The following is a 56829-nucleotide window of genomic DNA, read 5'->3' as shown; positions in this document are numbered from 1 at the left end:
TGGGGCCCGGAGCCGCTCACCCCTGAACAGCAGCGGGATCTGATGGAGATCGTCGAGGACCGGTACGATTCCGGCTCGCTGCTGATCACCAGCCAGGTGCCGGTGGAGAAGTGGTACGAGATGATTGGCATTCCGACGCTGGCGGATGCCATTCTCGACCGGGTTGTCCACAACGCCTATCGCCTGAGTTTGACGGGCGAGAGCCTGCGCAAGACCCGCACCCTCGACGGGGCGGCTTGACCTTCGCTGGAGTGTCACTCACGCTGCAGCACAAGGACCCAGGGACCATCCTCAGGTGGCCGACTTCAGATCGGAATCATGGCCGGCTTGAAATCGGAATGCATGGCCGGCTTGAAATCGGAATGCATGGCCGACATCGCGTCGGAACAACTGGCCGACTTCGTCGGAATCCGCATGCTTGAAGAAGCGAAATTTCGAACCAAAGGTCGCCGACGAGCTGTCATCGTTAGCGGGAACACCAGTTACATTTTCGGAGTGAGTGATTGTCTCCGCGCTAATTGTCTCAAGCTCTGCGGTGTGATTAATGAAAGGAGAATAAGCAGGATTGTTCCCGGACATTGAGAATCCTCAAGGGGTTAAGGCAGCAGCCGATTTTTCTTGGGGTTTTTAGGTTTGGATCTTCTGCTTACGTCAGAGGAGAGGAAGTACCTTCCTCATATCCTCTTCGATCCGGTCGGCGAGTTTGTCGTCCTTGCGGTGCAGGACGAAAGCCGGGTGAAACGTCGGGATCAGTGGGGCATCGCAGGCGCGTGTGGTCAACGTCTGGCCGCGGTTCTCGGTTAATCCCTCAAGGTGGGTCATGCCCCAGAGCGCCGTTGATCCCATTGCCAGAATGGCTTTCGGCTTCATATCGCGGAGCAAACGCCAAGTCGCCCGTAGATCACTGGCAAGATCTTCGAGGAGATAGCGCCCTCGATAGGCCGGAAGGTTGGGATTTGCGATCGTCTGATCTAGCGTGAAGAAATTCAGGATGTCGTTGTTGCGGCGTTTGCCGTCCTGATTGGCGCTCCAGGCAGGTTGGTGCGCAAAGCAGTTCGTGATGAGCGTTTCCTCACGCTTGATCCCAACACGATCCAGCAGCTTGTTCAGCAATTCGCCGGCAGGCCCGGTGAAGGGGATTCCATTGATGATCTCCTGCCGACCGGGCGCCTCACCTATGATAGCCAGACCATTCCAGGCTGATATTGGCAACTGAGGCCCGATCGGGCCCGCTAGCGTTCCGGGTGGGAGAGGATTGCGCATGGTTCCTTGGATCCTGTCACCAGGAGGCGGATGGTCTTGCCAGTCCGATCTCTGATGATCTGAAGAGGTTCTTTTGGGGGTTTGCCACTCGATTTGGCTTGCCGCGTGCCATGTTCAATTCAGTGGACTGTGATTGGGGACAGAAGGCCTTTGAAGTTGAACGCCTTCTCGACGGCCTGATCGGCAATGAAAGGGTCAACCTTCGGATTTCCGGCTTCAGTCCGAACGGGGAAGTAGCCGGTCAGGCTGCTACGATCTGTGTACGCGCCTAAAACGACAACCAGATCACTGGCCCCAGTTTTTGGGTCTTCGAAATATGCCGGTGTCACTATCGCGTAGGATGTCGCTTTGTGAACCCGTAGGATCGACGCGTAGCTGTCGCGCAGATACTCGTTGACGGTTTCCTCGTCGTCACAATTGGAGCTGATTTCCTCAACGAGGTCAGATGCAACGCTGATCGAGCGGATCATGTCCTGGGGATCAAGCATCAGCATCGTATGTTGCAGCTCGTGCTTATTCTGCACAAGCTCCAGCACCTTCTCGGCCGCGCCGGATATTAACTTTTTCAATTCGGCGTCGTCAGCCATCAACAAACTCAAATCATAATTCGTTGATGTCAAAAATGAACTTTTACGCGCAACAATTCAAGCGCTTGGAGGCCCGATTAGGCCGCTATGCCAAAGGAAATCGGGATAGGATCAAATCGGGTTTCCCTCCAAAGGCGAATTAACAATTCGGCGCGTTCGCAAACGATGGCGTTCCTCAGGATTTCGGCTCGGCTATGGGCGCCTATTCGCCTTAGGATCGCTTCCGCTGCAGCCTGCTCTGACAGATCTGGTGAACCGGAGGCTTTCTTAATCAGACCCGCCGGGTCGTGGTGCTTCCCGAGCCAGCGGCGAAATTCGTCCTCTTTGCAGAGGAGGACAATCCTCTGCATTGTTTTCCGTCGCTGTTCTGGTGCGTATCCTGTGTGGTTGACGTCGTCGGTTGGATCGGGCTGGGCTGATATCCTGATCTGCGTCCCTCGTTTCGAATAGAGGATCTCGTCCGTCAGAGAGTTTGGAAGGACGGCGAACGCGAGGGAGACCAAACCATTCCCGAGATCACTGATCGGCAATCGTTGGGCTTTCGTTGCGCCCATGAGGGGGCCAGTGTCAGCGATCACTGCGACGGCAAGCCTAAAGTTGCTGCGTGCGGGAGCGAACTTCAGGTCGTCGGGAATGTCAGCCGGCCGAACCGCAACGGTAAATGAGAACAGTCCGTCGCCGTTATCCTTCGTGGCCCGTTTCTCACCCAGGAAAACGGAGGTGGGCCTATCAACGAAAATGGCCGGCTGGGACCGGCCATCTTGGGAAGGGGAGAGATAGTTCATCATCGAGAGCACATCCTCTGTGATTTGTGCCCCTGGTCCTCGCCTAGTCGAGACCGAAATCTCGACCTCTCCTTCTGCCGGGGGCAGGCATAGATGAATCATCCATGCGCTCTGCCGATCCGAACAATTTGAGAGCCTGATCGATGACGCTCCGGGGATTTTGCTTTGTGCCGAACGGGAGATAGTCCTCGAGAACGTTTACCTGAGCCTTATCCTGAGAGACGGCTGCTGCGCGTCCGGCTGGAGATGGGTTTGGAACCTCCGCTCCAAAGAAATATGAGGAGGCCTCCTGACGGGCATAGTTGCCGGCCGAAGTGAATCCCATGTTGTCAAAGAGCTTTCCGGCTGCGCCGAAAACGCTTGTTCCAGCACTGGAGACCGCTGAGCCGATCGTCTGGCCGACGGAAGTCTCGCCGAGGCGGTCGGAAAGAGACTTCCCGGTGAGTGCATAGAGGCCAAGGTCAACGGCATCGTAGGCCAGGAGGGCGGTTCCGATCCCCGGGATCATTCGTGAACCGGCTTTCGCGGCAAAGCGAGCGGCGACCTTTGAGGAGATCTTGTCGGCGGCCCAATCGGTGGCTGACCCTACGCCCTGGGAGACAAGTCCGAGAGCAGCATCTGAAAAAGTCTGTCTATCCATCAGCATGTTCAATCCCTTTCGGCTCCGGAGTAGCGGCCTGGAGCGGGAAGCTGCCTAAGGGGAGGCGCGATTGCTTTTGGAGGAGGCGGCAAACTTGCGATGAAGGCGTCGATCGCTGCGGGATCGGCGGAGACAATTTCGCCGTCCTTTCCCTTTTGTGACTTTTCCGCATGCCTCTTGTGTGAGGCGTATCCGGCCTTCAGCCCCCGGATGAGCCCAGCAGTACCTGCAAAGGCTATATCTGCAGCTTCCGTGTTCAGTTCCTGTGAGGCCGAGTTAAGGTTTTCACGCCCCGGGTCATTTGCAGAGAGCGCTGCATCTTTCAAAGACTTTCCGACCTTGCGCGCCTGATTTGCGAGGGTGTGGTTCGAGCGAGACTGCTTCCGGTCGCGATCCTCCGCCCCGGACCTGTCGCGCCCCTCCTTGGATTTGTCCGCGGTTGTGTCCTCGACTGTCGCTGTGCAAAGGCTTGGCCCCGTAGTCCAGCCATGGGACCAGTCACCATAGATTTCGGAAAGCCGCACAGGGAGATTGTGCCTGGTCTGGTTGATCTGGTCTTCGAGGCTGTCATCGTCCATCGCAGGCGCTCCTAGTCACTGGAGGCCGCTATATACCACAGAAATCCGAATTAAACATCAGGTTCCGAGACGGTGAACCTGAGGAGAGGTCGCCATAAGGGGCGCGAGAAGCGTCCGGCGTTTGGCGCTGGATGACTTGGACAGGGCGACGCGCAATTGGTTTCGCTCATCGATAATGACGCACTTTTGACGCGCTCGGGTGATCCCGACATTGAGCATGTTGCGGTCCAGCATGCTCCCATTGCCCGGATCGGCAACGATAATCGAGGTATTCCACTCCAATCCTTGCGACTTGTGGAACGTGATGCAGTAGGCCTTGGACAGGGTACCTGTTGCCCGGAGGTCGAACTCGGCCACAACTCCTGCATCGGTCACGACACTTATCGTGCCTCCGCTGATGTCAGCGATGGTTCCGGTTTCACCATTGAAGAAGTCCTGATCGCGATCATTCTTTAGCTGCATGACCCGGTCGCCGACAGCGAATTCCCTTCGGCCAGTGATAGCGTCATTGATCGCCTTCGTACCGACCGGCCCATCATGACGGGCGGTGAGCACCTGCACGTTATCTGTTCCAACCGCGCTTTTGGCCGCTTGCCACGCCTTGGTCACCGCGAGCAACGTGTCTTTCGGCCCCATCGTCTGGGTATAGAGGATGTCCGGGCCTACCAGGGGCATAAGTCCCTTCATCACCCGCTTGCCTGAGCTGGGGATCGTAGATCCTACTCCCGAGCGATGATTCGTGTTTAGGATGACAGAGGGGACGGCCCCCGAAGCGAGGAGGGCTTCGATCGGTTTGCCTCGGCCGATCGGCGCGATCTGCTCTGCATCGCCAATGATAACGAGCCTCGCCGATGGGCGCAGGGCACGGAGGAGGGCGAGGACGAGGGTGTTTCCGATCATGAAGGCTTCCTCCAGGAAGATGAGCCCTTCATCGAGCGGGTTATCCTTGTTTCGTCCAAACGTACCGTCGATGTACTCGAGCCGGTTGTGGAGCGTATCAGCAGCCAGACCGGTTTTCTCATGGATCGTTCTGGCGATCCGAGCGGGAAGGGACAGACATAGAGGGACAAGAGCTTGGTCTGCCTCCATCAGGATCGATGCAATGATCTTGATGATGGTCGTCTTTCCGGTTCCCGGTCCGCCGGAGATGATCGTGGTGCGGTGAGTGCAGGCGGCTATGACGGCCTCGACCTGGCTGTCGTCGATCCGCGGGATACCCAGACGGGTGGCGTGGCGGATTACATCCGCAGCCGTGACCGAGAAGGGTATAGCTCCCAGCCGCTGCTTGATCTCAGTCGCAATCGTCGCCTCCTCATAGAAAACCCGATTGAGCATCGCTCGCCGGATACCATGCAGGCTGAGCTCTACGATGAGGCCCGTCTCGAGGGCTTGGCGCCACGCCCACTCGATCTCCTGCATGGATGCGCCGGACGTAGTCGCCATCCGGTCAAGAATTGTCTGACTGTCAGCGAAGGTGTGCCCGGCCCTCTCGAAGTGATCGAACGCTTCGAGGATTGCGGCTCGGAGCATGCAGCGCCGGTCTGCGCTTTCCGCGGTTCTCCGCCAAAGGCGAGCGGCCTTGTCGAAGGCGACGGCGTCGATCTCGGCGTAGAGACGAAATGGGTCGGTTGCCAGGACGAACGGGAGCCGCCCACCATAGTAGGCTTCCAGCGTGTCCTGCAGCTTCGGGCTTATTCCACAAGCGTGGAACAGGATCTTTCGGGCTTTTTGAGACAGCCAAAGCTCTGGCTGGTCGAGGTCTTCGAAATCTCTGGTGTCTTGGCAATAGCGGTCGATATCAGCGCGTGAGAGCCTGATGTGCATTTCTGTCCTGAGATAGAAGCTAGAGTTAAAGCCAGCCAGCGTCAGGCTAGCCGGCTATCTGACCGGGGAGTGAGGAAGGTGATGATAAGACCAGTCAGAAGGAAGAATACGGTTACGACAGCAACAGCAACAGTGATGGGGACAAATCGAGCGAGGACGACGATCGGAGCGGTGATCACGGTCAGTGTGACCAGGCCGTTGAAAACGAACTTCATCCAATAGCGAACCTCCTTCATGGAAGCTGCGATGAAGAGGGCCGCGAGGATCACGACGAGAACAAGGATAATGGGATATCGCTCGTTGATTGGGAGAAGCGTGCCCACGATGTATCTTGCGGCGAAGTCAGGCAAGTACGGGGCAGCAATCTCAACCAGGAAGATGAAAGCGAGCGAGGCGCTCTTGAAGCTGTTGGCAATCGCAAATGGTGTGCCGCGCATGGGAACCAACCCTTTTGGGTTTTTATGTGTGCTTCTAACCCAACCTTTATGATAAGAGTTATAACGACCTTCCAACGCATTGCAAATCTTGATTTGCGAATTTGAGTTCTACCAGGTGGTCGAAACTTTCTCATGGAGCCTTGTCGCTGATGAACGCCGTAGCCAAAATTAGAGCCGTCCAGGATGAGCCGAAAACCAAGTGCAGCGTGATTTTCCTCAGGAACTCTGACGGCGCCCCTTTCATCCACCACTTCGAGATCTCGGAGCGAGAGATCCAGCAGGGGCGGATCTATGACTATATCCTCGCGTGTTGGGGCTCGGTGGCAGACTATCAGAACCTGAAGCCCGCTCTCTGCCGCCGTGAGGAGCCGACGGGTGATGGGTTCCTGGTGACCTACCCGAGCCTTTGCCAGTATGTCGAGCGCAAACTCCTCGAGGAGGAAACCTCTCGGACCCATAGGGCCTAAGCCATGAGTTGGTTCGAGTCCTCCGGCACCCGGGACAGAAAGTACCGCCGCCGCGCTGAACTTGCCCTGCTGGGTGTAATCGGGGTGGTGGGGTACCTGAGCCTCACGTTCTTGACCTCAACCGGGGGCGAGCTGGTGATCAGAGTTGTTTTAGGCCTTTCAGTCGTGGTCTTGTTCGGGCTGATCGGCTTGCTGTGCTGGCGAGCGCGGGAGCCTGAGGCCCGCAGAAGACTGATTGGGCTGGTACGCCACGCACAACCGAGGCGACCTAGGGGGCCAGACGAGGACACGAAGGGCGAATAAGAAAAGGGGGCGGCCAGCGGGCCGCCCCCTTCGTTTTGGTAAGACTACCGGATGCTCCGAGCCTTAAGGGCCAGCACTCCGCCATGGACCGAAGCGACGACCCTGCTGATGATCCGGCTCTCGAAGGTGCCGAGATTAAGCCGCAGGAGCACGGCCGCGACCGTGATTGCGGTGCCAGAGGAAGCCTCGATCGAAAACTCGGCGACCTTGTAGAGTCCCAGCGCAAGGAGCGCGGCAAATACGAGAGCGCCGATGATGTGTCCGACGATCTCCGGCAAGCCGGCGAGAAACCGGTCTTCCAGCTCGTCGAACTCGTCGTAGCTCTTCCAGAAAACACGCCAGAAGAACGGCGCGAGGAAAGCGAGGATGATGGCGAAGATGAACATGTGATGATCTTTCTTTTAGGGGATTCTAGCGTCCCGATTTTCACACTTCACTAATCAGCAATAACATTTCAAAACAGGCACCAGTGATCTTTGGCCCATAAGAGTTTCCCGGGCCTGTCCTTGTCAACCCAATTCAAAAAATCAAAAGCCCTCGCGCCATCCGGCCGAGGGCTCTTCTTGATTATAAAACGATCCGGCTAGGGGCCAGCGGAGAAGGCTTTGACCGTTTGTGTGGTCGAAGCCGCCCCAGGAATGTTCGGAATTCCTTTGGTGCCCCCAAGGGAATTCTTCGCGGCACCCTTGAGGAAATCCCAGACCTTGGGACCGGCAAACCCGGCACCCCTGCCTGCCAGGCCTCCAGCGCCGAGGGCAACTGTTCCGCCCAGAGAGGCCGCCACACGGGCTCCATGCATGATGCTGGAGACAGCGCCCGCAGCGAACGAGTTTTCGCCTGCCATGCCTTGGTAGCTGGAGATCGAGGCGGCAAGGCTTGGTGCGGCCCGCATAATCGACGCGGCCATTGCTGCGGTAGCAAAGGAATAGATCAGGAAGTAGATGGCGTTGCCCATTCCCTGTGCGCTGCCGATCGAAATAGCGGTCGGATTACCTGCCTTCTCAATTCCCTGGGCGAGAACGAAGAGCACAATAGCTGACAGGAGGCCCGACATGACGAGCAGAACCGAACCGTAGAAGAAGCTCCGTAGGGCGTTGGTGAAGGTTTTCTGGGTGGACTTGTAGACCCACGCATAGGCAAGGAAGGGGGCGAAAGCCACGAAAAAGCCCATGCGAACCAGCGCCTCGACAATCTGGAAGGCGAAGAGCAAGAGCGCCAGCCAGTAAAGCGCAAAGACGATGAAGAAGAAGATCGATAGGGCAAAACTGACTATTGTACTTCTTACTGAGGAGTCAGCCGTTTCGATTTTGCTTGCTGGTTCCGAACCCTTTTTGATCGCCTCGTTGACCGTGAGGTGAACAGCGCAAACCAGCTTGATCACGCTCTCGCCGGCGCGGATGATTTCCTGGTCGGTTCCGCTGATCCGATCATACCGGCATACACCGGTGGATTTGTTGTTCTTGAAGGCGTTGTTTCCAACATTGGCCAACTTTGTTCCAAGTTCCCCACCGAGAGACATGGACGGGACGAGAATATAGGGGCGGACGATTTCGGTGTAGACAGATCCAGTCCCGATGAGCGTGATCACGAAGGTAAACCGCATGACCAGCCAGAAGATGTCGTTCCATCCGCCCGACCGGGAGATCCAGAACAGCCTGCCGGCGATCAGCAGCGCAAAGACGATGCTGAAGATCAACCCCATGAGTTTCGCTGCCTCCGTGCCGAACTTGTTGATGAGAGCAGGACCGATGCGGCCGGTGATCTCAACAACGCGGGCGACGCCGTCGCAGCCCCAGCATTCCTGAACCTGGAGATCCGGGCGAGAGGACAGATCGGAGGTGTCGGTTCCCTCCGCGATGTTCTGGAACGGGTCGGAAACCTCGGTTGGAGTAGAGGCTCCGTTCCGCATCTTTTGAGCCATCCCGCAGATCGTGGTTCCGTTAATGTCTGAGAAGCCGGAGCATTTGCCGGACTGGACCATCCTTTGACAGTTGCCTGTACCAAGCTGAATGCAGGCCATTATCATCGCGCCATCGACCGGCTGGCCGTCGAAGGTCCCCATCTGTTGCAGTTGGCGAACGACGGCCGTGTTGGCTCCTTGGTTGGTCAGGTTGGCCCATACCCTTACCTGCTCGTCCAGCCCTGCGTTTGCATATTCCTCGGGCGTGTAGCCGGCGGCAGCCAAATTGGAGCGGTTGAGCTGAAAAATGCCCGTGCAGCAACTCCCGTTATAGATGCCGGCATTACCTGAGGATTCGAACATCCCGAGGTTGCCCATCTGGTCGGCATACTGGCGCAGGCTCGGATTGAGATTGGAGTTGCGAACGGCGTTGGCGATGTCGCTGGCCGAGTAATTCGTCTTGGGACCGAGTTGCGACCTCCCAGCCCAAGCCTCTGATATGAAGCCGACATATCCGACCATGAGGATCGCCAGGAAGGCAATCCAGCGTAAGGGGGCGCTCATTCTCATTCAGCCGATACCGTGGTTGCGTTCTCAAATCATCGGCCCTTCAACAAAAAAGGGCTGACGCCATATCGTGGGTTACCACGGCGCCAGCCCTCTTTCTATCAGGAATACACGTTTTAATTCGTCTTTATAGCCTTTACTTCGGGACGGTGCCTTAGCTGATTTTCAGCGTTGCGGTGCAGCCGTTCAGCGGACGGCCCTCCCGAAGAGCGCGGATCGTAACGGTCCGCTGCTTCGGGTCGTATGCGGCAAAGGTCGCGTTCTTGCGCGGATCAAGGCCGGAGGGATCGCCCGGCGGGACCACGAGGAAACAACCCGTCGTCCGCGTGGTCTTGGAGCCGCCGGGCCCGGTCACCACGACCCGCAGCGGGCAGATGCCGTGGATGTCGGTGCTCGAAGCCGAGTTCGCACCGTTATCGCACCGACGGGCGATGTTGATCAGGCTGACGGTGATCTGCTCCTGGCCGTCTGTGAACGTGTGGGACAGGAACTCGGCCGGGGCGTTGCCCGTCTTGAACCGGGGATCCTTCAGTTCGTCGCGGAAGTAGCGATTGTTGTCCGCAATAAGATCGCCCCAGATCTGGGTCATCGCCGGGGTCTCGGCAGAAGGCTTGCGCAGATTGCCGTAGGTCAGAACCTGCCAGTCCTGAGCGAGAGCAGCGCCGGAAAGAGCGAACGTCGCTGCGAGAAAGGTCAAAAGGGTCTTCATCATCGTGAAATCCTACCTGGGGAATTAAAAGGTCATATCCTCAACTCCTGCTTCGGGAAAGGAAGCAAGCGCATTGCTCTAATGGAACTGCTTGAACGTGCACAGATTGGCTTCGATGATATCGTTAATGTAGACGTTCGGGCGCCGTTCTGATCCGTCGTTCGTTCGATTGATCCGGCTTTTGGCATAGCTGATCAGAAGGCTGAGCTTGGCGCGGGTCATCGCCACATAGGCCAAACGCCGCTCCTCCTCGAGGTCGGTATCGGGGCGAACGACAGGGAAGATCCCTTCCTCCCAGCCGACCAGGTAGACATAATCGAACTCCAGGCCCTTGGCCGCATGAATCGTGCCGAGCCAGACGGCGTCATCGACAGAGCTGTCCGTCTCCAGCAAGCTCATCGAGTCGACGAAATCCTGGATGTTCGTCTGTTCCTTGGCATGGAAGAGGTACTGTTCGACCCGCTCTTCGATGGCCGAAGCCTGCTTGCGGAACTGATCGGCCTTCTTGCGGTCTGACTGGTTCTCGGCTTTCTCACGGAGTTCCTGGACGTGCTCTTTGATGCCGCACTCAGCGATGACTTTCCGGATCACTTCGTCGAGCGGAACGCCAAGACGGTAGTCATCACCGATCTCGTCGATGAACTCGATGAAGGCCTTGACCTTCTCGACAGCGGCCTTCCGGATTGCTCCATTTCGAATCTGGTCGGCCAGAATGTCGATCATCGGAAGTTCGGTGATCCGGGCGGTATCCGACAGCTTAGCGAGGCTTTCCTTGCCGAACCCTCTGGGTTTGGCATCAATCGCATATTCGAAGGCAGCGTTGTCGGAACGATTCAGCATCAGGCGGAGATAGGCCGAGAGGGTCTTGATCTCCGCAGTCTGGTTGTACTTGCGCCCTGCCGTGACTGTGAAGGGGACCCGGCGCATGGTCAGCGCCGGCTGGAAGCCATTGAGCTCCATAGAGGCGCGGGAGATGATCGCAATCTGGCTCGGGCGCATCCCGCCCTTGAGCTTCCTCTCGATGTCGTCGACGATCCAGGAGACCTCCCCTCGGTCTTCCGAGAATTCATGGACGAGAACAGGGCTACCCTGGGTCCCCTTGGTGAAGAGGGCCTTGCCGTGACGGCTCTCGTTTCCGGCGATCACATGGTTCGCGGCATCAAGGATGGCACGGGTCGAGCGGAAGTTCTGCTCCAGGCGAATGATCCGGGCGCCGGGGTAGCGGTCGGCAAAACTGAGAATGTTGTCGATGTTGGCGCCACGGAAGCTGTAGACGGACTGGTCGTCGTCTCCGACGCAGGTGAAATAGCAGCCCTGCCCATGGTCGGTGATCAAATCGAGCCATTCCTGCTGAATGTCATTGGTGTCCTGATACTCGTCGACCAGGACGGCACGCCAGAGGGTCTGATAGTACCGGCGGACTGCCTCGTCGTCGCGCAGAAGGTCCCGGCATTTGATCAGGATATCGTTGTAGTCGACCGCGTTCATGCGCTCTTTGGAACGCTCGTAGCGGTGGTACATCTGCTCGATTCCGTGAGGCGTCAGGAATGTGCCGCGGTTGAAGTTCGGCGGGAAGCCGCGGCCGGTTTTCTTGGCCTCGATGCAGTCGAGGATGAACGCATAATCGACCTGGCGGCGGGAGTCGGTGGAATCCGGGGGAATGATGTGCTCGCCATAGGACAGGCTGGCATAGCAATCCTTGACGACGTTCTTCTGGTCGTCAGCGTCGAGGACGGAAAAGTTGGGCTCCAGCCCGGCCCGATCCGCATTGTCCCGGAGGAGGCGAGCCGAAATGGCGTGGAAGGTACCGACGTCCATGGCTTTCGCCACCGGGCCCATCATGGCGGCAAGGCGGTGTTTCATCTCCTGGGAGGCTTTACGGGTGAACGTAACAGCCAGGACCTGATGGGGCTGAACTCGCTGGGAGCCCACGAGAAACCCGATGCGGGAGGTGAGGGACTTCGTTTTGCCGGTTCCGGCGCCGGCCAGGATCAGAAGGGGATCAATCCCGTGGGTGACGGCAGCCTCCTGGATCTCGATGAGGCTGGTAAGGGCTTTGGCGCGGGATTCCTCCGCATCGAAGACCGCAGCATGCCCAAGGGAGCTATGATCTTCGATCTCGGAGAAAACATCGTCCTCCAGAGCGTAGTCGGGCGTTGAAGGCAGGAACGGGGTCTCGGACTCGTCGAGATCAAACTGATCAAAGGGATTGGCAGAAACGAGATCGAGAGACATGGGAACCTATCCTTCTAACCTCCGGTGGGCTCTAGGGCCCTCTCGGGACTTCGTACGGCGACCTTCTGGGTGGCGGGCTCCTGGCGTGCCTCTGTGCCGATTAGCGCGATGAGGCGGCCCGCCCTGACAGCGACGTCAGGACGTTTGCCAGCGATGTCGATGAATCGGTAAACCCGGCCGCCCACGTTCACCGCGCCCTCCGGAGTCAGTGCTCCGATGATCACGGTGTCCGCTGATCCTGTATCGGTCGTCGGGTGGACCGTCTTTGTCTCGAAATCGACAAAGACGATCCGGCCCTCGGCCGTCAGAATTTTTGGGGTTTGGGTTCCCGCCACTTTCAAATCTCGATTGAACCGTCACGCCAGAGCGCTGCGAGCTGCGGCGCAATCACTGCTTTTGCGCTTCCGTTGCCCTTGAACTCGATTCCGGCAATCTCTTCGCCGTCGAACCGGAAACGGACGATCAGCTTGTTGTCACGGTCGACAATGTCTGCACTGCGACGGGCCAGATCCTTGCCGTTCGCGTCATATTCTTTCAGGACGTGAGCGCCCATCAGGCCACCCTCGGATGGCTCGGCTATGGAAATGCGCTTCAGGGTGAACTGGTCGCCAAGCTGCCGCTCGAGGCTGGAGATGATGCTGGCTGGCGTCTGCTGGCCTTCAACGGCGTATTGCTCGACGACCACTTTGGTAACGACGACGCGCGATCCTGAGTCATCGGGTTTGGGCTGGGGGACCATAGTTAGGAAACCTTCACGTGGCTTGTTGGAGGGGTGGGAAACTCGATCCGTCGAGGAGACGAGACGAAGGGTCATGCGGCAAGCTCGCTGGGAGCAGCCCGCTCGGGATTCACTTCCGCCGTATCGGCGGGAGCAAAATTGAATCGATTGAAGTGGTTGCCGCGCTTAATGGAGATGTAGGGAGATCCAGTTTCCCCCTCATTCTCGGCGCGGTATTGAAGACGGCCGCTCAAGGTAACCCAGTCGCCCTCTTTGAGAACGCCCTGGATCTCATCGGTGATGATCTCCTTTGAGTGGACCACGATCCGGTGGTTCTCGTCCTTCTCTACGACAGAGGCTTTCGGAGAGCCCTTTCCCTTGGTGAAGGACGCCTTGGTCGTGAGGGTGAACTCAGCAATCATCCCTCCCGAACCGTCGAAGGATTTGATGCTGATATCGCCCTTCACGATCCCGCAGAGGGAGATTTGATTAAGCCAAGACATGGCTTTCTCCGTTGATTCGCAAATCAAGAAACTTGGTAGCTCTTAATCCGTGTATACCCCGCCCAAGCGCGAAGTGTAATGCAGAAAGAATGCTTCTTATTTCGTGCGCCGGATTAGATGGTTAATAGTGGCGGGGATCACACATCCCTGGCAAAGCGCCGGCGGGATTTGGAGCACAAATCGATCCAGCGAGCTTCGTCGGCCTTGTCGTAGGAGACGCGACGGACGTTGAAATCAATGGTGACAGACCGGCGGGAGATTGTGGCGACGAGCGCAACGCGCTGATCCTCGATCTTCTCCGGATCTCCATTCCAGTCGCGATCGGCAACTGTGTGGGAGAAGGTGACGGACTTTGTCTCCGGGTCAGAGCGGAGCGGGGCCGCTGCAGCACTGGCGAAAGCCTCAACCAGGGCCAAGGCTCGCATATCGGCTCCATCGAAGCCGGTGAAATCGGGATCCGTGCCAATGGCGCGCTGATAGACCCGACGGGTGACATGAACCGAGCGGCCATCCCATTCACCTACAGTGAAGAAAGCCTGCTGGCGGGTCTGAACATCCTGCATCATGGTCTGCCTCCTTTGGAACGAAAAAGCCCCGGCCGAGGGCCGGGGCTGATGGTCACCAGATTGTTAGAAGAGGTTACATCCCGATCCCATTTTGCTGGGCCCTGGCAACCACACGGAACTTGTCATTGGCTGCTAGCTTTGAGAGCTTCGTTTCCAACTCGCGCTTGTCATTGTCCGCGAGGGCAACGGAGATCTCTTCAGGGGATTTAGCACTCTTTTGCTCATACTCGCTTGGGTGCCTCACAACTCCATACTTGAGAGCAATCTGAGCCGCCGTCAGACCGTTGAGGTCGTCGCGGGTCAGGGTGTTGGCCTTTCCGGCTTCAACGTTTTCGATGAACGCCCCCATTTCGCCGGTCTTCATGATGACAGTGGCCGGACGGGAGAACGACGCAACGCGAACCATCGGGCTGGACTGCGGGTCCATGCCACCGTCAGCGTTGTAGCCGTTGCTTTCGAATACGCCGTCCTCACCCTGGAAGCCGACACCGACCGGGCTGATGGTGTTTCCGCCGCGGCCGGTCTTGGCCGTGATGGTTCCCATTTCGCGGGTGAGGGCAACATTCGCCGTGAAGTTCAAGAACTCCTCGGGGTTCGGCGAGAGGGTGGCGACCGGACGGGTCTGACCGGACTCGACCGCGATCAGGGCTGACACGTCCTTGTCGCTGGCGGCGGCGAGCACGACGCTCTTCGCCGTTTCGGTAGCCATCTGCAGAACCTTGGTCCGGTTCGCGGCCATCTCGTTCTTGCCAAAGCCCTGGGCTGAGACCATGGATCCGCTGCCGTTGTTAATGGCGTCGAACAGAGCGTCTACAGCCTTATCGGATAGACCCGAAGCGTCCCGGTCAGGGGAGAACGCGACGAACTTCGCCCCGTGTTTCGAGGCAGCCTCGATCACAGCCTCACCAATGCCCTTTTCGGCGGTGGTGTGGATGATCGCTCCCTTGTCACGGGCCTCGACGACAAGCTGCTCGATAGCGCCCTTCGTCTTTGCTCCGATCTCATTGTCGTGACCGATGATCGCAACAGCGTTGCCTACAGACGGCTCTCCGTAGACCACGACAGGCAGGGCGCGAGCCTTGGCGAAGTCCGACGTCAGGTCATAGCGCATATCGTTCTGCTTCGCTGCCTCAACCTTCATGGATGAAGCGAGGAGCAGGGCCTCCAGAGCGGCCGGGTTGCGAAGCTTTTCGACACCACCCCGGAGGGCAGCAGCGACCGGGCGAAGGGATGCCATTTCCTCCTTGCTGAGCGTCACGACGTTCTTGCCGGACCGCGACGCGAACTCGACCACATCGCCCAAGGTCGAGAATTGCTTCTGAATGACCTCGAGGTTCTTGATGCCGCACACTTGGGCCAGAGCGAGGCTGTTGACCGTGGCGATGGTCTTCTGCTCCGGGCTGATGCCAGGAGTTTCCGGATTGATGAGACCGGCAGCGCAGCTCTGGATTTCACGGCGAGCTCGTTCCTGAGGGGTCGGAGCACCCATGACGGCAGTCTTGTAGGCTTCCTCCAGGTTGACCGGAGCGCCGGCGTTGTCCCGAACCTCGATCTGCTTGCCCCCTTCGACACCGCGCCGGACGTGCTGGCAGGTGTTGTAGTCGTTCTGCTCAAGCCCGAAGACGGCGACCTTGTTGGAGATGGACTGGGCGACCTGCCAGCCGATCATACGGGCCTGGTTGTCGGATTTGCCATCCGGATGCAGGACGATGAGCTTGCCACGGGCGGCGCGCTGACCCTCACGGGAGTACAGATCAAAGGCTTCATCCGGGTTGGACGGGTTCGGCACAGTGATTTGCATCTTGCGCTCGTTGAACGACTTGGCGCCGTTCTCCCCGACAATCTTCATCCGGGTGGTCTTGGCAGAGACCGTGGCGTTGATCACGCCAAAGCCGTTCTTCTCGGCCGCCTCAGTCAGGGCCTTATAGGACTTGGACTTGTCATCCACGGTGACGACGAGGCTGGTGCGGGTGTGGGGCGGAAGAGCCTTGTTGGCCACCGCGATTTGAGCCACGTAGTCGTTGATGGCGCCGGCATTCTTATAGAAGCGGGAGCCTTCAACGGCGACCGTCGGGAACTTCAGCCCGCTGGTTTCGGGGCCGAAGAGGGCAGGGCGGATCGTCATCTTCACCGGGACGATCTTCCCGTCCTCGGCCTTCTTGTAAGACGCCATCTCGACCGGGCGGGAGAAGTCCTCCCGGATCTGCTTGGCGGCGTTCGCGATTGCGGTGCGGGATGGCACGTTCGGACCAGCCGAGGCTGCAAACGAGACCCAGGCTTCGGCAATCAGCGCCTGCTGACGGGAAGCCATGACGAAATCAGTCCGGTCCATCTGCTGCGAGGCGTGGCGGCCCATGGCAGCCGTGATCGCATTGCGCTCCAGGCCGCTCTTCTGAAGGTCGGCCAGGGCCTGCTTCTGGCTCTGGAAGAGGTCTGAGGCGAGAACCTCCTTGGCGAGGGCATTGAGGTCAGCCGTGAACCCGTGCTTCTCGGCCCGGTCAGAGCCGCTTGCCACCAGCTGGTCGTAGTTTTCCTTCTGCTTGTCCATCCCGGTACGCAGGATCCACTCGGGGCGGTCCTTGGTGCCGTCGAGGACGCCCATGGCGGCATTGTCGATGAAGGCCGCGAACATGCGGCGCTCCTTCTCGTCGGAAATCACCTCCGAAATCATGGAGCCGAGGCGCAGGCGGTTATAGACGGCCTGCTCGAAAGTCTCGTTGCCGACAAACGGGTCTGCCGCCTGCTGCGCCGGGGCTTTGCCCTCCGGAGCAAAAGAGGAACGAAGAATCTGGCGGGTCATCTGCTCGCGGCGGTCCGCGGAGACATCCTTGATGTTCCCGAGCTCATCCTCGTCATCTTTGAAGGGAACGGTCGTATCGGCATAGATATCGCCGACAGCCTTGGTAAGGGTGCGATAGGCCTGCGTGTTCCGGAGGCGAACAACCGTCGAGTCGCTGTCATCAGTGATAATGTGGCCCTGAGCGGTACCGATCGCCTCATTGACGAGGCGGGTAAGGACCTGATTAGTCTGGGCTACCGTGAGGTTCTTCGGCATCAGGTCCGTCAACTGGCGCTTGGCCATCGTGACGTTCATGGTGCCTTCGATCTGACGGGGGGTCAGGTCGACGTCGCTGGCCTCAAGAGCCTGATTGGCACGGTCGCGCACCTGGCGGCGGCCCTGCTCGGCCGAGAGGACGCCACGGGTGGCGACAGCTGCGATGGCGCGAAGCTCATTCCAGTAGGAAGCGCGAGCAAGCTCGTTGTCCTGGGTCAGGGACTGCTCGATGTGGAATGCGAAGGAGGCAGCCTTATCACGGTCGCTGCCGAACTGCGGGCGGTTGGGGTCCTGGATCGGGTGACGATCGCCGATGGTGATGACAGTAATGTCTCGCCGGAACGGGGCATCGGAGTGGTTCAGGAAGGACTTAGCGCTCATCGGGAGTTTGCTCCTGGCACGATGAAAAGAACAAAGGGTGGATGGGGTATCCCGGCAAAACGAATTATAACGCAGTTTTGCCGCTTTTCATATCGGTTTCGTCACTTGATCTGTTATCTGAGGCGGAAAAGCAGATATTTTTTGCGGGCGATCTCCTCCAAATGGTCGAGCGTCCAGCCTTCCTGCCGGAAATCGTCCAAATCATATCCGGGCTCGATATCCTCTGTCCGAGCGCCCCTTGCATTAGGGAGCGCGGATCGTGGCATCCGAATTAAAGTGATGGACCGTGCCTTACTTCTCAGGAACTGGGACGCATAACTGAGACCGGCGGCATCCATATCCTGGGCGATGAACAGGTCCCGGCCTTCCAAGGGGTCAAGATCGGCCATGTGGACCTTCCGAGAACCTCCAAGGGTGGTGGTGGTCCAAGGGACGGTGCCGCCGAAGATCTCCGAAGGCCGGGTAATAAGCTTCTTGGCAGCTTCGGCGGTCTTTTCCCCTTCGACGGCGAGGACAGGGCTCTCGCCATCGTCCAGGTGAAGATCGTACATCGGGTGCGGATCCGGAGGGGCATATCGGATCCACTGCACCTTGCCCTTAATCATCCAGGGGGTGAGGGGCTTGATATCTTTGCCGCCTTCTGGGTCATCGAAACGCACTGTGTAAAAGCACTCGCGGCCATGCCGGTCGTGCCAAGACCACACCCCATTGTTGTTCTTGAGGAGGAATGAAGGCGGCTTTCCCTGTTGGGACGTGCCCGCGTAGATCGCGCCGTCGGGGAGCCCCTTCTTCTTCCGGCGCTCCGTGGGCGCAACGCGCTGGCGCGGTTGGGTGCCATCGCACCGCAACTCGCGCTTCTGGGTGCGTCCGAGCTGCCTGGGCTCGATCTGGTACTTGCTCCTGAGCCTATCGAGGATAACGCTCTGGGCGCAGGCTGCCCGACAGTAGAGGAGAAGCCGGTCCCCCTTTTGCGTAATGACGAGGGACGGCTTGCGGTCATCGTGGGCGGGACACAGCGTTTCCCATTCGTCGTCGCTGTAGCGGCGCTCCTTCCCACTTCCGATCTGTTTGGCAAGGTCACCTGCGGAGAGCTTGAGGTTCTCTGACATTGTACTCAACGAGCTTTCGGGGTTTTCACTTTCCCCTGGTTCCAAGGGATTATTGATTGGCGCACAGAAAAGGCCCCGCAGGATGCGGGGCCCGTTTAGGCCTACGCCGCTTGGCCTATGCCAAGGATATGTTGACGGCGCTTTTCGATGAACGTGTCCATCGTGTCGAAGTAATGCTTGATGTCTTTCGCACCGGCAGAAGTGCCCGAGATGATGTTCTCGTTAGTGGCGCGCTTCCTGAAGTCGGCCATGTGAGCCTTCATCGTGACTACATCTTCGACTGTTGTGACCCAGTTCTTCCGGGCCTCATTGATCTGCGAGAAGATGTTCTTCCACCGCTCAGGGATACCAACTTCAATCAGGTTTCCCTGTGGGATGATCAACCGCAGGTGCTCGGAGAGCGGATCGGTGAGGGTGCGGACATCGACGGGGGCCTGATTCAGGGCATTATCGAAGTCGTCCGCCGGCCCGGACTGGGAGGCATGCTGCGGCTGGGCGGTCGGGGCCACCGGAGCGTGTTCCGGAGCCTGGCGTGACAGGCCGCTGGTGACATTTGGCTCGTGATGCTGTTGAGGACGGGACGGCTGCTGGGCCGAAGCCTGTGTCCTCGGCTGCGGCGACTGGGACTGAGGCTGGGGCCTCGTCTGCGCCTGGGGCCGAGATTGGGATTGGACCTGCTGCTGAGGCGGGTTCTGGGGCTGGCCGACGTCATTGGCGATTACGACGTCCGAGGTGGGACGGGTTTCCTCGTCCGCCTCATCATCCAAAGGTGGGACGTAATCATAATCGTACCGCTGCGTACCGTCCTTTTCCATGCCGCGGCCAAAGATGTTGCCGAGGAGGGTTGCAGCACGCTTGATGGCGTCCGTTCCGGCGGCTTTTAGGGCCAGACCTTCAGCCTCCACAGAGTTTGGATTATCGGCACGCCGGATCGCGTCACCGGCGCCGACGCCGTCGCGGAAGGTTTCTCTTCCGTCAGGGAATTTGACGGTCAACCGAACGGTGACCCAGGCCGAGGCGACCCGAGCTTTGTAAACCTCTTGCTTGTTCTGTTTGAAGCTGACGAGATCCTGCTCCCAAACACGGGATTCCTGATTGAGAATCTCCGCGCTCCAGTTTTCCGGGCCGAAAATCTCGTCGAGCTTGGTCGCGTCGTACTCCATTTTAACATAATAGAGTTTCGACCTATTATCGCCCTGGCGGTCCTTCTTGTTCTCGTTGGCGACCTTTTCTTTTAAGGCTATCACCACGTCCGAGTTAGTGCGTGCTGGCATTTGAACCTCTAAAATTTAATCTGAAATCAGTGGTTTGCGATCAGACCGCCTGTGTCTGGCGGTCGATCTTGAGGGTCGAATAGGAGTATGCGGCCCGCTTTTGCTCCCCGACGTGGTGTTCATCCCGGAGGAGCCTGAAGCCCTTGCCCTGTGCCGCCGACCGGTTCCCCAGGGCTGTGATGAGCTGAGCCTTCAGCTTGCGCTTGGCTTTGTCCTTCTCCCGGACATCGCGCTCGAGCCCCTGGATCTCCTGGGTGATGGCCTCGTACTCCGTGACGAGCTTGTTGAAGGCCCGATCTTCCGAGTAGTCGGCAGGATCGCTATTCGTCGGGCGGTACCGCTTCTCGATAGCGTCCCCGTCGATGGCGAAATCAGGGGCGGGCTCCTCGTCCATATCCAGAGAGAAGATGAAGTCGGTCGTAGCCGTTTTGATCATTTCCCAGAGAGGAGGATCGAAATCGATCTCGACGAATGCCTCGAACTCGCCGCCGGCGACAATCAGAGCGACCGCGAGGCTTTCGATGCCAAGCGCCGCCATGATCGGGTGAACTTCGGCCACAATATAAGGAGGAGCCTGGACAACTCCGTTTACATTCCAGTTGATCGCGTAGTTCTCGGACGAGATCTGAATCAAGTGGATGTGCTTGGTATCGTGGCTGAGGGGCAGCTGCCCGCGCGACCGGACCTCTACCAGGTGGCGGGAGAGGATCTGCCTTGTCGGGTAAATCTGCTCCTTGCTCCGATCGAACAGAATGCAGGAGTAGCGCTCCTGCAGCCCGATCACGAACTCTCGGTGGAGGCGGCGGCTCCAGAAGCCGCGGCTGGATTCGACCTGCGCCGAGGGAATGTTGCCCTTGAGAACGTGCCAAAGCTCCCAAGGAGATGGTGTCTTCTTGAGGCCAAGGAGCGTCGGGACGTATCGGGCCTGAATGACATAGTCTGGATCTGGGCTCATCGATTTTTCCGGGGATTGGAAACCAATAGGTTTGTTTGACCAGACATGCCTTTTGCCTTTCGGGCGACCGAGTTTTGCAAATCGTACCGAATTACGTGCATTGTACCCGAATTTATGGTACAGGACTTGTGTCGTTAATTCGCTATCGGAGACGGAGATCCCGCGATGCAGACAAGTCAGGTGAGCGTGGAAGCTGGTGTGAGTGGTAAGTCAGGACTTGATTTTGTGGCTCTCGGGCTGGTGTCCGAAGGGTTGACCGGGTTCTTCGCGCCGCGCGCCCAGGCCGACACAATGATTAAGGCGCTCGGCCAAGCGGGCATCCGGGCCAGCTACAACGAGGAGTATGGCTGCTACGCCGCGCCTACGGGCGCGATCCCGGATGTTAACCATCCTGCCGTCCAGCGTTACGGAGTGGATTCCAAATCGCATGCGCTTTGGAAGGAGGACCGGGCGAGCCAGCTTAATCTCGAGGCGATCCTTTTCGGCGCAGCGGATGCCATCAGCCGAGAGCCGGAGATGGCGAAGGTCCGTGAGGCTGCCACTCCGGTATCGACGAAAGTCGCTTCGACCCCACCGCGCCGGCAGCAGGGTCAGGTGAGTGACGAGCAGGTTGCGTACTCGGCAAGGGCCGAGGCAGCCAGCCAGCAGGGCTTAAAGCTGGTGGCGGCCTATATCCGTGGCGGGCTCATGCTGGCGGGTGACCGAAACCCGGAACGGCGGGATCAACAGCTAAACATGATCCGTGAGGCGTCTCGTGAGGAGATTACCGAGGTTCTCGACCGGACGGTGAAACGATTCCAGGAACTGGATAACAAGGAGAAGTTTGCGCGGTTTGACCACGCGATCCAGAACCATCTGCCGGAAGTCGAGAAGCTGGCGCGAGCCATCGACCATGATAAGGCGTTCCAAGATCGTATCACCTCGGCTGTCGAGAACCTGAAGTCTGGGAAGAGCACGGAGGCAAAGTTCGTCCTACGCGGCGCATTCATGCGGTTCGAGTTTGACGATCAGAAGCGCTTGGGGGGCGGGGTCACTTTAGATCAGCAGGACAAGATCCCGATGGACTCCCTTCGTCGTGGCTTCAATGCGCTGGAAAAGATCCATGTTGAGCGTTTCGGCATGCCGTCTGGCTACCGGCTGACGATGGGGCGGTCTGAGGGTGGCGTCTATAAGGCTGCCCTTCAGCCCCAGGATCGGCCCGCGCCGGCCACAGAGGAAAAGCCTGCTGCGGAGAACCAAGCCGCGCAGCCAGCACAACTCTCCCGCCTTCAGATGCGTCGGCGGATGATGGAGCAGAATAGCCAGGGCATGTGATACATCAATCAAATCTATTCGTTTCCGAGAGCGGTCCGGTGGGCCGCTCTTTTTCTATGGGGATTGACTGTCTTCGTCTCTCCGAGAGGGGCTCCCCAAGAAGATCTCGACCAATGCGCCATTTGGATCACCCGGCATCCGTTTACTTCCCTTGGGACGGTATTCATACTGGGAGGCTATGGGTGGGGGCGAGAGCAGGATGCTATCTAAGGGGCTCGTGCTTGGGGTTTTGTCTTTTGCTATCTGTGCGAGTACCGGAATGGGTGCTCGCCTCTCAGCGGAGGAGGCTTCCGGAGAGGCCAAACGAAGGGCTCACGTGCCCTTTGTCAGGGCTGCCACGAAATGTGTCGCTGACCACGTGCAGCGGACCTTAAAGCGGCAGCACCAGCCGGAGGAAGTCTTTACCCATCTGAGCGAGGGCCTCAAGGCGTGTAAGGCTGATGTCGACCGAATGTCAGCCGAGCATGATCGGATCTTTGGCCAGGGAACCGGGTCTGGCTTCGTGGCGGGTGCCTACCTGCAGGACCTACCCCGGGCCGTTGACCAGATGATTGGCCGCCTGCGGTACGCACCGGGTCCTTATCCTTGTAACACTGATAAGATCGTTTTCGCACCTATCCAGGACGCCTTCGGATTCTTCCTGATCTCAGATCCGAGGAAAACTGACGCGCCGTGGGACTTGAGGATCATCGAAACGGGCGAGACCTTCCAATTCCGGCAGCAACGGCGGAAGAACGACAACCAGGAAATTCTGGTTGGGGTGGGAGCATCCGAGGCCGGGAAAGAGCTTGGAGGAGAGCTGCGCCTATACAAGGACGCGGCCGGGGAGATTGGCTCGGTAAGCCTCAGCGCCATCTCGGAATCCTTTAGGCAATTCCGTATGCAGAATGATCAGGAGCCAGAGACCTCAGATATTCCGCCTGATGGGCACTGGGCCCGGACGAGCTGCGAAACCATGCGGCAGGCCGAAGTTGCATCGGGTACTGGTCACGGTGTCCAAGCGGCCACAGAGACCGCCCAAGCCGCGCCCAGCACCCATGAGCCGAACCCAAAGCCGGGCAAAGCAGATCCGTCACTGGTGCACACACTCGAGGCGTCAAAGACGTCTGCTCAGGAGCAAGCTGCAGTCGCGAAGGCGGAGGCCGCCCTGCCAAAGAAATCTCCGGTGTCTGTCCCACAATTCCCGGATTATCCGGCCAGCAAAATCCACAAGGGCGCCAACGCAAAACCAATTTTAGACGATCCAGACAAGAACAACTACCGCACCCGTATTCGGGAAGCAGCTCAACAACCCCCGAACTTCGCCGGCCGATACGTCATCACGACGTGGGGCTGCGGGACCGGCTGCAATCGGGGAGCCGTGGTCAATGTGGCGACCGGAAAGGTGAAGATGCTCCCGTTTAATCTCATCACCGGCACAGGCGATTGGTGCAACGACAAAGCACACTTTGTGGGTGGGCCGGACTTCGGATTTGAGGTAGACAGTTCCCTCATCGTGATGACTGGCAAGTTCGATCTCTATGACAGCGCTTGGCATGATCCGAGCGATGGAACGAGCGGATTCCACTATTTCGTGTTCGATGGGAGTGACTTTCGCTACCTGAAGACTGTCCACGAAACCGAGTGCACCGTGGAACGGACGGAGGAAAATCGATCTGACGCCCCCGGCAAGGCCCTGAAGTTAACGCGGGCCGCCGACGGCTCCCTGGATAGCCGTGATTTCATCAGCCTGTGGCGAGAAGTGATTGGGGAACACGTCGCGGTCGAATTCTGTACCGTTTACCTGATCGGGATGAACACGCCATCCTGTGCCGTATACGAGGGGTCGAAACGGGTGGGAGACATCATTCTCGATCGGGGTACGCTGGACCTGGGGAGCATGAAATGGGTTTTGGCGAACTGTAGCGGCCCGGTTCCAAAGTCTCAGTGTAACGCCCGTATTGAGGGACTTGTGCAGGAAGCGAACGGTAGCCTTGTTCTCACCAATGGAGTGGTCGCGCCCTGAGAGGCAAGGATCCTAAGAACAGCTCGAAATCTGTCTAACGACCCATCCTTGCTCTTCAACCCAGAGGCGGCGCCGAACCTTCCGGCATGGTGAAATCTCCGGCTGGACTACCGGAATTGCGCTGACGGTCTCAACTTTGGGAGCTTGGGCCACGTTCTCTGCCTTCTTTGTGGCCTTGGCATGGACCGCTGTGGCTCCGAATAGAACAACAGAAAGGATGAGGCTGGCGCGCAGGCAGGAACAGTAGGCCATAAAAAGCGATCTCGGAGGCGCCAGGAGGGCTCCCCCGGCGTGCTGAAACTACGATGTCTAGAAACGAGCGGCCGGCGCTCGAAGTCGGGATCCGATCGCGGCGGTGTCGGTGAGGATATACAGCGAGGGCGCTAAACAAAGGCCCTCGCTCCTCCTGCGCGGCAATTGGCAGTCAATCAAAGTTTAGGAACTGAGACCTTCTGGCTTTTCGCTGAATGCTGGCGTTCGGCTTCTTCATACAACGAGTCGATGTCGGCTTTTGCCGCCTGTCCCTTTTTCGTGACGTCGACAATTGAGATCGCGAAGTCTTTGAGTTTGGTTTTGTCTTCGTACCAGGGCTTCAATTCAACGAAAACGATAACTCCGCCGTGGTTTTCTCCCCAGTGGACATACTTATCCAAGTCCTGCGGAATGTATTTTGTCGATTGCCCCAGATTGCAGTAGGAGGGATCTGAGGATCTTTGCGAGCACGGTACCTTCGCTCCGTTCCGGTAGACCCAGCTGAAGTATCTCGCGCCAGCAAACCCCTCTCCTTTAGAAGACGGCTCTCCATATTTCTGAGCCAACGTTGCGATCATGTCGTCCATCGTTGGCGACCCGACCGTGCTTTCCCAAAATCGGAGCTGCCGAGAAATGTCAGCGACCTGATTGCCACTCGCTGTTCCGGTGCAGCTCAGGCGGAGGACTTCGGTCTGGTCTATGACTTCGATGGTGGAGGTAAATTGCGTGGTCGAGACAGGGATACCTTTGTATTGCAGCCCCGAAGGTGTTCGTATAGGTTGAGATCAGCTCGGGCTTGTAGCTTTCCTTGATCTTAGCCAATGCCTCTGTACATCCAAGGCCCGGAACAAGGCCTACAATGTCGAGCGTGCCGCCTTGGACAGAGCTCACGGACGGTTTGATTTTCTCAGCAGGAGTGTACGGGTCAGCAGTTGCGACGGATGCGAATGAGATGGCCGCAGCCAAGCCGAGCAACGCCTTGTGGCCGAAACGTTTGTACTTCATCTTCTGATTTGCCCCGTGTGGATTTTTTTGTGGACGATTAGTAGGCCGGGTACAGGCCTTGGCCGGATAGGCGGGGAATCATTTCCCTATGCTAGCTCGTCGTTTTCACCCTAGCACATTGCGAGGACAGTTGATGAGCCAAGTGCAGCCTTGGTTAAGGAAGAGCTTGGTCTGTCTTCGTATATCATTGTTCAGGATGACTACGACCAACGGCGGCGCTGTTGTGGGGTAGCGGTGCAATTGATAGAGGGTAGTCGAATTCAGGAGGCCATTTGAATTATGAAACTTTTCTGGTCCTGGCAGAGCGACCGCGATCCCAAGTTACACCATTACTTCGTGCGTGATGCCTTGAAGGATGCCTGCAAACTGATTGCACGGGACGCCGATTATGATGAGGCGCAACGGCCGGAGGTCGATCACGATACAAAGAATGCGATCGGCACACAGGACATCACAAAAACGATCCTTGAAAAAATTGCTGCGGCCAATGTCTTTGTCGCCGATATGACGCCGGTCGGGGTGACAAACCCAGCCGCGCTATTGCCAAGCGTAGCTCCCGAGGATCTGCCAGACCCTAAATATCTTCAGAATCCCAACGTGATGTCGGAACTTGGCTACGCAGAGCGGGCGGTGAGCCAAGACCGAATTGTCTTGGTTGCAAACTCAGCACATTATCCTGGGCCACACGCGCTGCCGTTTGACTGGCGGCATCGGAGTGGTCCGAAAACTTACAATCTGCCGGATGGAGCGACGAAGGAGCAGGTGAAGGCTGAACGGGAGCGGTTCGCGACCGTCCTTAAGAACGTGATCGCGCCGATCTTGGCTGCTCAACGCCCTCAAGCGGCACCTCCTCCGGCGATCGTGTGGCATGAGGAGAGTTCGTCTGCGGCAGGGATCTGGGCGGGCGGCGATCGAGACTTGGAGCTCCGGAACGTGGCGATGGAGGACTCCGTTCGGCGGGTAAGCCTTCCTACAGGGGCAAGAGTGTTCGTCCGTGTTGCACCGACGTACTGGACACCTCCGGTGAAAACCCTTCTTGCGGCAAAGATCAATCGGGCCGCGTTCCAAGTGCGAGGAAGTGGCGGCGACTGGGGAGTGAACGGCTCGGGCGCTCTTGCGATCTGGGGCCGGTCTGGTGCTGTCGATGAAAAAGTGACCGGGAATGCGACACAGTGGTTCCAGGACACTGGCGAATTATGGGGTGTCAGCTCGACCTGCTTCGGCCTCGATGACAATAACCGTCCGAATCTGGGCTATGCACTGATTTTCAAGCCGATAGACAGTTTCATTGAGCGAGCCATTGAAGCGATCAATGAGCTGGGTGGATCAGGCCCCATCGGTGTGAAGGTCGGCATTGCGGATATGAGGAAGACCTACTTCCCTGGTCAATTTCTTTCTCAGGCGTCGGAAGCACTCCAGGACTCCGTCGCCATCGAAAAGACGAAGGAAACGTGGACAGATCAAAGCCGCAGAGAGTTCCTCAAGGACTTTTGGAATGCTGTATTGGACGGGTATGGACGAAATCCTGTCGAATCCGTGGCTGAGTTCGAACGAATGGTAGAGCTCACGCCTATTGCGACTGGAAAACAGTAGCGTTCTAAGTCAAAAAGCCGGGGGATCGATAAGGTATCCTCCGGCTGCAAGGGCCTCACATCTAATGATGATCCGTCGCGAGGTTCTCGTACATACTTCTGAATGCGTGTGAGCTGTGTTCATCTCGGCGTCGCATCCAAAAAAGAAACGGAAGGGAAAGAACAATCATCCAGGCTTTTCCGACAATCTGACCCAGCACGTGATCGAGAGAGCCGAAAGCCAGTAAGAGAAACACAACCGAGTCAGCCATTAGGCCTGCGAGGCTCGAGGCCACAACGGCTGCGATCAACCCCTTACGTTGGAGGGGGGTGTAGACAGCCAGATCGATGAGCTCAGAAATCAAAAAGGCGACCGCGCTTGCAAGGGCCAAGGCAGGGCTGATCAGATAGCTGAGTGCGGCCCCGATCAGGACTCCGACCGTACTCCACGCGACCCCGAGCTGCCGCTGGACAAGATCGCGGAGGATAAGGGCGGCCCCGGCCCAGATAACGCCGCTCGGGGACATGATCCCCGGCGCCACTGGGATGAGACAGGGGCCGTCGGGCGGGCAAATCGTGCCGATCCGCGAGACGAAGTAGTTGGCGAGGGGAACGGTCAGCAGAAAGCCGACCAGGCTGGCGAGACCAGCGAGCCGTGATTTGGTCATGATGGGAGATTTTCCTTCTGATTGAAATTCGGACGGTATCAGGCCAGACCCATTTCGGTCAGGAACGGAGAGGGGCCGAGCTGGCTATCCCAAAGCAGGAAGCATCGGGCTGACGCGCGGGTGATTGTCACAAAGGCAAGGCGGCGGGCCTCGTCGATCTCGTCTCCCTTATCGAAGCCACTTGGGAATTTCCCTTTGCTCCATCCGGGGGAGATCACAACGGGCGATTCCAGTCCTTTCATGGCGTGCATCGTTGAAACCGCCACCGCGTTATCCGGCCGGCCATCGACGTCGGCGATCTCCGTCTGGGCCGTCGCGATGATTGTGGCGAGATCCTCGACCCGATGGGCGTGTTCCGAGATCGCCATGTACTGGCGGAAGAAGCGAGCCCGGCGGGCCGGGTTGAGGGCCTCAATGTCTTTGTCGAGATCCGTATAGGTCAGGGCGAGCTCGATCATCTCGGATGTGCTCGAGATCATCGTCGCACTCCTGAGGCCCTGATAGATATCCATCAGCCGGAGAAGGCCATCCTGCCTCAGGCTGCCGGCATCCGCACGCTTGCTCAGCCACTGCATTACCGGAATGCCCTCCATCCTGGCGGCTCGCCAGACTGCTTGGGCGATCCCGAGACCGGCGAGGCTGGTCATGATCTTGATCGCTGCCGGGCTGTCGGATTCATTTGCGAGCAGGCGGAGCCAAGCAAGAAATGTCTGGAGCTGCGGGGAAGAGTCCGCATCGGGATTGAACCGAAAGATGTTAACCCCGTGGCGGCTGAGGAACTGGGCGACCTCATCGGCATCGCTGTTCGTCCGGGCAAGGACGGTAATGTCCTTGGGCTGAGCCTTCGCGACCGATTGGATCAGGACCAGAGCCTGGTTGAGTATCCCCTGCTGTCCGTTGCAGGAAATGCTCGCGACATCGCCCTGACCCTTGTTGCCGGATCGGACCGTCTTCGAGAGTCTCTTCTGGTTGGCGGAAATTAGTTTCCCTGCTTTCCGGACAATCTGCTCAGGGCAGCGATAATTGATTCCGAGCTTGATGACGACGGAATTGGGATACCGCTTCTCGAAGTTCAGGATGTTGTCGACAGTCGCATGGCGCCAACCATAGACAGCCTGATCATCGTCTCCGAAACACGCAAGATTGTTTCCCGCGTCAGAGAAGATCTGCAGCCAGCGTTCTTGAACGGGATTGGTGTCCTGATACTCGTCCACCAGGACGAGCTTGAATTTCTTTCGCCAGGACCGGGCAATAATGGGGTTGCTGTTCGTGAGCCGGATGAAATCCAGGATTAGGTCGTTGTAATCGAGACAACGGTTCTCCCGCATCGTCTTTTCATATTGGGCGAGGATATCACTATCCTCCTTGGAGGTTCCCGGAGCGCTCGTGATCCATGTCGAGTTGCTATCGGAGCCGAGGTTGACGCCTATATTCTTTGCAGCATCGATGGTCTTGAGGAGCCCATTGATCCGCTTGTCGATCTCCCGGCTGCTCGAAGAGTTCCCGAACCCGTCCAGGCTGGCGAGGATGCCCGTCAGGGTCATCTTGATCTCTTCCGGCTCGACGATTGTGAACGGTTTCTCGCCGGTATGGATCGCCTGGTGGATCCGGAGCATGCGGGATGAAAGAGAATGGAACGTCCCGACATAAAGGTTTTCGACGTCAGCGACGATTTTTCGGCCAATGCGCTCCTTTAACTCATGAGCTGCCTTCCTGGTGAAAGTGACCGCCATGATTTCGTCCGGCTTATAGCCAAGGACGTGGACCGCGTAGATGAATTTGGTGGCCAGAACGTGGGTTTTGCCAGTTCCGGAGCTTGATAGAATCAGAAGTGGCTTATGAAAGGCTTCGACCGCAGCTTTCTGCTGAGGGTTCAAGCCGGCGGTAAAGGATGCCTGGGTTGACGGGTGTGCCGAGATAGGGAGGGCCAGGTCTGGCATATCGGTCTCTTAATGGGGTTTGAAAAACTTCTCTCTTGCCCGAAATGGATAGACGTCTGAGCTTAGCATTGAACGCCATTGAAAAGTGCGATACTATGTACTTTGTTGCGTTGCTCCCAGATCCTGGTTCAGGTAGTTGCTTAAGAGTGCAACTCTTCGTAGTTGTTGAGGCAATGGCTATGCTGCTCAATGCGTCGCACCGTGGTTTTCTACTACGTGGGAAATCTCAGGTCCTTAGCAGAAGGCTATCCAATCTAATTGGATTGTCATTCGTCGCTTTCTTCACCTTAATGACCGCCTGTGCTGCAGAAGACGAGGAAAGTGAGGTAATCTACAACGCGTGCATCAACGCTGCATCTCCTGTGCAATGCTTTGAAACTAGGTCAACATCCGTCTGCTCCTCCCGCCAAGTGAGTTGCACGCGAGACATCGCTAACAATGTCGGGCAGCGCGTGAGAAGTTGTATTCGAGACCGTGTCGGCAGAACCGTAGAGAATCTGCGCGATCAATCCGGCTGGCACCTGACCTCATATCATGTAGAGTTTCTTACTCAGGATCGGATCTTTGCTGTTGGTGTAAGTCTCGGTCACCTACCGTTTGAGTTTCACAGTTTCAAAATCCATCATTCTGGTGACCATTTCCTTATTGACGACCATCTTCAAAACAGCCGCGAACGCGAGATTGATAAGCTCAACGCTCTGGCGGATGCCAACGACATTAAGATCCTCGACTATAATAGTGATCGATACCTTCGAGTGTCGTTAGCAGGCTTTCTCCCGCGCCTCCGCTCTCTGATTGAAGCTCATCGCCTCTGCGGCATTCATGTTCCTAAGACGGGTGCGGATCTATGAGCTCGTTCACTTTCCTCCTGCGCGTCATCTACCGTTCTTGCTTAGGAGTTGTTCTTGCCGCCGCAACACTGCCGGTTGCTGGCATGAGCTCCGCTCACGCCAGACCTGAAGTGGTATCATCGTTGTCTGAAAATCTGTGGATGCAGCGATATAGAGAAGCTGTTCACGATCGGCCGATCATCTTTTATCGCAGCATGGCATTCATTGCTGCAACTGCAGCGGATCCTCGGACGCGTCCGGGGACAGTATTTGAGGAGCTTTCACGTAAGAAGGCGCCCCTTGATGGTGTGCGTGATTTCCTGAGAACGTATGCGCCAGTCCTAGGTATTGGTCTCAATCTTGCTCCCTCCTTAAAGCGCCTCGAGGTGAGCGCCAGTCTCGACTTCTCAGCGGGGCTGCAAGCCCTAATCACCCGAGTTCTAGTTGGACGGGGTGGGATTGATCTTGAGATGCAGTCGTTTGTCCGAGACAACCCAGACATTGTCGAATCCATAGGCCGCCTAACGTTCCGCTCATACCAAGCCACTGACGAGCATATGGGCCGCTTGCATTCACTTTATGCAATTGCCCAGGCAGAAGATCCCTCTGTCCCAAAACCTGATGCTGCACCTCGGACCTATTTGAATGGTCGAGACGATATTCTAGCTGCTTGGATAGGAAGCAAAATAAGCCAATTAGGCCAACGTGACCGTGAGGACGCTCTCTCCAACTGGGGCCCGTTCGAACGTGTTCTTCAGCGCGCACTTGATGGAGAGGGCAAAGATCCCCGACAAGTCCAACAAGAAACGTCGCGATTGATTGAACGAGTAGAATCCTTAGAGGGCCTCCTGGGCGAACTTGGGGCACCTAACGGTGGCGGTGAGGCCTTTCGCCAAGCACTACGAGAGTACATAAACACAGTCGGGCAATCGTTACCAGAATCTACGAGAGAAGAGCTCGCAAAACGTCTAATTGGGAATATGCAAGCCAGAGAGTTACGCGATCTGCACCAGGCGCTTCAATACTCAATTTCCGGGTTTGCCAGTATCCTTGCATCAGGTGATCCCGCCGTGGGACAGGAGTTTCAGGCGGTCATCGGATCGCTTGCGGACGCAGGCATTTTAGTTGCAATTGCTCATTTGAGTCCTGAACCAACGAACATCGCTGCTGCCTTCGCCGCGTCAGCCAACGCTGCAAACATTCTATTCGGACGAACGCCAAAGAGCGGTGCCGCGCTAGCGAAGACATTAAACGCAAATTTTCAGGCTATTCTGGCACGCTTAGATCATTTGGTTAAGAGGGTCTCAGTGCTAGAAGGTGAGCTGCGCCAAGTTAAAAGGTTAATTGAGGTCGGACGACTTGAAAGTGAATTGCAAATAGGCGAATTAGCTGAAGAAGCTCGGCGACTAAATGAAGCATTACGCAATGACGTCGCTATGATTGTCTCAATTCAACGAACTGAAGTAGATAGGGATGTTGCGTTAAGTCACAAACGAATTGCTACTGCTCTTTTAGACACTCGGCAGGAACCGTTCGCTGACACTAAAGCTGCGTTTATCGAGCGCGACATCACTGATCTAGGTTTCCTTGCAACTAGTGCGCCGATCTCTCCCCCGTTCCTGCAACTGCCACCTTCGACTAAGGAGTGGGCAAACTTGCGTGATGGTCGTTGCCCAATCTGCCTGTCGTCCGCCATCACCAAGTGGCTCATAGATGACTACGCACGAAATGGGCAGATCTTTCATAAGCTCCTTGTCTCTAGCGACTACAACCGACGCATAGTCGATGAAACTATCTCGGCAATGGAGCATGCGGTTAGGCAACATAGTGGTGGAGGAAACGGTCCGGTCGAACCGGTTTCTCAACTTCGTTTCGCTCACTTCTACGTCGATGCCCTTGTCCGACTGGGCAGGAGTAGGCTACCCGTAAACGTCAGTGAGCAACTAGATCAAATTTGTGCAAACACCCGCAATACATTTGCGCATTTTGCAGTTGAGCAGGACCTCGTGCCATATGCGCTGTTCACACTAGGTCGGGCAGCAGACGAAACTCTCACAATCTTGGAGCATTATCTTGGATTGATCCGTGATGAAATTTACCCGGCACCGGCGCAGTCCAATCCCGGGGAGACTACGACAATCCAACAGCATTGGAGGGCGCGGAAAGACGCATCTTACTTTGTCCTCGAGGTGGCTTCCGGAGAACCAGTGGAGATCTTTGACAGCGCTGGAGCTTGCCCCAACCTCGATATGGATCGAAGGCTCTACGTTTTTAGGGAGCTTGGACTCATCGCGGAGGCAGAACGCACAAGCGTCATTGATCGGCGAGGCATTACGTCTGGATTGTGGAATTTCGGACCGGCATTTGGCGGGTGCGCCGTTGCACAGTATTATAACGTCTGGTCTCGATCTGCAGAGAGACGACATGAGGGGCTCATAATTCAGGAGCCGAAGGGCTTCCTGTACAGTATCAACAAAGCGTGTATCAAGGCTCGAGGTATTTGTCAGGGAGATATATCGTATAACTGCGTCCGTGCAGGACCAGATCCAGAAACTCTTGAAAAAGCGCTTCTAAGCGCCGACACCTATGAAGGCCTTTCTTGTAAACCAGACAACACTGCGACTTGGGCTGCGGCTGAAAGTGTGCAGCGTGAGATGTTAGTGACGGAGCAGCGAACGGCTGCACTGGCAATCCGAAAGACGATCTTTTCGGACATCGAAAAGAGTGGCGTCCTTGACCAAGCCCTCGAGAGGCTCGATGCTGCCTACATCGCAGTAGAACAACTGCTTTCTAGGAGGAATCCGGCTTGTGCAGAGGCGACAAGAATGATGATAGGGGAGATAACACAGAGGCTGCCAAAGTCACTCGCACATTTTAGCCTTACGCGTGAAAGTCCAGGCGCATCAATTAGGGAAATGGTCAGAGACGGGAACTGGCGCGTTTTGAAAGATATCCTCGTCGAGTGGCAATCAGTCTCGAAGGCAGGAGCTACCGTCGACGCCATATGGCAACAGGCAAAGGCTGCTAATGGTGCAGGATCTAACCGGTGCGTTCCTTCGGATCTGTCGGATTCACTAGCAACCGCAAGGCTCTTGTCCTTTGCTCAAGAGCGTCTGTTCGGACGTGAGAATCAGTGTACACTGCCATTTACCCCTTAGGCATTGTTCATGGACTTGCATGTGTAATGAACTGAATGGATCCGCAAATTAGTGATCCGGGCTTGAGTGCAGTTGGAACGCTGGCGACGATGGATAGGACTGAATAACCTAGTCAGGCTCCGGCACGGCTCAAGATCACCCAAGCCGTCTCTATCGGTTCAGGGCAGAATGACGGTCGGCCGCATCTGAGAGGCTCCCGGTGTGGCTGCGTCCGGAAGGTCCACCTCGGCTACAGGATACATCCCGAGCCTATGTTGATAGAGGCCTCCTCTCTGTGTAGCAAACGCGCCTTGGTGGAGGTTAGTCCACCAAACGCCGTCGATGGAGGCATCTCCCCTTGCAAGAACGGCTAGGCACATATTCAGGAGCCATGTCTCCCGATCCTTCCCTCCGCCGTTTGGCATCGAATTTTGGCTGATCTGGAGCGTTGCCCAGAGAGTTGCGGTCCCTTGAAGCTGACCAGAGGAGATATGGGCGACACGGAGGGCCACCGCGTCGCGAATGATCCTGTCAGCGTAGTTTGCAACCGTCCAATCAGCGTCGAGTAACTTTAGGAGACCATCTGAGGTGAGCTTGTAAATTGTGGGGCTTTCAAGAGGGCTGCGAGCGGCCCATTCGGCCGGATCGAGCGAGACCGGAAGCAAGCCGAGTTCGAAGTCGCAATTGCGACCGGAGAGGGGTTCTACCCGTTCGTGGAAGATCGTCAGATTTCCGGCGTGATACACCTCCGGAATGAAGATAAACGGCAGCTCTGTTTGCGGCGGTTGGGCGCTCATGATGGCCTCATAGATGGCGGGAGGGATAGGCACACTCTTAGGAGCGTGCCTTTCTTATGAGGCCTGTGTAGAAGTGCAAGGGCCTTTAGCCTTCGTAAGCTACCACCTCCGGCGTCAGGTGCCGGGTTTCCTGATCGTCCCGTTCCCTCCTCAGCCGGCCGGCTTTCCGTTTCGCCGCTTCGGCAGGGTCGACGGCAGTCAGGCGGTCTTTCAGAATGAAGTCAGGAATGGTTTGTGTCGCGATCGGCCCCTTCCCGCGGGAGCGAACCTTCTCGGCCATTTCCTTGTCCTTGAAGAAGTAGGGCGTATCCAGCTTCATCGGGCGGTTCAGGAAGTTCTGGACGAGGACGATGTTCTTTCCTGGTTTCAGAGAAGCCACATCCTCATTGCGCAGGAAACTGATGTTTTCGATCTGCTCGGACCGGCTCCAGGCCATTGGATTTGCGGACTTCGAGAGTCCTTCGTTGTAGGTCTTCTGAGCCCGTTGGATCGTGGTTTCACCGACCATCTTCTTGAATTTGTCGATGGTGTCGGTGTTGTTCTGCGCAAGAACGTATTTGACGGCCGTCGTCGTGATGATCACTGACTCGTCTTCAGCCGTGTACTTCTTTCGGATCTGGCCGAAGTCCTGTGCCGCCAGGAGGTAGCTAACCTTCTTAGAGCGGCCAAGGTCGGGGCCGGTGATTACCGACTCGATGCGCGGCAGCTTGGCGAACTCGTCCAGGGCGAAGCATACGGGGAAGGGGCCGAGCTCGTTGCCCGTCTTGTGATTGAACTCTCCGGGGCCGTAGGAGATCAGGCTTTGTGAGAACACCTCATAGAGGAGCGCTGTGACGGTTTCGAATGCCCCTGCCTCCGCCTGGTTGACGCAGATGTAGAGCGTCACCGGCTTGATCTCGTCCGACCCGGGCGCTTTCATCCCCCGCATGTCGTCTGGAGTGAAGTCACAGGCAGATGTTCTCTGAGCAACAGCGGCGTTTTTAAACGGCAGAAGCGCCTGATCCATAGTGCCGAATACGCCGGATCTTTCCTTGTCCGCCATATTGACGAGAGAGCTTAGCTCAACGAAGGCGCGCGGGGAGGGGAACTTGCCGCCCTGTTCGGCAGGAACAACGTCGTCGCAGAGGGTCCGAATCCAGTCTCCCATCTTGTCGGCACCCATGGCTGCCATGGGATCCTCGTCGCCGGTCTTCTTGGTGCTTTCGAACTGGGAGACAGCAAGCCAGTCCGACAGCATCGGGATGGACGGTTCATAACCGTTCCATTTGGCTGGCAGCCCCTCGTAGTTCTTTTTGTCACCAACCTTCGAGATCAGGTAGTGCATGAATCCGGTAAGGGCGGCCCGACCTTTGGTCACAAAGTAGTCGTTTCCTTTACCGCCATCTGGGTTAGGGATCAGGGTCTTGGCGACGGTGTCAAGGTAGGTGTCGCGGTCCGGCCCCTGTGGTGGGACAAGCTTCGGCGACAAAAAGTTGAACCGCGGATAAAACACGGGGTCCCGGACTGTATAGACCCCAGCGCCATCCCGCTGGTTGATCCAGTCTTTGACGAGCTTAATCCGAGTAGGAGCGACCGAGGCATCGAATGTCCCGTCGTTGCGTCCGGCAATCTCACGGGCTTTGTAGCCGACAACCAGCTCTTCGGGAATTTGACCCTTGGTGCCCTTGCCATAAAGATCGAGAAACACGTCCCAGAACGGACCCGCTTTGTTCGTATCGAAGGTCAGGGTGTAGTTGGGCTCGTCCACCTTCGCCCAGTTCAGCATAAAGACGTGGCTCACCGTCGACCGATAGTGCCCGGTCATCTCGTAGAGCTCGGGCTTCGGATCATTGACGATGAAGGAAACGTTGTCGCCCTTTAGGAGCGTCGGTACCACGAAGGCAGCGGTTTTACCGGTTCCGGGAGGGGCGAGACACAGAGCGGAAAGGGTCTCGATCATCATGACCATCTGCCCTTTTCGAGGACCTTTTGGCCATCGCCCAAGGGCCATCAGGTGCCCACCTTTGATGCCGACCTGTTCCCGAGCCTCCATTTCTGCGAGCGTTTCGTCATCGCACCAGTCGGCAAAGCCGCCCTTCATGACCTGGCGAAGATAGGGGTTGAGGAGCGCCGGGGCCATGTAAACAACGGTGCTAACAAAGGCGACCCCAAGATAGGCCTTTAGCGCGTCAAACCCGCCGTAGTTGGGCGAGACAACAAAAGCATAATTCATCGAGAGTATGTCGCCACCCGCCACGCGGCCAACGAACGCCCCGACCCCATCCAGGGTTCGCTGGTTCAACGGTTGATCAATGAGCCACCGGAAAAGCGGAGTGCATAGGGTTGTTCCAGCGGCCAGCGGCAGGCCGATAGCCGCGGTGATCCCGAGCCAGCGGTAATGCTTCCGCTGACTTTCCGTCATGTGTTCGGGCAGGTACTCGGTTTTTAAGGGGTTGTGGAGCTTCATGACAGAAACCGGAATTGAGGGCGAAAGGTGTAGCGGCCCGGGACGTTGAATGTCCCGGGTCTCTGATCTCAGGCTGCTGCGGAAAGTATCGTCGGGGTTTCGGGACCAGTGCCTTCAGCAGACATCTCGTGGGCACCGGCGAGGGCGAAGCCGTCCGTGATGTGTTGGCCCAGAGCATCGAACACGGCCATGATGCCATAACGTGCCGCTGGCTGATCCTGTAGAACCGTCAACAGGTGGGTGACGGCGATCTGGCGTAGAGGTGTGGGAGAGTTTCCGAGTGCGCCCTTGTCAGAGATCCATTGGATCAGGGGAGCATTCGCACCCGCGATGTGGCTGTGAAGGTCAGCAAGCGTAGCGTCGGCGAAGCTCTCAAGAGTCGGATCAGGAGCATCCTCGCCGTCCAGCGCGGGCTCTCGCGCACGATCGTCGATAAAGGCCAGCAGCAGCCCCTTCAGCAGCATCCTAGCTGGGAGGAGATGTGCCGAATAATGCTGTGCAGGAAGCACATTGAGAGCAATGGAGTTGACCGCGGTCATGGTCGCGCTCAGGGTTTGCCCCTTGGGGAGTTTCGTAGCCATTGATCTATGCTCCGGCCTGCAAGGCGATCTGACCGCCTACTGGCGCTTCTGGAGCCGGAGCCGAGACAGGGTCGTTGGAAGCAGGACGCCCCTTAATGGCGGCGATAATCTCCCGGGTTCTGCGGTCCTCGTCCTGTCGGCGGATAACCTGGAAGCTGTGCACAATAGCGGCAATCCAGATGTACGGGAGAACGGCTGGCGCGAGGAGAATGCAAAGGCAGATCATCACCAGACTGGCGATGGCGTCATACTTGGCGTCTCGGATAACAAGGGAGATCGGCGGAACGAATATGGCGATTAGGAAAATCATGTGAGCCTCGATGTTAGGCAACGGCTGAAATGCGGCGCTGGCCGAGAGAATCTTTTTCGATCTGAATGACGCGGATGTGCTCGACCATCTGAGCCCGGAGCTCGTCGCGGTCGATGGCATCCGTGTTTCCCGCCATCGATCGGGCGTTTGAGATACAGTTGATGAAGGTGGTCAGCGCCTCGTCCGGGGATCTGGCGTGGATCGTCGTCATGAAGTGGCCGTGGCCAGTCGTCATGAGCTCCCAGATCGTGGCCGCGTTCGAGTTCGAGATCTCGCCGGCCATAACCACGTCGGGGGTCATACGAACAATTAGGTCGCGCACAGCACGGTAGTCGAATTTGTTGGCCTGCTGCGTACGGCTCATCAAGATGTGGACACGGTTGGGCTGGAGAACCCGGATTTCGCGGGTGTCCTCGACCGTGAGGATCCGCTTGCGGTCGTCGAGGAACGAGACAAGGCGGTTCAGAAAGGTGGTCTTGCCGCTGCTGGTCGCGCCAGAGAGGAGGATGTGATCGCCTCGGGTAAGGGAGTTCACGATCTGCGCGAAGGGATCATCAGGGTCGGTCGCTCGGGTGAAGATCGAAGCCACCGGAGGGCGAAGCCTCTGACCTGGCGTGATGCCGTAGTCCTGCAGATCGACCGTCTGCTCCTTGCTGTATTGGCGGACGCAGACGCAGATCGAGCCCTCTTCGCTGGTTCCCTCGGGTGTCTCGGACTGGATATTCGGGCCAATCCCGGCCGCGAAACGATGCCCGCCTGGGACGGTACCGAAGACGACCGGCATTCCGGCTGCGCCGAAGTTCGGGATGTTCTGCAGGTTTGCCACCATGTGGCAGATGTTCTCGAGGTACCGTCCCGTGAGGTCGGGAGCCTCTTCGGGGATCCACTGGCGTCCCTGCTCGTCAGGCTTGCGCCGGCGAACCCAGATTTCGCCGGGCTTGTTGATGGCGATCTCCTCCACGTCAGGGTGGAGGAGGCGCTCATAGAGAGGCCCAATGAATTTCTGGAGGAGGACCTGGGTGCTGGTGTTGCTCATGGGACCGTCTCCTAGAAGGGCGACCAGTTCTGACCCATCGGGGTCCCGGCTGCCGACTGTTGCTGCGAGTTCTGGCGGGACTGCTGCCGCTGCTGAAGCTTCTCATTCGCCGAGGGGGCAGTGATGAAATCCAGACTGTCGTCCGCTTGTCCCCGCTTCTGGGTTCCCGCCCGGGTTAGGTCCTGAACCATCGGGCTGTTCATGCTCGCCGCCGGGTTCTGAACGACACCGCCGTTTTGCATGTACTGCGGGACACTCGTCCCGATCGGCGCATTGAAGCGGTTCGGGCCTGCCGTGGCTGCCTGCTGAGTTGCCCCCGGGCCACCCGAGCGCCCAGGATTGTTGCGCGCTGCCTGATACTCCGGGGAGGCGCGGACCTTGCTGGCGTATTCCTCACGCATCTTCTGGGTAGGATTGATCGGCTTAAGCCAGAGATCGGTGCTCGGGAACACAGTGATACGTGTTCCAGCCGGAACAGTTCGGATAGGCGGCAGAGCCAACTGCTCCTCGGTGAACTGCTGAATGAGGGGCTGGGTATCCTCGCGGAACTGTTGGGTGGCAATCCCTCTGGCGTCCTGGCCGATATTGGCTGACCCGGCTCCGTAGGGGCTGACCGAAGTAACAACGGTCTGGGAGCCGTTGAGGCCCAAAGTCACGCCCACGTTGAGCGCCGACATCAGCATTGTGGTCCCGAAGCGCTCGAACCAACGGTTGTCCATGTGCGCGGGGATGCTGGCGCGTCCCATCGCATCGCCACTGGTGGCCTGGAATGCGAACGCCGCACCGTCGGGTCGAACCAAGCGCTCCCAGGCGATCGCAACCTTCTCCTCGCCCGTTGAGCCGATAGCTTCCACGGTTCCGATGAGCGTCGATCCGCGCTCGATGATCACGAGACGTCCATCGCCGCCATAGATGTCGCGCTCGACGGTAGCAACGGCACGGGAGGCATTGCGGGTATCAATTGGGATCTTGATCACCGCCGGGATGGGCTTGTCCATCGTGACGACGCGGCTCATGTCTACCGGGTAGCTTGAGGAGTTCCGCTTATAGCCGATTGACTCCCAATCCTCCTCGCTCGGCCGCTGGGGTCCCAGGTAGGTCAGGTTCTCAGCATCCGACTGTGAGGTCAGAAGGCTAGCCGACCGCCGATTCCGGAGGACTGCCTCCGCCGCTGGATCGTATTCGGGTTCCGGCGGCGGTGCTGGGGCAAGAACTACTGGCTCGGCGACAACGGGGGTGATCGCGGTAGCATCGACGCTGACCACCTTCGTGACATTGCGGATCGAACCGTCCGACCGCTCTGAGGCGGCGGTAATCAGGATGCGGCCATCCACGCGGCCTGGGATAGCGGGATCATAGACAAACTGGACAAGGCAAGCCTGCTCAACCTCGAGCCGGACGCCCTCGCAGTTGCTGGCATCGAGGCGGATACCGGCTTCCTGGGCATAGGGCATGCTGACCGTCTTGATGGTCGCCGGCATATCCGTCGCCCGGATCGAGAACGTCGACGTGAAGCGCTCCTTTCCGGCTGGGATGTCCCGAGCCTCAATCGTGGCCCGATCAGGGGAGATATCACCCTCCCGTGGGGGCGCCTTTGGCGCCTCCGGCTGGGCAGGTGCAAAGACAGGCTCGGACGGCGGCAGGGCGGCCTGCTTCATCGAAAGCGCGGTGTTCCTTTCAGGCAGTGTCAGAAGGAACAGGGTCACACCGAAAAGCGCAAAGGCGCTGGTAGCGGTAAGGAGCCGGATTTTGGTTTTGCGCTTGGGATCATCGCTCATTGTCTAGCCCCTTATTCCGCGACCAGGCAGGTGTCGCCGTGCCGACGACGGACATCACAAATCGAGGTAGCTGCAGAAGGATTGACGCCGCTGATCTTGATCATGGCCCGGCCCGAGGCGGGAGCTGCCTTGAGAGAGCCACCGGTCTGGGACTGCCAAGACAGTTTTGCTTTGCCAGCCTGCAGACGATTATCCGCCCGATAGAGGTTCCAAACCTGCTCGCCTTCAGCCTTCGTGTAAGGGCCGAGGATGAGGGCGCTGGACACGGGAGCCGGAGGCGGCGGTGGGGCGGCGGGAATGACAGCCGCGGCAGGGGTGGGAGCTGCGGCCGGAGCCGGCGCAACGGCAGGGGCGGGAATAGCCATCGGAGCCACGAGAGGACCGGCAGATGCGACGATCTTCTTCTCGACGGGTTCAATCGCGCCCTTCCGGACAAGTGGGGGCTGGGGAGCGGGTGGAACAGGCCGTACCGCAGGCGCCGGGACCGGCTTCTCGATGACGACGGTCTTCTGGACCTCGACCGGGACCTCACGCTCGACGATGACCGGCTTTTCGACCACCACGGTACGACGCGGGTCGACAATCGGCGCATCCTTGGCGTAGCGGTTATCATCCAGAGGGCGAGCGAGGCGCAGGCAGACAAGACGGCCGCCATTGCGCAGCGTGATGTTGCCGATGGCTTCAATAACCATCATCGACCGGTCTTTGCCGGCAACGCGAGTGCCGACCGGGCTCTCGACACCTTGGATGACAAGCGCGGCCACAGGCCATTCAGTCATGGACGAGGCGTTCGGGCCGAAATCCAGGTAGGTAAACCGTCCATCGTGCCACGCGCGGATAGGGGCAATGACCGCATCTTCCTGCGAGCGGGCTTCGATGCTGATGTTGTTACGCATATCGCCCGGATTAACGGGAGCGCCACGGGCATATTCCCGTCCGCCGGCATCAAAGTAGGCGGTCGCCTTGTTCACCGCGGGCTCGTAGAGATCCTTGTAGTTCGTGTACGGCATCGACACAGGGGCAGTCGACGCAAGGGTCTCACCGGTTCCAGCCTCCATGCCGCCGACCACAACCTCAACTGTCGTGTCGGGAAGACGATCAGCATTGAAGGGAAGAGAGCGGAGATAGAAGTTATAGACGTTACCCGAGCTGCCGTAGACGATCAGGTTACCGTCTACGCCTGGGTAAATGGCGCGGATGGCAACCGACCGCTTGTTGGGGGCAGTCGAGGTCTCGAACGAACCGGGATCCGACGACATTACCTGAACGACTTCTTCCTGGCGCGGGAACTTGATCACACTCAGAAGGCCTTCACGAGCGTTGACCTCCATCACATCATCGGGACGCCAGGAAATCTTCACGAAGCCGGGGCGTGTCTGGCGAGGCGACTTATGCTTGTTCGGGTCAAGCCAAGCCTTCTGCTCCAGGCCGAGGGGCTTCGAGGCGACTGCAGTCGCAATTCTGGCCGTTCCTTGTGCCGTCACCTGCGAGGGCATATCGAGAGGCTCCGGCGCGAGGCCGGGAACGCCCGGTTTGGCATAGTCGGCCGGCACATTTGCCTGTGCCTGGGTGATCTGCCCGGCAGGGCCCATCGGAGTGCCCTGCGCGAGAGCAGCATTCAATGCAGAAGTGGCAATGAAGGCAGTCAGCGCGGCGGTTGAGAGATGACGAGAGCGCGAGGAGGTCATTGGGTAAGGTCCTGGTGATCTTGTTGGCGCCGCGACGGCTTAGTCTTTTTTGGACGCCACTGTGTAAGCGGTGACAGTGAACCCGAGTGGATTCAGGAAGCGGTTGTCGTAGCTGATGCTCTGCTCAACATTCTGAGCACGGAGTTGGGCAACGAAGGTTCTGCGTTCGTCTCCGCCGTCGGTGAGGCCGGAGCCGATGCGCCGGTCAATGACGTCGAACTCGACCTGCCAGTAGCCATTCTGGATCTTCAGAACACTCTTGAGCGACACGCTGCGGGTAAAGCGCCTCTCCTTGAGGGAGTCATAAACAGGCTTCGTCTCCGCAAGGAACTGGTCGTAAACGGGTTTGGAGGACATCAGCCGGACGATGGTGCCCCACTGATAAATCGTGCGCTGCGGATCGTCCGTGATCGTATTGCGCATCGTCACATATTCACGGACGTTCGCCTCTTCGAGGATCGCCAGCGATTTCAGATTGCCGGTCGGCGGCTCGACGCGAACCACCTGATCGGACTTGTCGGACCAGGTGACGAAGAAAGGAACGACACGGTAGAGCGGGATTAGCTGCATGATCGCGACGGCCTGCACCACGTTGATGGCAAGCGACACGCCCGCGACGGCAATCAGGAGCTTGTCCGAGACCGCAGCACGCCGGCCAGCGGCATGAGGCGCATCATGGTCACGCAGGTAGCCGCCGATCTTGTCCTTGGGCTTCTGGCTAGAGACGGACGGGAAGTGGGTCACACGCTCAGCATGAACCTGCGGCTCGGGCGCCGAGGTTGCGAGTGCAGCATCCCCTTCCTTCTTAGGAGAAATACGATCGGTGAGACGCTGGAGGCGGGAGACGCTGGAGGTCATGGTAAACGACGCCGATTGAAAGGATTAAACTGGCAGCACAGGCACGTCATTCGCTGCGTTTGGCAGCTGAATGCAGGCGCAAGGGCTCTTCTTCAGGTCGTTGGGCGAGCGGCCGATGCCGATTGGATCGTCCTGGGTCAATGTTCCGCAGGCGCTGAGAGCAAGGGCAGTAAGAGTGACGACAAAAATGCGAATCAACATTCGATCTTTCCTGGTGATCGGTGTTCTTTAATTCGCTTCTATACCTTTAAATTCGGTCGTCCAATCTATTTCGACGCTGTGCGGAACAATCCGCGGGGATATGAGTAGGAAATGACTAGGTAAGTTAAAATGTAAGAGTTTCAGATGGTTAACGCAGGCCGGTTCAGTCGGTCAGAGTGCCTGATGGGGGCACGTTTGCGTTAACCGAGATGTATGACTGGTAACTCGAATCGTTCCGTAGATTTTCCAGAACGGTCTGCTGGTCCGTGATCATCCGGCGCAGCGATGCTTCTGAAGCAAGAGAGGGATGCTGCTGCATGATTTGCGTAGCGGTTCGGATGCCCTTTTGGGTCTCCGCTGCGAGCTTGTTAATGAAGGCGTGGACCTGCTCTGGCGTATCGAGAGAAGCGCCATACCGTTGGCTGAGGGTTTGCAGTTCCTCTTTCAGGTAGTTGGTGTCAGATCCTCCGCCGGATTGAATGCTCTGGTTCAGGTTGTGGCCGGTGATGAGGCCGTTGTGGAGCTCGACGGCATACACAAGTGACTGGCGGCCGGCGTTTAGAGCATCCTGAGCCTGCAAGAGTGCTTTCGCGCTTACAGCCTCTTCGGAGCGGGCTTCCTGCTCCACACTGTTCGCGTAGGCTTGGGGATTTCCATACGCATTGGAGTTGGAGGTCCAGCTGCTGTTGCTGGCGAAGGTATCCTGGCCCATCTGCCGGAGGTGACTGACGGCCTGGCCTGATGTGAGGCGCGCGACGAGGCGATTGCGCTCCTCGAGAGCTTGGAGAAGCGTCAGGCGGATCTTTGCGTTAACGGCAAAGTCATCGCGGAGGGTCTTGGCTTTGCCGACCTCCTCGGACAGCTTTTTGATTTCATCCTGGTTCTTGGTGACCACGGACTTGGCGGCCACTGCAGCTCCTAAGCCGTCGGTGTAGACGGAGCGGGACAGTTGCGTCCGTTCTGCCGGATTGGACGCTCCTGGGCGGAGAAAGAAGTCTGCGACCGCCCGTGACATGTCTGGCACGTTCGCCGGGTTGGCCGAGGCCATCACCTGAGGCAGGTTGATCCTCCCGTCGTCCTTGAAGGTCGTGAGAGGTCCGGCTGAACCACCAAATGAGAAGAGGCTGTTGAGGAAGGCCTTAACCTGGGAGATCGGTGCCGTGACGCTGCTGAGGGTCTTCTGCCATTCCTGAAATTGCTCGATGAGGGCACCCAGCTTCAAGTTCTCGTCCAGCGTCGTCTGGACTTCATCTGCCAGACGCTTGGGATCAATGATCGGGCAGGGGAACCAGCCCCAGAGCGTACCGCCGGAAGCGATCTCGCATGGGGTTGGCTTGTACTTCCCGAAAGCCTCCGAAATGAGGGGCCGATTGGCTTGCCCGATCATATCGCTGGAAAAGAGCCCGACGATAATCGCCGTGGAGGCGAGTATGACCTTCTTGCGTTGCATGGCACTTCTCATTTCGTTGGCTTGAACAGGCGACTTACTGGCCGCTGGACTGGCTGTTGTAGCTGTCGTTGCCAATAGCGCTGGCCGACTGAAGATGGAGCATGGCGGAAAGCTGGGCGTTGCTCTGAATGACCTGCTCCAACATCTTGATCATGATGGCATTGTTGACCGCGAGGTCACCGCGCATGTCCTGAGACTGCTTGGCCTGATCCGAGATCTTTTGAATGTCCTGAGAGGTCTTGGAAACCTGGTCCTTGCCCTGGATGGCAATCGCCATGGCGCTGGTGGCCGCGGTGCGAGTATTGATGGCTCGCACAGCGTTGATGGCTTCGACATCCGCCTGGGTACCAGCGGCCTTGTTCACGTAGAGCGATTGGGTGATGCCGCTCTGGATCGTTCCGACGCCCTGTGAGGCTTGGCTAAACGCATTCTGTAGGGTGTTGAAGGAAGACGTGAAGCTGCCGTTGCGTCCGAGGTTCCCGAAGTTCTCTAAGGAGCCCAAAGTGGCCTTGATCCCGTGGAGAGAACTCATCATCTGACCGATGCCGCCGGCGCCCTTGATCTCCGAGAACATGGAGGAGAGGCGGCCGAGGAGCCCGGAGATCTGGCTTGGACCAAGCTGGCCGATCGCCTGCTGCAACTGGTTCACGGTGCCAAGGATGTTTTGTAGCTGACCGAGCTGGTTAGCAACGGTCTTCATAGTTTGCTGGACCTGGCCAAAAACGTTGGAGTCTAGAACAGGCACCTGGGCGTTGGCGAAACTTCCGCCTGCCGCACTCAGCCAGACGGACATGAGCATAACAGCCAGCATCGACGTGATGGCCGATGCCCGGGATCGAAGGGAGCGTAGGGTCATGATAGCCTCTGTTGGTCAGGGGACGGACTAGCGGGCGGCGAATTCGCCGTTCAGGTAGGGCTCGAGGAATGCGTCCTTGCCGTATTTCTCGATTGCCTTGGTGAGCTCGATGACCGCTGGACGGCCGGAAGAGAACACTTTGAGGTAGCGGCCCAGAACGGACAGGTCGATGTCGAGGATGGCCGACTGGCCGGTGGAGTATTTCTTCACCAGGACGGCGTACTTATGCTCCGGCCCGGCGAAGTCCTTGCCGAGGACGAAGGCCAGTTCGCTCTCGTTGAGACCCCAATCGTCGTAGTCTTCAGCCTTGGCGTTGCGGTTCCGATAGAAGAACACGGTCTGGCATTGGCCGCGGATCAATTCGGACATCCCGGTCGCCTTGATGGCTTCCGGCCGCTGGAAGGCCAAGATGTAGGCCTGGCGGAGCTTTCTGGCCTCCTGCAGACCAACTTTCACGAAGTTGTTCCGGAAGAGCTCGTTCTGAAGCATGGGTTCGGTCTCGTCGACGAAGACGAGCGAAGGCGACCCGGTGGTGGTGGCGTTCGACCGGATACGGTGGATGATGTAGTCGACGATCGGGGGAGCCAACCGGTGGTCCCCGAGGATCTTGGTCATATCGAAGCCCGCAAGGCGGGTCTTTGTCAGGTCGAGATTATCCTCTTCCGCATTGAAATAGCCGCCGAGCATGTTGGGATCGACCCAAGGCTGAAGAGACTTCCTCAGATTGCCGTGAGGCGAGAAGGCAGCCTTGTGAAGAGAGTCCAGCTTCCGGAAGCTGGCATCGAGGTAAGGCGCATAGTTGATGTCGAGGGCTCGGGTGATCTCCTCCTCATCAAAGGCGTCCTTAGCGTCGCCCAGCAGGCGCAGCCATCGCTGCTGGAACTGACGGTTGTCGGGGGTGTCCGCCAGGAGGAGCGGGTTCATCTTGGCGGAGGAGGCATCGCCGTCGAAAGTAACATAGTCGCCGCCGGCGCACCGGACGAACACTTCACAGCCGTTGAGGCGATCGAACAGGTAGACCCTAAGGTCGGGCAAGCGGAGCGCCTGGGCCGCGAGGAAGCTCACAAGGGTCGTCTTACCGGTTCCGGTTGGCCCAATCGAGACACAGTGGGGCACGGCCTCCTTGTCCTCGGTTGCGTGGAACTGGAAGGCGTAAGCCTCGCCGGTCACAGAACGGAAGTAACTGAGGGGCTCGTTACACCAGTCAGATTTTCTTAGGCCGATGTTCGGCTTATGCAGGACCAGGTTGGTGGCGACATTCTGGCTCATAAACCTGAATTGGCGGGGCCAGAGCCGGTCGAAGGAGAACATCGAGAACCAGACGGCCTGAGCGGTGATCAACTCACGAACGCAGGTGGCGCCGGTCCGGGAAATCGTTGAGACGATCTCGTTCTCAATCTCCCCGATATCCTCTGGGGTCTGGCCGTAAATCACAACATTCATCGAGTAGTTGTGCAGCGTAGCCTTCATTTCGGATTGTCCGTCGAGAAGGCTGATAGCCTCCATGATCTCGTAGGACGCATTCTGTGACAGCGTCATCATGGGGGCGGCCATCTGCTCCTGCTTCAGCTTCGCCATCTGGAGCGAGGTATTCAGGGGCTGAATGGCATGGTGAATGACCAACTCGGCATCGATGCCGATGATTTCCCTATAGGCGTTCTCCGAGGTCTTCTCGCCGCAATCCCGGACCCCGAGAATGGTTGCGAGCTTCTCTTCACGGCCATTCGAGAAATGCAAGATGCCGCTGTCGTCAGAGCCGAAGTCAATCGAATCCACGGCGATCATTCGGTTCATCGCCCGCTCCTCCAGTCCAGCCACCTTCGGGGACGGGCGGCTGACAGGGCTAATCAGGCGGGCAAGGACTGCCGCCGGACCTGTTGTCGGATCCGGACCTTCCTCGAGAACCCGACAGTCATAAGCATTGAGCGTACGGAGGATGAAATCCTCGGACTGCTTCAGTAGTTCTGAGGCCTCCTGGTCGTCGCTGGACTTGACCACCAGTAGCGCGAAGTGGCGCAAGGAGTATGCGTGGCTGAAATCCTTATTCCATTGCTCTGAGATTGCCTGGAGCAGAGGGTTGGTCCGGTTTGGCGATGCCTTGATCGGGAGGCGCTCCTTGGTCGTGAACAGCCGGATTTCAGCAAAAGCTGACCGCTGGGCCTCGTCCAGCATGTACTTTCGGGCCAGAAAGAGCTCGGCCCGGGTTTCGAAGGAGCTGAGATTTAGCTCCGCACCCCCGATCTCGACGATGGATATGTACCGGTCAGCGACACACTTGATGTGTTTGCGGTTCGGCAGCAACTCGATGAACGGCAAGAAGTCGGCCAAGGTCTCCTGGCGAGCAGGGGGCCGAAGGCGGTCAACAACCGATGGAATCGTAAAGGCGAGGCCCGCGGCCGCTGCCCCGGCGCCAAGAACCGTCGCAACGGCGCGAAGGCTTGTTTGATAGGTGAGGAGAAGGTCTAGGGTTTGGCTCATGTGAGCGGCTTTCGTGACGGCGTGAAGGGCGAGTGATCAGGGCCAGAACCGGCGTTGGGATTTGCCGCCAATCCGGCGGCACTTCTGGAGCGAGTAGCGCATTGTCTGGATGAGGGTGGTCATGTGGGGCTCTTTCCCCCCGAGCATGACGAGAGCCCCGTGGCCGACAAAGATCGAGACCAGGAAACCCAGAACGACGAGCGCGTTCGGCAACCCAAAGTCATAAAAGACGAGGAAAAGGAAGCTGAGGACGGAGAAACACAGGGAGAACACGGCCGGCAGCAGGGGAGCGCCGACGAATTTCTGCGGCATCGAGACGGGCCGGTAAATCTTGGTGTCGATGTCCTGCACGACGGCACCTCTATCTGCTTAGCGAATTGATCTGTACGATTCGAGAATTTTAGTTCGGCGCCCCCCTTTTACCTCGGCTCGGGAGCAGTCGTCGACAAAAAGGGGCCCGAAAAGGGCCCCCTTGGTTAAACTTTCGACCGTCGATCAACAGATTAGCGCGCGGTCAGCGTATCGCCGAAGTCCGTCTGGGTGATCGAAACCTGCTCGGAGTTGCTACCGCTCTGGGTAACGTAGTCGATCATGCTGCCGGAGGCAGCGATCAGCGCAAGGCCGCCGACAAGGGCGAAGAGCCATTTGAACTGAAAACGGCCGAAATAGGCCATTACGGCGAGGCCGATGATGCCGAAGCCGCCAACAAGAAACGACAGATTCTTGATGTTTTCGAAGGCGTTCTTGCCCTTTGTCTCCAGGGCGCCGAACACCTGAGCGGACGCCGAGCTGTCGACAGCCATCAGCGCCGTTACGGCAAGTGCGCAGGCCGCGACTGCCAGATGCGTTTTGTACCTCATTGAAACCCTCTCTGCTGATAGGCGACATGCCACCTATGATTCGTGAACGGTTTGGAATTCGTTCCGAGGATCACTCTATAACCGTTTTCCGAATTACATTGAAGCGGAATTGCCATTTATTGCGGGAACATGAGCTAGATCGTAGCCCAACGCCGAGAGATACCGCCGTAGCGATCGGACGGTCGCCGCATCGGGGTTCGCTTCCAGGCGGCAAACCCACGGCTGGCTGGTCTGGAGCAGAGTGGCCATGTCCCTCTGGGTCAGCCCCGCCTGTGTCCTCAGGCGAGCGAGCTGGGTCGGCTTGTTCATCGGAAATGCTCCTTCCGTCCCTTAGAGCGTGGTGATGTCCCGGAAATGGGGCCCAGCCTCCCGGTCGAGGATGAATTGGGGAGATCCGATGCTGCCGATATCGAGTTCGTCGGTGATATTGCTCACGATGGTTTCCATCCACGCCTCGGAAGCATCTTTGTCCCGGTGGAGGATGAGGAAGAGGTTTGAGGCGGTTAGCGCGGCCGAACTGTCACGGCTCCGGCCGTTGTCGCTGAGCTGGCTGGTCATGAAGATCGGGATATCGGCATCGACACTGGTAGCCTGAAGCCTCTGAGCAACCCGCGTGAGGTGTGCATCAAGGGACTCCCCTTTTTCCTTCCCCTGGATCAACTGCCAGAAGTCGATGAGGGCCGCGACAATTCCGTGGCGTCGTCTGTGATACAGGATTTCGTGTCGGAGGTCGTCGACGGTCATGGCCGTGTCGTGGACATAGTGGCAGCAGCGTTTGGCTGGAGCGAGAGCTGCGATCTTGTCCTTGTACTTACCGAGGTCGAAGCCCTTGCAACCGAGCCGTCTGGCCGTTTTGAGTTCCTCGACTTCGGTTCCACCCCGCTCCAGGCACGCCATCAGGTGAGGGATATTTGCGGCCTCCATGTTGTAGCTGATGGTGGCGCAAAGTGTGGTTTTCCCGGTTTTCCCAAAGGCGCCCAGCATCGTGAGGGTACCTGGGTGGAGACCGCCCCCTAGCCGCGCGTCCAGTGCTCGAAGACCCGTCGGGATTCGGGTAGAGACTTGCCGGTCCAGGCGCCGGAGAAGCTGCTTCTGAACCTCATTGGCCGTCATAGAGCGCCCGGTTGGTGTCTCGCTGACCAGGTTGTCAGAAAGGCTTTTGGTTACATCGCGCCATTGTGGATTTGATCTGTCCTCAAGCTTTTTAAGGGCCTCACGGGTTAAGGTGATGGCTCGACCTCTACTCCGCTCCTCGGAGATCAGACGCGCCTGACGGATCAGGGCGTCGACGTTGGCAGAGGCTCGGTGGATCAGCCGGCGGGGAAGATCCTGGTCATCTAGGAAAGTGGAAGCGGCAATGCGTTCTGGCGTTGGGTCGTGCCCTTCTGAGACGCTTTCACGGATCGCGCCCCAGATCTGGATATGGTCGTCTTGGACAAAGTCACCCGGACTGAGAAATCGCACCTTTTCGTATAGGCTTGGCTCGCGGAGGACTGCGCCAATAATTTCGTCATACGCATTCATGTTTGGACTGCCGTCTGGAACTGTGGCGGGTTGAGGTCAGCGGACGTGGAAACCGATATCTTCTTGAACCGAAGGGATCGGCATATCAGGGGGAGGGAGCTCCAACCGGATATGCCCCGTGCGCTGCCGGTAGATGCGTCTACGGGCTCCCTGTGGCCATTTGAATTCAGGGCTCGATGGATCCATGCCATCTGGCGGAGCCTCCCACCCGATGAATTCGGTTTTCGCTGCTTCGGGATTGGACGGCTTGACGAATTTGAACACGACGTTGGGCTTCGGTACGCGCAGGGTAGATGCGGGTGTTCCGGCCGTGCGTCGAAGCCAGTTAAGCAACATCCCGACAGGCTCTGCCGGATTGAGTGGCTTGCAATAATCGATCGCCTGTATCAACCGATCATGACCGTGGGCTTGGGCGAGCCAGTGATAGGTCTTTGGGGCCTGTTGCTCCGCGATCCCGAGAGCGATGAGGTCACGGATTGCACGGGCCTTTGGAGTATCGGCATTGAGCTGTTCGTGACGCTTCACCAGGCTTTCGAGATGTTTAGCGACCCTTTGGTCAGCTTTGCTGTCATCGATCTCCCACGGCGCGGGCAGGCTGTCTTTATCCTTAAACGTGATCCGGCCTGCGTGAATCGTGAAGAAGTCCTCGAGGTCTTTGCGGACCTCTTCAAAAACGAGTTCCGATACTCGACAAAGGGCTGCGGCCTCATGGCGGCTGATAGAGCGCCCCTTCTCAGCTAGGGCCGCAGCAAGCCGGATCGCCACGACGATCTGCTTTTGACCCTTTTTCGAGAGATCCACCAGCGATTGCGCGTCGAACATTCGCGTCGATTCCTGAACCGGGGAGGTTGATACCTGCTAAAGTATCAAGCCTCCTCCGAATTACAAGAACAAAACGGGATTTAAATTGCAATCTATCGGCCTTTGTCACGCGTGCGCCGCCTTTGGGCGAGGATTGCGCGACGGCGGGCTTCCGCGTCTGCGGCAGCAGGCTTCTGCTCCTGGGCCTCTTCAGCGCCGGTCTTCCGCGGCTTCCGTTTCTTCCTCGGGAGTTGTTCGGCCACTGGCGCCGGGATGGGGGCAACCTCAGGGATTGTGCGCGGCGGTTCAACGATCGGGGGAGCTGGGGCTTTGGCTGGCGTCTTTTGATCAACCTGGCCCGGCAAAGCACGCTCGGCCCCTTCGCTTGGTGCGTGACTTGGGGCTGGTATTGGCCGGTGCGGTGTAGCGAGTCGCGGCTTTTGTGATGCCGGAGCCGTCGGTTCCACGGTAGATACCTTCGGGTCGACGACTTTGTCCGCCGATGCAGCTGGAGCCTGCGGCTTGTTGGTCGCTTCCTTCACCTGGGAAGGCTTAGAAGCCGAAACCGGCTTCGGCCCACGTTCGGGCATCTTGCCCGCGTTCTTCGGATTGAAGAAGTTCTTGCCGAGGTAGCGATCGACGGCCGACTCCTGAGGAGGCTGCGGTGTAGGTTTGGATGGGGAATCCGACAAGCTGGTGTGCTTCGGAAACCATCCTGCAGTCATTTCCCTGATCTCCTCGAGCGACATCCCGCGGCGGCGCGGCTTCGGGCTAGGCGCCGGATTGCTGGGAGCAACCATGTCGAGGAACTGGCCGAAAAGTTGCTTTTGGAATGATCTGGCGAAGTCGGCGCGGATATGGGCGATCTGCGAGGCCTTCTCGCGGTATTCAGCCGCGAAGCGGTCGGCAAGTGCGCCAAACTGTTTGCCCTCGGTGGCTCTGATTTCCGCGGCCACCTCTATCAGAACCCTATCGATCTTGGTCCTCTGCGCGGGCTTCTTGAGACGCGCTCGGGACACCATCTTGTCAGCCACAAAGTTTGCCGCCGTTTGGGAGGCGACGGCCGACATCACAAGGCTATAAAGATCGGCCGACCTGCGGATCAGCCGTTGAAATCGTTCGGAATCAGGGTGCCCGGCTGAGTGGAGGGCAGTAAAGAAGGCTCGGTTCTTATAGCTCGCATTGACCGCCGTGGTCGCGGCCTGTCTGGATTGCTGGTCGAGTTCGGCCGCTGCAGCTGCCCACTGCTGGCGGGCTGCCTCGATACCCTGCTCCGTGACTTGGCCCTTGCGCTCCTTAGCGTAGATTTTCGGATCGATGCGCTTCTTTGCCTTCTGGGTTAGACCCATGGCCTTGTAGGAGCGATGGTCGTAGCGCTTGGAGCTGCCGGATTGCTCCAGGATCCTATTTAGAACATTACAGAGCCGGCGGCGCTCCATCCCAACCCACGATAACTTCGTGATGTCGCGATTACGCTCTTGGGCGTAAGGATGATGAGCCCGAACATTCCGCCACTTGTTCTGATAGGTCTCTACAATCTCGAAATCCCAAACCTCCTTTCCCGTTGCCGGGTGTATCATCCTCTTGGCGGGACGCTCGCTGAGAGCGATGTGGATGTGGAAGTTGCGCCGATCGTTATGCTTGTCCGGGGCATGGATCACAGCCCAATAGGGAAGACCGAGCCGATCGAACTCGGCGCAATATTCCTTTGCGAGCTTAAGCCGCTGGGCCGGAGTGATCTCATGGGGGAGTTCGGCGATGATTCTAGTCTGAACCCGACCGCCCCGGCCGAGGGAGACCTTGATTGCGCCGTCGGTCTGAAAATCTCCCATCGTCCGTGCGAACTTTAGTAACTTGATCGCCTCCTCGTCTTTGAGCGTTAGTTCAAGGGGAGGCACATCGCTCAGGCAATGCTTCATGGCCCGGGTGAGCGGATCCGGAACATCCTTTCCCGAGGCCGCATGCTTCTTGACCGCATCCCAGAAATCAGCTCCCCGAAAGGGATTGATAGTGAACTTGTGCCCTCTTGGGCTTTGCTCGATGGCTTCGAGCTTCTTCCAAAACTCAAGGCGTTCCTCCTTGGTTTCAGCGATATTCCCAAACGAAGAGATGATGATGCCCTCGTCCTCATGAAGCTTTTCAGAGGCGCCAGGCCTTTCAATGTATTCCTGACCATCGGCTGCTTGCTCCTGGTCAAACCGCTTCGACTCCGGGTCGATGAAGGTTTCCGCGGCACCGTCCCGCTCAATGTAGCTTTCGTGCTGTTCCGCACTCCCGGATGGCGAGCGGCCAGCATAGGCGGCGACTGTACGGTTTGTTTTGGAGACCGAAGTTACAGAAAAGTGAAACGTGACCCCGCCGGTATCGGGAGCCTGGGGCCTCGGTGCGGTCTTGAAGGCGATAGACCGATTGAAGTCTCTGGCCGATCTAAGCCCGGGTGACTTCATCGCATCAAGCATAGCGTTCAAATTTTTTGGCGATGTGCTGTGACGCCTCACCCGCTCCTGTGCTCTACGCTCAGCCTCCGCAATCCGGCCTGAAATTGCCAATGCGCGAGCGGTATCGCGGCGAACCATTTCTTCAGCTTCTTGCTCAGTCATCGTTTGATTTGCAAATTGAACTCCTTGCGTGCTTTACCACAAAACCGCGAATTAAAGGAGGCTGTGGCATCTTTATACCTCGGTCTTAACCTGCGCTGAGACGCTTTGGGTCAGTTTGAAACTGAGCCAAAATGGTGCAGTTTTTCGGCTCCAGATCGAGCGAACGATTGTTGTGCTAATTCAGCGAAAACATTGCGTTTTTTGCGTTTCGGCAGGGCGTGTCCACAGGTGCTAAAATTGAGGGTTCAGATGTTTACCATCCGAGGGATTCAGCTTTGTTTGCGCCCGAATTACCGATTATAAGAATCCTGTCCAAAAAGGACGCAAACAATCACCCAAAAGGGGCAACCAGGAAATGGATGGTTCAACTGATGGAAGTATAAGGGAATCGATTTTCCACCCGATTGCGATTAGTGGAAGTCTCTCCCGGCTTACGGAAGCCGTCGCGGCCGCAACAAGCGTTGTGTCTCGGGACAAGCGCTTTGTGGACCGAATGGGCGAAGTTTTCGCTGATCTGCCAAAGTTCAGAGCAGGCTTCAATGTCTCGGGCCGCGTTCTGGGGATGCGACAGAGAAAGTATCTGGAGATCGCCCTTGCAACGTCGGAGAGTTTGGAAGCGATCCCAGAAGACGGCGCGTGTGAGTTGACGATTGTCGTCCGCGAGCCGGCAAAGTGTGAGGATATGAGGTCCTCACTGAACATAGGTGATTTGATCGAGGTACGTGGAGTGATTGTTCCATTCGCGTACTCGGAGGATGACGGCGAGCGCGTTGTTTCGCTGACCCTTGTCGCAAGCAATGTCAACGTCATCGATAATGCGTAGAGATGAACTCTGACGCACCAGACCCTTCGACGATTTCGTAAGGGTGTTCGCAGGGGGCCGCCATCAGGCGGCCTTTTTGCGTTATATCACTGAAGAAACTGGACTGATGAGAACTGAAGCGACGCAAGTTTCAGTGTCATGAAGGTCGGAATCGACTCATCCGTCGCCGCGCCCCTGGTGTAGAAGGCATTTCCGCCGGCCACCACCAGATATTGAGCATCCTTGTACGGGATCCGGAACCCGGCAGTGTGGAAATACAGCGATCGACCGACCGCTTTGTGCCTGGCGCCGGTGAGAACTTCAGACGCGACCATCTTTGCGCGCGAGTATCCTGGATCGGGCGTTGGCTTAGTCAGGACGCCTTTGGCGAACTGTCCCTTTTGACCGACAACTTCGCAGATCGTGTCTGGGTACTTGTGGGACTCGACCCGGTTGATTACGACAGTTCCAACGGCAAGCATTCCGTCATCACTGTTTCGATTGCTCTCGAAGTACATCGCCCGAGCTAGACATTCATGGGCGCTGCTGCTCACTAGCGTTGCCTGCTTTGGCGTCTCCTTTGGCAGAGGTGCGTGGACTTGGGCACTTGTCTGGATGGAGGAGACTGGCTCGGCCTGTCTGAATAGAGCGCTTTGGCATCCGCCAAGCGCTAGGCAAATAATGCTGGCGGTCCAGATGTGCGACGTTGATTTATGATTTGCGTTTCGGGTCATGCTCCTTTTTTAGCGCAGAGCTGGGCCTGAACGCAAACTCGGATAACCTCTTTCTATTTCGCGAAATTCGAATCGGACTATCGGGCAACTGGCTAGGTGGTGTCGTTATGATCCCGCCGGGGGTTCTTGATCCTGCCATTACGGGCCAGGTGGGGTTCTTTGGCTTTCGTTCTCGGCTGCCGAGGCTCTGACAGTAACGAACCTGAAAGGGAACTCGGCTAAGCAGTTGCTCGATGGGCTGAACGTTTCGGCTGAATGAATTGGCTCGGATGGTTCAGTTGATGGGAATAAGGAAGACCGGCGATTTGACGTTTGGGGTGTTTAAGCGCCGATGGGGCTTAGCCACTTGTCGACAATTGCCGGAATGATCAGAGCCGAAGGGAGGGTTTGAGGTTGGGGTAAGCGAGCGTGTTGGAAGCAGGCATGATCTGCAGTCGCCGGCCGCTCGCGGGATCCACCGGGCATACGGCGAATAGGTTGCCCATGTCTTCAAAGGGCAAATCCGGATTCGAAACGACCCTGCACATGGGCGTCTCCTGTTACGCAACTAAACTTCGTCACCTTGTATACCAAGGACGGCCAGAGTCCAGACACATTTATGCCACAACAGCCAAGAAGTGGCCGGATCGTCCTTTATCTGACGTTATAAAGTGAGAATGACTACAATGGCTACGCTTCTATGAGCGACATCCTCTCTCTTCGCAGCATCGTTGCGGAAAAGATCGCTGCCGCAATCCTTAGCGGTGAGTTTGAGCCGGGGGCACAGCTTAAGGAGGCGGCGCTGGCCGAGCGCCTTGGCGTGAGCCGGGCACCAGTGCGTGAGGCGCTCCGCTTGCTGGAGGAGAGGCGTCTTGTTGAGAGCCATCCCTATTCAGGCGCTAGGGTTACGGTGTTTACACCGGAGGACGTGGCCGATCTTTATGAGTTGCGAGAGGTCTTGGAGGCTAGAGCCGCTTTCAAGGCGGCATTGAGAGCGACAAAGGAGGATATCGCGGAGCTCAAAGCAATTATCGATCAGGAGGCCACCCAGATAGTAGGGGAGGCTGTCGAGCCTGCTGGTGATGAGCCTAACATCGACTTTCACCAAAAGATCATTCAGATCTGCGGGAACCGAGAATTCGCTCGCCTGATGAACAATGATTTCTGGCGATACAATCGGATCCTTTACCGGATGCACTGGGGCCGGAAGGAGGGAAGGGACGAGGAGCGGCATCTCGAGCACGTGCGGATATTCGAGGCAATCCAGTCTGGGGACGGTCCTTTGGCCGAACTACTCATGCGCCGGCATGTGCAGAGCACTCGAGTTGTGATTGGGGGGGCCCGAGAAGTCAGGTACGGACGCAGGGCCTCCGATAAGGTTTAAAGTCGACGATAGAATGCAGGGGAAGGTCTTTAGCCGTTCTTATGCATCGGAAGAGGGATGAGGGCTGGCGGATGTAGCTTAAGCACTT

General features: G+C 57.7%; 51 protein-coding genes. 9 read left to right on the top strand and 42 right to left on the bottom strand.

The window, feature by feature from the left end:
• On the top strand, positions 1-240 hold a 240-nt coding region (locus OC446_RS18685; protein ID WP_262030535.1), incomplete at its 5' end, for an ATP-binding protein.
• Between the two features lie 51 nt (positions 241-291).
• On the opposite strand, the gene OC446_RS18680 is transcribed toward OC446_RS18685, so the two are convergent.
• The 8 genes from OC446_RS18680 to OC446_RS18645 all read right to left on the bottom strand — a co-directional run bounded on the left by OC446_RS18680 (position 292) and on the right by OC446_RS18645 (position 6114).
• A complete protein-coding gene (locus OC446_RS18680; RefSeq protein WP_262030534.1) occupies positions 292-579 on the bottom strand; it encodes a hypothetical protein in 288 nt (95 codons plus the stop codon).
• A 72-nt stretch (positions 580-651) separates the two neighbouring features.
• Complete coding sequence (locus tag OC446_RS18675) at positions 652-1263, bottom strand: uracil-DNA glycosylase family protein (RefSeq protein WP_262030533.1); 612 nt, start codon at positions 1261-1263, stop codon at positions 652-654.
• Positions 1264-1382: 119 nt separating this feature from the next.
• Complete coding sequence (locus OC446_RS18670) at positions 1383-1850, bottom strand: hypothetical protein (RefSeq protein ID WP_262030532.1); 468 nt, start codon at positions 1848-1850, stop codon at positions 1383-1385.
• Between the two features lie 77 nt (positions 1851-1927).
• Positions 1928-2638, bottom strand: a complete 711-nt coding sequence (locus OC446_RS18665) for a hypothetical protein (protein WP_262030531.1) — start codon at positions 2636-2638, stop codon at positions 1928-1930.
• Between the two features lie 40 nt (positions 2639-2678).
• Positions 2679-3281 carry a hypothetical protein gene (locus OC446_RS18660; RefSeq protein ID WP_262030530.1) on the bottom strand — a complete coding sequence of 201 codons (603 nt, stop codon included), beginning with the start codon at positions 3279-3281 and terminating at the stop codon, positions 2679-2681.
• Positions 3282-3283: 2 nt separating this feature from the next.
• A complete protein-coding gene (locus tag OC446_RS18655; protein ID WP_262030529.1) occupies positions 3284-3853 on the bottom strand; it encodes a hypothetical protein in 570 nt (189 codons plus the stop codon).
• Between the two features lie 57 nt (positions 3854-3910).
• Positions 3911-5677: an ATP-dependent RecD-like DNA helicase gene (locus OC446_RS18650; protein WP_262030528.1), complete on the bottom strand. Its 1767-nt coding sequence runs from the start codon at positions 5675-5677 to the stop codon at positions 3911-3913.
• Between the two features lie 41 nt (positions 5678-5718).
• Entirely contained in the window at positions 5719-6114 is a 396-nt protein-coding gene (locus OC446_RS18645) for a hypothetical protein (RefSeq protein WP_262030527.1), read from the bottom strand.
• A gap of 149 nt (positions 6115-6263) precedes the next feature.
• Here OC446_RS18645 and OC446_RS18640 point away from each other — a divergent pair, with 149 nt between their 5' ends.
• The gene (locus OC446_RS18640; protein ID WP_203447121.1) at positions 6264-6581 is read left to right on the top strand and encodes a hypothetical protein; all 318 of its coding nucleotides are present in this window, start codon (positions 6264-6266) and stop codon (positions 6579-6581) included.
• A 347-nt stretch (positions 6582-6928) separates the two neighbouring features.
• On the opposite strand, the gene OC446_RS18635 is transcribed toward OC446_RS18640, so the two are convergent.
• From OC446_RS18635 to OC446_RS18580, 12 genes are all read right to left on the bottom strand, one after another.
• Positions 6929-7270 carry a hypothetical protein gene (locus OC446_RS18635; protein ID WP_262030526.1) on the bottom strand — a complete coding sequence of 114 codons (342 nt, stop codon included), beginning with the start codon at positions 7268-7270 and terminating at the stop codon, positions 6929-6931.
• Positions 7271-7467: 197 nt separating this feature from the next.
• Positions 7468-9348, bottom strand: a complete 1881-nt coding sequence (locus OC446_RS18630) for a hypothetical protein (protein ID WP_262030525.1) — start codon at positions 9346-9348, stop codon at positions 7468-7470.
• A 157-nt stretch (positions 9349-9505) separates the two neighbouring features.
• Positions 9506-10063 (bottom strand): hypothetical protein, encoded by a 558-nt coding sequence (locus tag OC446_RS18625; RefSeq protein WP_262030524.1) that lies wholly within the window; start codon positions 10061-10063, stop codon positions 9506-9508.
• A 75-nt stretch (positions 10064-10138) separates the two neighbouring features.
• Positions 10139-12295: an ATP-dependent helicase gene (locus tag OC446_RS18620; RefSeq protein WP_262030523.1), complete on the bottom strand. Its 2157-nt coding sequence runs from the start codon at positions 12293-12295 to the stop codon at positions 10139-10141.
• A gap of 14 nt (positions 12296-12309) precedes the next feature.
• Positions 12310-12630, bottom strand: a complete 321-nt coding sequence (locus OC446_RS18615; RefSeq protein WP_262030522.1) for a hypothetical protein — start codon at positions 12628-12630, stop codon at positions 12310-12312.
• A 2-nt stretch (positions 12631-12632) separates the two neighbouring features.
• Positions 12633-13109, bottom strand: coding sequence for a hypothetical protein (locus OC446_RS18610; protein ID WP_262030521.1), 477 nt, complete (start codon positions 13107-13109; stop codon positions 12633-12635).
• Positions 13106-13516, bottom strand: a complete 411-nt coding sequence (locus tag OC446_RS18605; protein ID WP_262030520.1) for a single-stranded DNA-binding protein — start codon at positions 13514-13516, stop codon at positions 13106-13108. Before OC446_RS18605 ends, OC446_RS18610 begins: the two co-directional genes overlap by 4 nt.
• A gap of 137 nt (positions 13517-13653) precedes the next feature.
• Positions 13654-14082 (bottom strand): hypothetical protein, encoded by a 429-nt coding sequence (locus tag OC446_RS18600; RefSeq protein WP_262030519.1) that lies wholly within the window; start codon positions 14080-14082, stop codon positions 13654-13656.
• 73 nt (positions 14083-14155) lie between these two features.
• Complete coding sequence (locus tag OC446_RS18595) at positions 14156-17518, bottom strand: hypothetical protein (protein WP_262030518.1); 3363 nt, start codon at positions 17516-17518, stop codon at positions 14156-14158.
• Positions 17519-17631: 113 nt separating this feature from the next.
• The gene (locus OC446_RS18590) at positions 17632-18672 is read right to left on the bottom strand and encodes a hypothetical protein (protein ID WP_262030517.1); all 1041 of its coding nucleotides are present in this window, start codon (positions 18670-18672) and stop codon (positions 17632-17634) included.
• A gap of 56 nt (positions 18673-18728) precedes the next feature.
• On the bottom strand, positions 18729-19901 hold the full coding sequence (locus tag OC446_RS18585; protein ID WP_262030516.1) for an RAD52 family DNA repair protein: 1173 nt from the start codon (positions 19899-19901) through the stop codon (positions 18729-18731).
• A gap of 40 nt (positions 19902-19941) precedes the next feature.
• Positions 19942-20856: a hypothetical protein gene (locus OC446_RS18580; RefSeq protein WP_262030515.1), complete on the bottom strand. Its 915-nt coding sequence runs from the start codon at positions 20854-20856 to the stop codon at positions 19942-19944.
• Positions 20857-21021: 165 nt separating this feature from the next.
• On the opposite strand from OC446_RS18580, the gene OC446_RS18575 reads away from it, so the two are divergent.
• Complete coding sequence (locus OC446_RS18575) at positions 21022-22170, top strand: hypothetical protein (RefSeq protein ID WP_262030514.1); 1149 nt, start codon at positions 21022-21024, stop codon at positions 22168-22170.
• Positions 22171-22486: 316 nt separating this feature from the next.
• Positions 22487-24175 carry a hypothetical protein gene (locus tag OC446_RS18570; RefSeq protein WP_262030513.1) on the top strand — a complete coding sequence of 563 codons (1689 nt, stop codon included), beginning with the start codon at positions 22487-22489 and terminating at the stop codon, positions 24173-24175.
• A gap of 428 nt (positions 24176-24603) precedes the next feature.
• Here OC446_RS18570 and OC446_RS18565 read toward each other — a convergent pair whose 3' ends face one another.
• A complete protein-coding gene (locus OC446_RS18565; RefSeq protein WP_262030512.1) occupies positions 24604-25014 on the bottom strand; it encodes a hypothetical protein in 411 nt (136 codons plus the stop codon).
• A gap of 697 nt (positions 25015-25711) precedes the next feature.
• On the opposite strand from OC446_RS18565, the gene OC446_RS18560 reads away from it, so the two are divergent.
• Entirely contained in the window at positions 25712-27025 is a 1314-nt protein-coding gene (locus OC446_RS18560) for a hypothetical protein (RefSeq protein ID WP_262030511.1), read from the top strand.
• Positions 27026-27086: 61 nt separating this feature from the next.
• Here the strand turns inward: OC446_RS18560 and OC446_RS18555 are convergent, their stop codons facing one another.
• Positions 27087-27671, bottom strand: a complete 585-nt coding sequence (locus OC446_RS18555; protein ID WP_262030510.1) for a VUT family protein — start codon at positions 27669-27671, stop codon at positions 27087-27089.
• 38 nt (positions 27672-27709) lie between these two features.
• A complete protein-coding gene (locus OC446_RS18550; protein ID WP_262030509.1) occupies positions 27710-29611 on the bottom strand; it encodes an ATP-dependent helicase in 1902 nt (633 codons plus the stop codon).
• A gap of 68 nt (positions 29612-29679) precedes the next feature.
• Here OC446_RS18550 and OC446_RS18545 point away from each other — a divergent pair, with 68 nt between their 5' ends.
• Both OC446_RS18545 and OC446_RS18540 read left to right on the top strand, forming a co-directional pair.
• The gene (locus tag OC446_RS18545; RefSeq protein WP_262030508.1) at positions 29680-30462 is read left to right on the top strand and encodes a hypothetical protein; all 783 of its coding nucleotides are present in this window, start codon (positions 29680-29682) and stop codon (positions 30460-30462) included.
• Entirely contained in the window at positions 30459-33599 is a 3141-nt protein-coding gene (locus OC446_RS18540) for a hypothetical protein (RefSeq protein WP_262030507.1), read from the top strand. Before OC446_RS18545 ends, OC446_RS18540 begins: the two co-directional genes overlap by 4 nt.
• A 158-nt stretch (positions 33600-33757) precedes the next feature.
• On the opposite strand, the gene OC446_RS18535 is transcribed toward OC446_RS18540, so the two are convergent.
• The 18 genes from OC446_RS18535 to OC446_RS18455 all read right to left on the bottom strand — a co-directional run bounded on the left by OC446_RS18535 (position 33758) and on the right by OC446_RS18455 (position 53842).
• Complete coding sequence (locus tag OC446_RS18535; protein ID WP_262030506.1) at positions 33758-34375, bottom strand: hypothetical protein; 618 nt, start codon at positions 34373-34375, stop codon at positions 33758-33760.
• Between the two features lie 85 nt (positions 34376-34460).
• Positions 34461-36821 (bottom strand): type IV secretory system conjugative DNA transfer family protein, encoded by a 2361-nt coding sequence (locus tag OC446_RS18530; protein ID WP_262030505.1) that lies wholly within the window; start codon positions 36819-36821, stop codon positions 34461-34463.
• Positions 36822-36889: 68 nt separating this feature from the next.
• Positions 36890-37402, bottom strand: coding sequence for a hypothetical protein (locus OC446_RS18525; protein ID WP_262030504.1), 513 nt, complete (start codon positions 37400-37402; stop codon positions 36890-36892).
• A gap of 4 nt (positions 37403-37406) precedes the next feature.
• Entirely contained in the window at positions 37407-37712 is a 306-nt protein-coding gene (locus tag OC446_RS18520; protein ID WP_262030503.1) for a hypothetical protein, read from the bottom strand.
• Positions 37713-37725: 13 nt separating this feature from the next.
• Positions 37726-38748 (bottom strand): ATPase, T2SS/T4P/T4SS family, encoded by a 1023-nt coding sequence (locus OC446_RS18515; protein ID WP_262030502.1) that lies wholly within the window; start codon positions 38746-38748, stop codon positions 37726-37728.
• A gap of 11 nt (positions 38749-38759) precedes the next feature.
• Entirely contained in the window at positions 38760-40526 is a 1767-nt protein-coding gene (locus tag OC446_RS18510; protein ID WP_262030501.1) for a TrbI/VirB10 family protein, read from the bottom strand.
• Between the two features lie 11 nt (positions 40527-40537).
• Entirely contained in the window at positions 40538-42214 is a 1677-nt protein-coding gene (locus OC446_RS18505) for a TrbG/VirB9 family P-type conjugative transfer protein (protein ID WP_262030500.1), read from the bottom strand.
• 39 nt (positions 42215-42253) lie between these two features.
• Positions 42254-43072 carry a VirB8/TrbF family protein gene (locus tag OC446_RS18500; RefSeq protein ID WP_262030499.1) on the bottom strand — a complete coding sequence of 273 codons (819 nt, stop codon included), beginning with the start codon at positions 43070-43072 and terminating at the stop codon, positions 42254-42256.
• Between the two features lie 24 nt (positions 43073-43096).
• A complete protein-coding gene (locus tag OC446_RS18495) occupies positions 43097-43273 on the bottom strand; it encodes a hypothetical protein (RefSeq protein WP_262030498.1) in 177 nt (58 codons plus the stop codon).
• Between the two features lie 163 nt (positions 43274-43436).
• A complete protein-coding gene (locus OC446_RS18490; RefSeq protein WP_262030497.1) occupies positions 43437-44723 on the bottom strand; it encodes a hypothetical protein in 1287 nt (428 codons plus the stop codon).
• 34 nt (positions 44724-44757) lie between these two features.
• Positions 44758-45516, bottom strand: a complete 759-nt coding sequence (locus OC446_RS18485; RefSeq protein ID WP_262030496.1) for a hypothetical protein — start codon at positions 45514-45516, stop codon at positions 44758-44760.
• Between the two features lie 90 nt (positions 45517-45606).
• Complete coding sequence (locus tag OC446_RS18480) at positions 45607-48057, bottom strand: hypothetical protein (protein ID WP_262030495.1); 2451 nt, start codon at positions 48055-48057, stop codon at positions 45607-45609.
• Between the two features lie 36 nt (positions 48058-48093).
• Positions 48094-48408 carry a VirB3 family type IV secretion system protein gene (locus OC446_RS18475; RefSeq protein ID WP_262030494.1) on the bottom strand — a complete coding sequence of 105 codons (315 nt, stop codon included), beginning with the start codon at positions 48406-48408 and terminating at the stop codon, positions 48094-48096.
• Positions 48409-48560: 152 nt separating this feature from the next.
• The gene (locus OC446_RS18470; RefSeq protein ID WP_262030493.1) at positions 48561-48917 is read right to left on the bottom strand and encodes a TrbC/VirB2 family protein; all 357 of its coding nucleotides are present in this window, start codon (positions 48915-48917) and stop codon (positions 48561-48563) included.
• 93 nt (positions 48918-49010) lie between these two features.
• Positions 49011-49226 (bottom strand): helix-turn-helix domain-containing protein, encoded by a 216-nt coding sequence (locus tag OC446_RS31065; protein ID WP_410055094.1) that lies wholly within the window; start codon positions 49224-49226, stop codon positions 49011-49013.
• Between the two features lie 21 nt (positions 49227-49247).
• Positions 49248-50441 (bottom strand): DnaB-like helicase C-terminal domain-containing protein, encoded by a 1194-nt coding sequence (locus OC446_RS18465; protein WP_262030492.1) that lies wholly within the window; start codon positions 50439-50441, stop codon positions 49248-49250.
• A 36-nt stretch (positions 50442-50477) separates the two neighbouring features.
• On the bottom strand, positions 50478-51263 hold the full coding sequence (locus tag OC446_RS18460; protein WP_262030491.1) for a hypothetical protein: 786 nt from the start codon (positions 51261-51263) through the stop codon (positions 50478-50480).
• A gap of 92 nt (positions 51264-51355) precedes the next feature.
• Positions 51356-53842: a MobA/MobL family protein gene (locus OC446_RS18455; RefSeq protein ID WP_262030490.1), complete on the bottom strand. Its 2487-nt coding sequence runs from the start codon at positions 53840-53842 to the stop codon at positions 51356-51358.
• Positions 53843-54197: 355 nt separating this feature from the next.
• Here OC446_RS18455 and OC446_RS18450 point away from each other — a divergent pair, with 355 nt between their 5' ends.
• Complete coding sequence (locus tag OC446_RS18450; RefSeq protein WP_262030489.1) at positions 54198-54665, top strand: hypothetical protein; 468 nt, start codon at positions 54198-54200, stop codon at positions 54663-54665.
• Between the two features lie 86 nt (positions 54666-54751).
• Here OC446_RS18450 and OC446_RS18445 read toward each other — a convergent pair whose 3' ends face one another.
• On the bottom strand, positions 54752-55198 hold the full coding sequence (locus OC446_RS18445; RefSeq protein ID WP_262030488.1) for a cell wall hydrolase: 447 nt from the start codon (positions 55196-55198) through the stop codon (positions 54752-54754).
• 859 nt (positions 55199-56057) lie between these two features.
• On the opposite strand from OC446_RS18445, the gene OC446_RS18440 reads away from it, so the two are divergent.
• Positions 56058-56741, top strand: coding sequence for a GntR family transcriptional regulator (locus tag OC446_RS18440; RefSeq protein ID WP_262030487.1), 684 nt, complete (start codon positions 56058-56060; stop codon positions 56739-56741).
• Positions 56742-56829: the final 88 nt, after the last annotated feature.

This window comes from Microvirga sp. Mcv34 (genome assembly GCF_024519725.1).
Lineage (GTDB): Bacteria > Pseudomonadota > Alphaproteobacteria > Rhizobiales > Beijerinckiaceae > Microvirga.
This window is presented reverse-complemented; position numbering and strand designations above follow the sequence as displayed.

Bases quoted from the DNA above. Each gene is read 5' to 3' on its own strand.
- OC446_RS18680 (WP_262030534.1), bottom strand. From the start codon at position 579: ATGTCCGGGAACAATCCTGCTTATTCTCCTTTCATTAATCACACCGCA.
- OC446_RS18675 (WP_262030533.1), bottom strand. From the start codon at position 1,263: ATGCGCAATCCTCTCCCACCCGGAACGCTAGCGGGCCCGATCGGGCCT.
- OC446_RS18670 (WP_262030532.1), bottom strand. From the start codon at position 1,850: ATGGCTGACGACGCCGAATTGAAAAAGTTAATATCCGGCGCGGCCGAG.
- OC446_RS18665 (WP_262030531.1), bottom strand. From the start codon at position 2,638: ATGATGAACTATCTCTCCCCTTCCCAAGATGGCCGGTCCCAGCCGGCC.
- OC446_RS18660 (WP_262030530.1), bottom strand. From the start codon at position 3,281: ATGCTGATGGATAGACAGACTTTTTCAGATGCTGCTCTCGGACTTGTC.
- OC446_RS18655 (WP_262030529.1), bottom strand. From the start codon at position 3,853: ATGGACGATGACAGCCTCGAAGACCAGATCAACCAGACCAGGCACAAT.
- OC446_RS18650 (WP_262030528.1), bottom strand. From the start codon at position 5,677: ATGCACATCAGGCTCTCACGCGCTGATATCGACCGCTATTGCCAAGAC.
- OC446_RS18645 (WP_262030527.1), bottom strand. From the start codon at position 6,114: ATGCGCGGCACACCATTTGCGATTGCCAACAGCTTCAAGAGCGCCTCG.
- OC446_RS18640 (WP_203447121.1), top strand. From the start codon at position 6,264: ATGAACGCCGTAGCCAAAATTAGAGCCGTCCAGGATGAGCCGAAAACC.
- OC446_RS18635 (WP_262030526.1), bottom strand. From the start codon at position 7,270: ATGTTCATCTTCGCCATCATCCTCGCTTTCCTCGCGCCGTTCTTCTGG.
- OC446_RS18630 (WP_262030525.1), bottom strand. From the start codon at position 9,348: ATGAGCGCCCCCTTACGCTGGATTGCCTTCCTGGCGATCCTCATGGTC.
- OC446_RS18625 (WP_262030524.1), bottom strand. From the start codon at position 10,063: ATGATGAAGACCCTTTTGACCTTTCTCGCAGCGACGTTCGCTCTTTCC.
- OC446_RS18620 (WP_262030523.1), bottom strand. From the start codon at position 12,295: ATGTCTCTCGATCTCGTTTCTGCCAATCCCTTTGATCAGTTTGATCTC.
- OC446_RS18610 (WP_262030521.1), bottom strand. From the start codon at position 13,109: ATGACCCTTCGTCTCGTCTCCTCGACGGATCGAGTTTCCCACCCCTCC.
- OC446_RS18605 (WP_262030520.1), bottom strand. From the start codon at position 13,516: ATGTCTTGGCTTAATCAAATCTCCCTCTGCGGGATCGTGAAGGGCGAT.
- OC446_RS18600 (WP_262030519.1), bottom strand. From the start codon at position 14,082: ATGATGCAGGATGTTCAGACCCGCCAGCAGGCTTTCTTCACTGTAGGT.
- OC446_RS18595 (WP_262030518.1), bottom strand. From the start codon at position 17,518: ATGAGCGCTAAGTCCTTCCTGAACCACTCCGATGCCCCGTTCCGGCGA.
- OC446_RS18585 (WP_262030516.1), bottom strand. From the start codon at position 19,901: ATGCCAGCACGCACTAACTCGGACGTGGTGATAGCCTTAAAAGAAAAG.
- OC446_RS18580 (WP_262030515.1), bottom strand. From the start codon at position 20,856: ATGAGCCCAGATCCAGACTATGTCATTCAGGCCCGATACGTCCCGACG.
- OC446_RS18575 (WP_262030514.1), top strand. From the start codon at position 21,022: ATGCAGACAAGTCAGGTGAGCGTGGAAGCTGGTGTGAGTGGTAAGTCA.
- OC446_RS18565 (WP_262030512.1), bottom strand. From the start codon at position 25,014: ATGGACGACATGATCGCAACGTTGGCTCAGAAATATGGAGAGCCGTCT.
- OC446_RS18560 (WP_262030511.1), top strand. From the start codon at position 25,712: ATGAAACTTTTCTGGTCCTGGCAGAGCGACCGCGATCCCAAGTTACAC.
- OC446_RS18555 (WP_262030510.1), bottom strand. From the start codon at position 27,671: ATGACCAAATCACGGCTCGCTGGTCTCGCCAGCCTGGTCGGCTTTCTG.
- OC446_RS18550 (WP_262030509.1), bottom strand. From the start codon at position 29,611: ATGCCAGACCTGGCCCTCCCTATCTCGGCACACCCGTCAACCCAGGCA.
- OC446_RS18540 (WP_262030507.1), top strand. From the start codon at position 30,459: ATGAGCTCGTTCACTTTCCTCCTGCGCGTCATCTACCGTTCTTGCTTA.
- OC446_RS18535 (WP_262030506.1), bottom strand. From the start codon at position 34,375: ATGAGCGCCCAACCGCCGCAAACAGAGCTGCCGTTTATCTTCATTCCG.
- OC446_RS18530 (WP_262030505.1), bottom strand. From the start codon at position 36,821: ATGAAGCTCCACAACCCCTTAAAAACCGAGTACCTGCCCGAACACATG.
- OC446_RS18525 (WP_262030504.1), bottom strand. From the start codon at position 37,402: ATGGCTACGAAACTCCCCAAGGGGCAAACCCTGAGCGCGACCATGACC.
- OC446_RS18520 (WP_262030503.1), bottom strand. From the start codon at position 37,712: ATGATTTTCCTAATCGCCATATTCGTTCCGCCGATCTCCCTTGTTATC.
- OC446_RS18515 (WP_262030502.1), bottom strand. From the start codon at position 38,748: ATGAGCAACACCAGCACCCAGGTCCTCCTCCAGAAATTCATTGGGCCT.
- OC446_RS18510 (WP_262030501.1), bottom strand. From the start codon at position 40,526: ATGAGCGATGATCCCAAGCGCAAAACCAAAATCCGGCTCCTTACCGCT.
- OC446_RS18505 (WP_262030500.1), bottom strand. From the start codon at position 42,214: ATGACCTCCTCGCGCTCTCGTCATCTCTCAACCGCCGCGCTGACTGCC.
- OC446_RS18500 (WP_262030499.1), bottom strand. From the start codon at position 43,072: ATGACCTCCAGCGTCTCCCGCCTCCAGCGTCTCACCGATCGTATTTCT.
- OC446_RS18495 (WP_262030498.1), bottom strand. From the start codon at position 43,273: ATGTTGATTCGCATTTTTGTCGTCACTCTTACTGCCCTTGCTCTCAGC.
- OC446_RS18490 (WP_262030497.1), bottom strand. From the start codon at position 44,723: ATGCAACGCAAGAAGGTCATACTCGCCTCCACGGCGATTATCGTCGGG.
- OC446_RS18485 (WP_262030496.1), bottom strand. From the start codon at position 45,516: ATGTCCGTCTGGCTGAGTGCGGCAGGCGGAAGTTTCGCCAACGCCCAG.
- OC446_RS18480 (WP_262030495.1), bottom strand. From the start codon at position 48,057: ATGAGCCAAACCCTAGACCTTCTCCTCACCTATCAAACAAGCCTTCGC.
- OC446_RS18470 (WP_262030493.1), bottom strand. From the start codon at position 48,917: ATGAGGTACAAAACGCATCTGGCAGTCGCGGCCTGCGCACTTGCCGTA.
- OC446_RS31065 (WP_410055094.1), bottom strand. From the start codon at position 49,226: ATGAACAAGCCGACCCAGCTCGCTCGCCTGAGGACACAGGCGGGGCTG.
- OC446_RS18465 (WP_262030492.1), bottom strand. From the start codon at position 50,441: ATGAATGCGTATGACGAAATTATTGGCGCAGTCCTCCGCGAGCCAAGC.
- OC446_RS18460 (WP_262030491.1), bottom strand. From the start codon at position 51,263: ATGTTCGACGCGCAATCGCTGGTGGATCTCTCGAAAAAGGGTCAAAAG.
- OC446_RS18455 (WP_262030490.1), bottom strand. From the start codon at position 53,842: ATGACTGAGCAAGAAGCTGAAGAAATGGTTCGCCGCGATACCGCTCGC.
- OC446_RS18450 (WP_262030489.1), top strand. From the start codon at position 54,198: ATGGATGGTTCAACTGATGGAAGTATAAGGGAATCGATTTTCCACCCG.
- OC446_RS18440 (WP_262030487.1), top strand. From the start codon at position 56,058: ATGAGCGACATCCTCTCTCTTCGCAGCATCGTTGCGGAAAAGATCGCT.